General features: G+C 63.9%; 59 protein-coding genes (1 of these 59 cut by a window edge). 34 read left to right on the forward strand and 25 right to left on the reverse strand.

All coding sequences use genetic code 11. The features are described from left to right. Positions 1-240 precede the first annotated feature (240 nt). From ACT4OC_RS27195 to ACT4OC_RS27205, 3 genes are read right to left on the reverse strand one after another with little or no spacing between them, the layout of a single operon-like run. Positions 241-738: a TPM domain-containing protein gene (locus ACT4OC_RS27195; protein WP_444842140.1), complete on the reverse strand. Its 498-nt coding sequence runs from the start codon at positions 736-738 to the stop codon at positions 241-243. Between the two features lies 1 nt (position 739). Then, a complete protein-coding gene (locus tag ACT4OC_RS27200) occupies positions 740-1,597 on the reverse strand; it encodes a TPM domain-containing protein (RefSeq protein WP_444842141.1) in 858 nt (285 codons plus the stop codon). A gap of 23 nt (positions 1,598-1,620) precedes the next feature. Next, positions 1,621-2,235 carry a LemA family protein gene (locus ACT4OC_RS27205; RefSeq protein ID WP_444842142.1) on the reverse strand — a complete coding sequence of 205 codons (615 nt, stop codon included), beginning with the start codon at positions 2,233-2,235 and terminating at the stop codon, positions 1,621-1,623. Between the two features lie 219 nt (positions 2,236-2,454). Here ACT4OC_RS27205 and ACT4OC_RS27210 point away from each other — a divergent pair, with 219 nt between their 5' ends. Genes ACT4OC_RS27210 through ACT4OC_RS27220 form a run of 3 tightly spaced genes read left to right on the forward strand, consistent with a single transcriptional unit; the run spans position 2,455 to position 5,662 of the window. Further along, a complete protein-coding gene (locus ACT4OC_RS27210) occupies positions 2,455-3,306 on the forward strand; it encodes an enoyl-CoA hydratase (protein ID WP_444842143.1) in 852 nt (283 codons plus the stop codon). Between the two features lie 2 nt (positions 3,307-3,308). After that, positions 3,309-4,454 carry an acyl-CoA dehydrogenase family protein gene (locus ACT4OC_RS27215; RefSeq protein ID WP_444842144.1) on the forward strand — a complete coding sequence of 382 codons (1,146 nt, stop codon included), beginning with the start codon at positions 3,309-3,311 and terminating at the stop codon, positions 4,452-4,454. Positions 4,455-4,465: 11 nt separating this feature from the next. Continuing rightward, positions 4,466-5,662, forward strand: coding sequence for an acyl-CoA dehydrogenase family protein (locus tag ACT4OC_RS27220; RefSeq protein ID WP_444842145.1), 1,197 nt, complete (start codon positions 4,466-4,468; stop codon positions 5,660-5,662). Between the two features lie 92 nt (positions 5,663-5,754). Here the strand turns inward: ACT4OC_RS27220 and ACT4OC_RS27225 are convergent, their stop codons facing one another. From ACT4OC_RS27225 to ACT4OC_RS27245, 5 genes are all read right to left on the reverse strand, one after another. Then, positions 5,755-8,079, reverse strand: coding sequence for a xanthine dehydrogenase family protein molybdopterin-binding subunit (locus ACT4OC_RS27225; protein ID WP_444842146.1), 2,325 nt, complete (start codon positions 8,077-8,079; stop codon positions 5,755-5,757). 143 nt (positions 8,080-8,222) lie between these two features. Then, positions 8,223-9,314: a S1C family serine protease gene (locus tag ACT4OC_RS27230; protein ID WP_444842147.1), complete on the reverse strand. Its 1,092-nt coding sequence runs from the start codon at positions 9,312-9,314 to the stop codon at positions 8,223-8,225. A gap of 98 nt (positions 9,315-9,412) precedes the next feature. After that, complete coding sequence (locus ACT4OC_RS27235) at positions 9,413-10,288, reverse strand: dihydrodipicolinate synthase family protein (protein ID WP_444842148.1); 876 nt, start codon at positions 10,286-10,288, stop codon at positions 9,413-9,415. 93 nt (positions 10,289-10,381) lie between these two features. After that, a complete protein-coding gene (locus tag ACT4OC_RS27240) occupies positions 10,382-10,621 on the reverse strand; it encodes a hypothetical protein (RefSeq protein WP_444842149.1) in 240 nt (79 codons plus the stop codon). A gap of 202 nt (positions 10,622-10,823) precedes the next feature. Beyond that, positions 10,824-11,741 carry a VOC family protein gene (locus tag ACT4OC_RS27245; protein ID WP_444842150.1) on the reverse strand — a complete coding sequence of 306 codons (918 nt, stop codon included), beginning with the start codon at positions 11,739-11,741 and terminating at the stop codon, positions 10,824-10,826. 206 nt (positions 11,742-11,947) lie between these two features. Here ACT4OC_RS27245 and ACT4OC_RS27250 point away from each other — a divergent pair, with 206 nt between their 5' ends. The 3 genes from ACT4OC_RS27250 to ACT4OC_RS27260 all read left to right on the forward strand — a co-directional run bounded on the left by ACT4OC_RS27250 (position 11,948) and on the right by ACT4OC_RS27260 (position 14,667). Next, a complete protein-coding gene (locus tag ACT4OC_RS27250; protein ID WP_444842151.1) occupies positions 11,948-12,655 on the forward strand; it encodes a hypothetical protein in 708 nt (235 codons plus the stop codon). A 44-nt stretch (positions 12,656-12,699) separates the two neighbouring features. Continuing rightward, positions 12,700-13,128: a hypothetical protein gene (locus ACT4OC_RS27255; protein WP_444842152.1), complete on the forward strand. Its 429-nt coding sequence runs from the start codon at positions 12,700-12,702 to the stop codon at positions 13,126-13,128. Positions 13,129-13,197: 69 nt separating this feature from the next. Then, positions 13,198-14,667 (forward strand): GH1 family beta-glucosidase, encoded by a 1,470-nt coding sequence (locus tag ACT4OC_RS27260; RefSeq protein ID WP_444842153.1) that lies wholly within the window; start codon positions 13,198-13,200, stop codon positions 14,665-14,667. A gap of 12 nt (positions 14,668-14,679) precedes the next feature. On the opposite strand, the gene ACT4OC_RS27265 is transcribed toward ACT4OC_RS27260, so the two are convergent. The 5 genes from ACT4OC_RS27265 to ACT4OC_RS27285 form a co-directional block, all read right to left on the reverse strand. After that, positions 14,680-15,618, reverse strand: coding sequence for an AEC family transporter (locus tag ACT4OC_RS27265; RefSeq protein ID WP_444842154.1), 939 nt, complete (start codon positions 15,616-15,618; stop codon positions 14,680-14,682). 82 nt (positions 15,619-15,700) lie between these two features. Beyond that, on the reverse strand, positions 15,701-16,117 hold the full coding sequence (locus ACT4OC_RS27270; RefSeq protein WP_444842155.1) for a hypothetical protein: 417 nt from the start codon (positions 16,115-16,117) through the stop codon (positions 15,701-15,703). Between the two features lie 174 nt (positions 16,118-16,291). Further along, entirely contained in the window at positions 16,292-17,554 is a 1,263-nt protein-coding gene (locus ACT4OC_RS27275) for a serine hydrolase domain-containing protein (protein WP_444842156.1), read from the reverse strand. An 88-nt stretch (positions 17,555-17,642) separates the two neighbouring features. Next, positions 17,643-18,572: a CobW family GTP-binding protein gene (locus ACT4OC_RS27280; protein WP_444842157.1), complete on the reverse strand. Its 930-nt coding sequence runs from the start codon at positions 18,570-18,572 to the stop codon at positions 17,643-17,645. A gap of 2 nt (positions 18,573-18,574) precedes the next feature. Beyond that, positions 18,575-20,065 carry an amidohydrolase family protein gene (locus ACT4OC_RS27285; protein WP_444842158.1) on the reverse strand — a complete coding sequence of 497 codons (1,491 nt, stop codon included), beginning with the start codon at positions 20,063-20,065 and terminating at the stop codon, positions 18,575-18,577. Between the two features lie 124 nt (positions 20,066-20,189). Between ACT4OC_RS27285 and ACT4OC_RS27290 the strand changes: the two genes are divergently transcribed. From ACT4OC_RS27290 to ACT4OC_RS27315, 6 genes are all read left to right on the forward strand, one after another. Next, positions 20,190-21,161 (forward strand): PaaI family thioesterase, encoded by a 972-nt coding sequence (locus ACT4OC_RS27290; protein ID WP_444842159.1) that lies wholly within the window; start codon positions 20,190-20,192, stop codon positions 21,159-21,161. Between the two features lie 218 nt (positions 21,162-21,379). Then, a complete protein-coding gene (locus ACT4OC_RS27295) occupies positions 21,380-22,057 on the forward strand; it encodes a hypothetical protein (RefSeq protein ID WP_444842160.1) in 678 nt (225 codons plus the stop codon). Then, on the forward strand, positions 22,038-22,304 hold the full coding sequence (locus ACT4OC_RS27300) for an HGGxSTG domain-containing protein (protein WP_444842161.1): 267 nt from the start codon (positions 22,038-22,040) through the stop codon (positions 22,302-22,304). Before ACT4OC_RS27295 ends, ACT4OC_RS27300 begins: the two co-directional genes overlap by 20 nt. 188 nt (positions 22,305-22,492) lie before the next feature. After that, a complete protein-coding gene (locus ACT4OC_RS27305; RefSeq protein ID WP_444842162.1) occupies positions 22,493-23,284 on the forward strand; it encodes a TIGR04255 family protein in 792 nt (263 codons plus the stop codon). Positions 23,285-23,287: 3 nt separating this feature from the next. Beyond that, on the forward strand, positions 23,288-23,884 hold the full coding sequence (locus ACT4OC_RS27310) for a helix-turn-helix domain-containing protein (protein WP_444842163.1): 597 nt from the start codon (positions 23,288-23,290) through the stop codon (positions 23,882-23,884). Positions 23,885-23,891: 7 nt separating this feature from the next. Continuing rightward, a complete protein-coding gene (locus ACT4OC_RS27315) occupies positions 23,892-24,740 on the forward strand; it encodes a hypothetical protein (protein WP_444842164.1) in 849 nt (282 codons plus the stop codon). 25 nt (positions 24,741-24,765) lie between these two features. Here ACT4OC_RS27315 and ACT4OC_RS27320 read toward each other — a convergent pair whose 3' ends face one another. Further along, on the reverse strand, positions 24,766-25,797 hold the full coding sequence (locus tag ACT4OC_RS27320; RefSeq protein WP_444842165.1) for a DUF4238 domain-containing protein: 1,032 nt from the start codon (positions 25,795-25,797) through the stop codon (positions 24,766-24,768). A gap of 567 nt (positions 25,798-26,364) precedes the next feature. On the opposite strand from ACT4OC_RS27320, the gene ACT4OC_RS27325 reads away from it, so the two are divergent. The 4 genes from ACT4OC_RS27325 (at position 26,365) to ACT4OC_RS27340 (ending at position 28,002) form a co-directional block, all read left to right on the forward strand. Then, positions 26,365-26,610 (forward strand): antitoxin MazE family protein, encoded by a 246-nt coding sequence (locus tag ACT4OC_RS27325; protein WP_444842166.1) that lies wholly within the window; start codon positions 26,365-26,367, stop codon positions 26,608-26,610. Next, positions 26,607-26,951: a type II toxin-antitoxin system PemK/MazF family toxin gene (locus ACT4OC_RS27330; protein WP_444842167.1), complete on the forward strand. Its 345-nt coding sequence runs from the start codon at positions 26,607-26,609 to the stop codon at positions 26,949-26,951. The genes ACT4OC_RS27325 and ACT4OC_RS27330 overlap by 4 nt, the downstream gene beginning before the upstream one ends. 214 nt (positions 26,952-27,165) lie before the next feature. After that, positions 27,166-27,483: a type II toxin-antitoxin system TacA family antitoxin gene (locus tag ACT4OC_RS27335; RefSeq protein WP_444842168.1), complete on the forward strand. Its 318-nt coding sequence runs from the start codon at positions 27,166-27,168 to the stop codon at positions 27,481-27,483. 3 nt (positions 27,484-27,486) lie between these two features. Continuing rightward, the gene (locus ACT4OC_RS27340) at positions 27,487-28,002 is read left to right on the forward strand and encodes a GNAT family N-acetyltransferase (protein ID WP_444842169.1); all 516 of its coding nucleotides are present in this window, start codon (positions 27,487-27,489) and stop codon (positions 28,000-28,002) included. A gap of 81 nt (positions 28,003-28,083) precedes the next feature. Here ACT4OC_RS27340 and ACT4OC_RS27345 read toward each other — a convergent pair whose 3' ends face one another. Next, positions 28,084-28,722 carry a LuxR C-terminal-related transcriptional regulator gene (locus ACT4OC_RS27345; protein ID WP_444842170.1) on the reverse strand — a complete coding sequence of 213 codons (639 nt, stop codon included), beginning with the start codon at positions 28,720-28,722 and terminating at the stop codon, positions 28,084-28,086. 266 nt (positions 28,723-28,988) lie between these two features. Between ACT4OC_RS27345 and ACT4OC_RS27350 the strand changes: the two genes are divergently transcribed. Beyond that, positions 28,989-29,918 carry a LuxR C-terminal-related transcriptional regulator gene (locus ACT4OC_RS27350; protein ID WP_444842171.1) on the forward strand — a complete coding sequence of 310 codons (930 nt, stop codon included), beginning with the start codon at positions 28,989-28,991 and terminating at the stop codon, positions 29,916-29,918. Positions 29,919-30,047: 129 nt separating this feature from the next. Here ACT4OC_RS27350 and ACT4OC_RS27355 read toward each other — a convergent pair whose 3' ends face one another. Then, entirely contained in the window at positions 30,048-31,094 is a 1,047-nt protein-coding gene (locus ACT4OC_RS27355; RefSeq protein WP_444842196.1) for a UDP-glucuronic acid decarboxylase family protein, read from the reverse strand. A gap of 482 nt (positions 31,095-31,576) precedes the next feature. Here ACT4OC_RS27355 and ACT4OC_RS27360 point away from each other — a divergent pair, with 482 nt between their 5' ends. From ACT4OC_RS27360 to ACT4OC_RS27370, 3 genes are read left to right on the forward strand one after another with little or no spacing between them, the layout of a single operon-like run. Next, positions 31,577-32,539, forward strand: a complete 963-nt coding sequence (locus ACT4OC_RS27360; protein ID WP_444842172.1) for a hypothetical protein — start codon at positions 31,577-31,579, stop codon at positions 32,537-32,539. Then, positions 32,536-34,311, forward strand: coding sequence for an SPASM domain-containing protein (locus ACT4OC_RS27365; RefSeq protein WP_444842173.1), 1,776 nt, complete (start codon positions 32,536-32,538; stop codon positions 34,309-34,311). Before ACT4OC_RS27360 ends, ACT4OC_RS27365 begins: the two co-directional genes overlap by 4 nt. 46 nt (positions 34,312-34,357) lie before the next feature. After that, complete coding sequence (locus tag ACT4OC_RS27370; RefSeq protein ID WP_444842174.1) at positions 34,358-35,545, forward strand: hypothetical protein; 1,188 nt, start codon at positions 34,358-34,360, stop codon at positions 35,543-35,545. A 128-nt stretch (positions 35,546-35,673) separates the two neighbouring features. On the opposite strand, the gene ACT4OC_RS27375 is transcribed toward ACT4OC_RS27370, so the two are convergent. Then, on the reverse strand, positions 35,674-36,612 hold the full coding sequence (locus ACT4OC_RS27375) for a glycosyltransferase family 2 protein (protein ID WP_444842175.1): 939 nt from the start codon (positions 36,610-36,612) through the stop codon (positions 35,674-35,676). A 169-nt stretch (positions 36,613-36,781) separates the two neighbouring features. Here ACT4OC_RS27375 and ACT4OC_RS27380 point away from each other — a divergent pair, with 169 nt between their 5' ends. Continuing rightward, positions 36,782-37,258, forward strand: a complete 477-nt coding sequence (locus tag ACT4OC_RS27380) for a hypothetical protein (RefSeq protein ID WP_444842176.1) — start codon at positions 36,782-36,784, stop codon at positions 37,256-37,258. A 65-nt stretch (positions 37,259-37,323) separates the two neighbouring features. Here ACT4OC_RS27380 and ACT4OC_RS27385 read toward each other — a convergent pair whose 3' ends face one another. Together ACT4OC_RS27385 and ACT4OC_RS27390 are read right to left on the reverse strand one after the other, a co-directional pair. Next, on the reverse strand, positions 37,324-37,575 hold the full coding sequence (locus ACT4OC_RS27385; protein WP_444842177.1) for a DUF3551 domain-containing protein: 252 nt from the start codon (positions 37,573-37,575) through the stop codon (positions 37,324-37,326). A 124-nt stretch (positions 37,576-37,699) separates the two neighbouring features. Then, positions 37,700-37,882, reverse strand: a complete 183-nt coding sequence (locus tag ACT4OC_RS27390; RefSeq protein ID WP_444842178.1) for a hypothetical protein — start codon at positions 37,880-37,882, stop codon at positions 37,700-37,702. A gap of 32 nt (positions 37,883-37,914) precedes the next feature. Here ACT4OC_RS27390 and ACT4OC_RS27395 point away from each other — a divergent pair, with 32 nt between their 5' ends. Beyond that, positions 37,915-38,706, forward strand: a complete 792-nt coding sequence (locus ACT4OC_RS27395) for a hypothetical protein (protein WP_444842179.1) — start codon at positions 37,915-37,917, stop codon at positions 38,704-38,706. Positions 38,707-39,165: 459 nt separating this feature from the next. Then, on the forward strand, positions 39,166-39,381 hold the full coding sequence (locus ACT4OC_RS27400) for a hypothetical protein (protein ID WP_444842180.1): 216 nt from the start codon (positions 39,166-39,168) through the stop codon (positions 39,379-39,381). 122 nt (positions 39,382-39,503) lie between these two features. Here ACT4OC_RS27400 and ACT4OC_RS27405 read toward each other — a convergent pair whose 3' ends face one another. Then, positions 39,504-41,951, reverse strand: a complete 2,448-nt coding sequence (locus ACT4OC_RS27405) for a TonB-dependent receptor (RefSeq protein ID WP_444842181.1) — start codon at positions 41,949-41,951, stop codon at positions 39,504-39,506. Positions 41,952-42,095: 144 nt separating this feature from the next. Then, complete coding sequence (locus ACT4OC_RS27410) at positions 42,096-43,457, reverse strand: histidine kinase (protein WP_444842182.1); 1,362 nt, start codon at positions 43,455-43,457, stop codon at positions 42,096-42,098. 232 nt (positions 43,458-43,689) lie between these two features. Between ACT4OC_RS27410 and ACT4OC_RS27415 the strand changes: the two genes are divergently transcribed. Both ACT4OC_RS27415 and fghA read left to right on the forward strand, forming a co-directional pair. Continuing rightward, positions 43,690-44,310, forward strand: coding sequence for a response regulator transcription factor (locus ACT4OC_RS27415; protein ID WP_444842183.1), 621 nt, complete (start codon positions 43,690-43,692; stop codon positions 44,308-44,310). A 32-nt stretch (positions 44,311-44,342) separates the two neighbouring features. Next, on the forward strand, positions 44,343-45,188 hold the full coding sequence (fghA, locus tag ACT4OC_RS27420) for an S-formylglutathione hydrolase (protein ID WP_444842184.1): 846 nt from the start codon (positions 44,343-44,345) through the stop codon (positions 45,186-45,188). 12 nt (positions 45,189-45,200) lie between these two features. On the opposite strand, the gene ACT4OC_RS27425 is transcribed toward fghA, so the two are convergent. Beyond that, positions 45,201-45,710, reverse strand: a complete 510-nt coding sequence (locus ACT4OC_RS27425; RefSeq protein WP_444842185.1) for a DUF3280 domain-containing protein — start codon at positions 45,708-45,710, stop codon at positions 45,201-45,203. Positions 45,711-45,868: 158 nt separating this feature from the next. Between ACT4OC_RS27425 and ACT4OC_RS27430 the strand changes: the two genes are divergently transcribed. The 5 genes from ACT4OC_RS27430 (at position 45,869) to ACT4OC_RS27450 (ending at position 50,307) form a co-directional block, all read left to right on the forward strand. Continuing rightward, complete coding sequence (locus tag ACT4OC_RS27430) at positions 45,869-47,050, forward strand: ABC transporter substrate-binding protein (RefSeq protein WP_444842186.1); 1,182 nt, start codon at positions 45,869-45,871, stop codon at positions 47,048-47,050. Beyond that, positions 47,047-48,036 (forward strand): YVTN family beta-propeller repeat protein, encoded by a 990-nt coding sequence (locus ACT4OC_RS27435; protein WP_444842187.1) that lies wholly within the window; start codon positions 47,047-47,049, stop codon positions 48,034-48,036. The genes ACT4OC_RS27430 and ACT4OC_RS27435 overlap by 4 nt, the downstream gene beginning before the upstream one ends. A 65-nt stretch (positions 48,037-48,101) precedes the next feature. Further along, a complete protein-coding gene (locus ACT4OC_RS27440) occupies positions 48,102-48,851 on the forward strand; it encodes an ABC transporter ATP-binding protein (RefSeq protein WP_444842197.1) in 750 nt (249 codons plus the stop codon). Beyond that, entirely contained in the window at positions 48,848-49,696 is an 849-nt protein-coding gene (locus ACT4OC_RS27445; RefSeq protein WP_444842188.1) for an ABC transporter permease, read from the forward strand. Before ACT4OC_RS27440 ends, ACT4OC_RS27445 begins: the two co-directional genes overlap by 4 nt. Beyond that, entirely contained in the window at positions 49,693-50,307 is a 615-nt protein-coding gene (locus ACT4OC_RS27450; RefSeq protein ID WP_444842189.1) for a hypothetical protein, read from the forward strand. Before ACT4OC_RS27445 ends, ACT4OC_RS27450 begins: the two co-directional genes overlap by 4 nt. A gap of 12 nt (positions 50,308-50,319) precedes the next feature. Here ACT4OC_RS27450 and ACT4OC_RS27455 read toward each other — a convergent pair whose 3' ends face one another. Together ACT4OC_RS27455 and ACT4OC_RS27460 are read right to left on the reverse strand one after the other, a co-directional pair. Continuing rightward, entirely contained in the window at positions 50,320-50,901 is a 582-nt protein-coding gene (locus ACT4OC_RS27455; protein WP_444842190.1) for a PQQ-dependent catabolism-associated CXXCW motif protein, read from the reverse strand. After that, the gene (locus ACT4OC_RS27460; protein WP_444842191.1) at positions 50,898-51,791 is read right to left on the reverse strand and encodes a substrate-binding domain-containing protein; all 894 of its coding nucleotides are present in this window, start codon (positions 51,789-51,791) and stop codon (positions 50,898-50,900) included. Before ACT4OC_RS27460 ends, ACT4OC_RS27455 begins: the two co-directional genes overlap by 4 nt. Positions 51,792-51,946: 155 nt before the next feature. Between ACT4OC_RS27460 and ACT4OC_RS27465 the strand changes: the two genes are divergently transcribed. Both ACT4OC_RS27465 and ACT4OC_RS27470 read left to right on the forward strand, forming a co-directional pair. After that, complete coding sequence (locus ACT4OC_RS27465) at positions 51,947-52,873, forward strand: quinoprotein relay system zinc metallohydrolase 2 (RefSeq protein WP_444842192.1); 927 nt, start codon at positions 51,947-51,949, stop codon at positions 52,871-52,873. A gap of 98 nt (positions 52,874-52,971) precedes the next feature. Then, a complete protein-coding gene (locus ACT4OC_RS27470) occupies positions 52,972-53,745 on the forward strand; it encodes a quinoprotein dehydrogenase-associated SoxYZ-like carrier (RefSeq protein ID WP_444842198.1) in 774 nt (257 codons plus the stop codon). 67 nt (positions 53,746-53,812) lie between these two features. Here ACT4OC_RS27470 and ACT4OC_RS27475 read toward each other — a convergent pair whose 3' ends face one another. Beyond that, positions 53,813-54,172 (reverse strand): hypothetical protein, encoded by a 360-nt coding sequence (locus ACT4OC_RS27475; protein ID WP_444842193.1) that lies wholly within the window; start codon positions 54,170-54,172, stop codon positions 53,813-53,815. An 87-nt stretch (positions 54,173-54,259) separates the two neighbouring features. Here ACT4OC_RS27475 and ACT4OC_RS27480 point away from each other — a divergent pair, with 87 nt between their 5' ends. Continuing rightward, a complete protein-coding gene (locus tag ACT4OC_RS27480) occupies positions 54,260-55,072 on the forward strand; it encodes a pentapeptide repeat-containing protein (protein WP_444842194.1) in 813 nt (270 codons plus the stop codon). Positions 55,073-55,099: 27 nt separating this feature from the next. Further along, positions 55,100-55,156 carry the 5' end (the start) of a hypothetical protein gene (locus ACT4OC_RS27485; protein ID WP_444842195.1) on the forward strand. 288 nt of this gene lie beyond the right edge of the window, so the window shows 57 of its 345 coding nt (coding positions 1-57); its start codon is at positions 55,100-55,102; its stop codon lies beyond the right edge, outside the window.

Below are 55,156 nucleotides of genomic sequence, written 5' to 3' on the forward strand. Positions count from 1 at the left end.
AGTCCGACGCCATAGCGCCGAAAATATTCTGTTGCCGTCATTGCGCAAGCAGTGCAGAGAATGAACTTTCTACGAGTTGACAGGCCTTCCGAATACTTGCCCAGCCTCGGAAGCGTGCCCACCTTTCGCTCACCGAACATTCCTTTGATATCCTTCGCATCAAACGCAGTGTTCCGTGGAAGGTGGGCACGGCGCAAGGGCGCCTTTGCCCACCCTACAGCAGTTGCTACGGCAGTTGCGTCACAACACCACGGGCGCGTCGGGCAGTTCGTTGCTGCCGCCCGGTCCCTTCGGGAAATGCTGCGCCAGCAGCTGCGAGACTTCCTGGATGCCCTCGATGACGCCATGCTCGAACAAGCCGGCGCGGAAATCCTTTTCCATCGCGGTGCAGATCTTCTCCCAGCCGGCCGTGCCGACCCTGGCGTCGATGCCGCGGTCGGCGACGATCTCGACGTCGCGATCGGCCAGCAGCAGGTAGATCAGCACACCGTTGTTGTGTTCGGTGTCCCAGACGCGCAGCTGCGAGAAGATGTCGAGCGCGCGCTCGCGCGCCGGCTGGTCGCGGAACAGCGGCGCGCCGTCCAGCGCGCCTTCCACGACGAAGCGGACCTGGCCGGAATGCGTCGCCTCGCCCGCCTCGATGGCCCGCTCGATGCGCGCGAGCGCCTTCGGCGGAAAGAGACGGCGCTGCTTCCAGCGGTGGTGAACGAGATGCCTGCCGATGCGAGCGATGCCCATGCTACCAGCTCCCCGATGCGCCGCCGCCGCCGAAACTGCCCCCGCCGCCGCTGAAGCCGCCGCTGGAACTGGAGCTGCTGCTCGAGCTGCTTCCGCTGCTGCCCGACCAGCCGCCGCTGCCACGGCCGCTCGACGAGGCGAAGTCGATGAACATGGCAATGACGAATGCCAACGCGCCGGCGCCAAGCGCAATGCTGAGTATCCCGACCAGGTACCAGGCCAGACCCGCCACGAAGACGCCGGTCGCGATCGATCCGATCAACCGCCCGAGCAGACCGCGCAGCATGCCGCTGACCACGAAGGCGAGCGCCAGCCAGAACGGAAAGGCGTCGGTCAAGCCGGAGCCGTCCCAATGCGCGGGTTCCGGCTCCGGCAGTTTCTCGCCGTTGATGAGGCCGATCATGCGGTTGACGCCGTCGGATACGCCGCCGGCAAAATCGCCGCTCTTGAATTTCGGCGTGATCGCTTCGTCGATGATACGCTTGGTGGTGACGTCGGTCAGCACGCCTTCGAGGCCGTAGCCGACCTCGATGCGCAGACGCCGGTCGTTCTTGGCGACGACGAGCAGCGCACCGTCGTCGACCTTCTTGCGGCCGATCTTCCAGGCCTCAGCCACGCGCAGCGAGAACTGCTCGATCGGCTCGCCGTCGGTGGTGGGCACGATCAGCACCGCGATCTGGCTGCCTTTGCGCCGCTCGAGATCGGCGAGCCTTTGGGTCAGTTGCGCAGCGTCGCCGCTGGAAAGTGTGCCCGTCTGGTCGACCACGCGACCGGTGAGTTGCGGCACCGCGACCAGCGCCACGGCTGGAAGCACCCAGCCCAGCAGCAGCGCCATCACAACGGCACGCAGCACCTTCATGGGAAAATCGCCGCCTCGCGCGCTTACTTGGTGGGAGTGGGAGCGGGCGTCGGGTTGAAGTCCACCTTCGGCGCGACCGAGATTTCCTTCTCGTTGGCGACCGAGAAGTTCGGCTTCTCCTTGTAGCCGAACGCCATGGCGGTGAGGTTGTTCGGGAAAGTGCGGATGCCGACATTATAGTCCTGCACCGCCTTGATATAGCGGTTGCGCGCCACCGTGATGCGGTTCTCGGTGCCCTCCAGCTGCGCCATCAGGTCCTTGAACAGCGCATCCGATTTCAGCTGCGGATAGTTTTCGGTGACGACCAGAAGACGCGACAGCGCGCTGGAGAGCTCGCCTTGCGCCTGCGTGAACTTCTGGAAGGCGGCCGGATCGTTCAAGACCTCGGGCGTCGCCTGGATGCTGCCGACCCTGGCGCGCGCATTGGTGACCCCGAGCAGCACGTCTTTTTCCTGCTGCGCAAAGCCCTTCACGGAATTGACCAGGTTCGGCACCAGGTCGGCGCGGCGCTGGTACTGGTTGACCACCTCCGACCAGCCCGACTTGGCCTGCTCGTCATTGGCCTGGATGGCGTTGTAGCCGCAATTGGTCAGGCTGAGGCAGGACAGCGTCGCAACGATCGTGAAGAACTTTCGCATCTTTAACTCCCGGCATATTTTGTCGCAGGGTAGCAGATCAGGTTCACGGGATGTGCAAGTTTCTCAGCCGTCATTCCGGGGTTCTGCGCGGCGTCCCCATTGCGCACTTGCGCAATGTGGAATGACGATGTGAGCGAATTGCATTGCTCCGCCCTTGCCTGTCGCTCGCCGAAATAACAACATGGCGCGACAAGAACAAGGAAACGCAGAGGCGACGCCATGGAGTACGAGACGATCATCGTGGAACGGCCCGATCCGCGCATCGCGCGGATCGTGATGAACCGGCCCGAGGCGCGCAACGCGCAGAACCTGCAGATGACCTACGACCTCAACGCCGCATTCGACCGGATGGTGCAGGACGACGCGGTCAAGGTCATCGTCCTCGCCGGCAACGGGCCTCATTTTTCCTCCGGCCACGACCTGCGCCCCGGCGGGAAGAACGAAGCGGGCGTCGATTTTCCACCGGTCGGAAATTGGGGCGGCTTCGCCGAGCCCAACGCGCACGGCCGCTTCGCCCGCGAGCAGGAAATATATCTGCAGATCACCCGCCGCTGGCGCAATCTGGCGAAGCCGACGATCGCCGAGGTGCACGGCAAGTGCATCGCCGGCGGCCTGATGCTGGCCTGGGCGTGCGACCTCATCGTCGCAAGCCACGATGCCGAGTTCTGCGATCCCGTCGTCACCATGGGCGTCTGCGGCGTCGAGTGGTTCGTGCACCCCTGGGAGCTCGGTCCGCGCAAGGCCAAGGAGATGCTGTTCACATCAGATGTCTGGACCGCGGAAGAAGCGCACAGGCTCGGCATGGTCAACCATGTCGTGCCGCGCGAGGAACTGTCATCCTTCGTGCTGAAGCTGGCCGGGAAGATCGCAGCCAAGCCGTCCTTTGCACTGAAGCTGACCAAGGAAGCGGTGAACCGCTCGGTCGACGTCATGGGCCAGCCGGCCGCCATCGAGCAGGCCTTTGCGCTGCATCAGCTCTGTCACGCGCACAATCTTCAGGAATTCGGGATGGTGGTGGACCCGTCGGGCCTGCATCCATCCGTACGCAAACCCACCACGGCGAAACTTTAGAGATGGACCTCACCCTCAGCGACGAGCAGCGCCTGCTGCGCGAAAGCGCCGACCGTTTCGTCGGCGAGACCTACAGCGCCGAGCATCGCCGCAAGACCGCGGCGGAGCCGAACGGCTTCAGCGCGGCGATCTGGCAGAAATTCGCCGAGCTCGGCTGGCTGGCGCTGCCGATCGCCGAGGCGCATGGCGGCCTCGGCGGCGGCGCGGTCGAGGTCGGCATTCTGATGGAGGCGTTCGGGCGCGGGCTGGTGTCCGAGCCCTATCTCTCCACGGTCGTGATCGGCGCCGGGCTGATCGGAAGCAGTGGCAGCGAGGCACAGAAGCAGGCGCTGCTGCCGATGGTTGCCCAGGGATCATTGCTCCTTACCTTCGCGCATGCCGAGCGCGCTTCACGCTTCGACCTCGGCAAGGTCGAGACGACGGCGACGAAGACAGCGAACGGTTTTCGACTGAATGGCCGCAAGGTCGCGGTGCTGGACGGCCAGGCCGCGAACCAGATCGTCGTTTCCGCCCGCATCGTCAACGCCAACGGCTCGTCCGGAAAGCTCTGCCTGTTCCTGGTGCCGGCGGGAACGCCGGGGATGACGCTACACGATTATCCGCGGCTCGGCGGCGGACGCGCCTGCAGCCTCGATCTGCGCGATGTGCATTTGCCTCCCGATGCGCTGCTCGGCGACGGCGGCGATGCACTGCCGGCGATCGAGGCGGCGGTCGACCGCGCGATCGCCGCGCTCGGCGCCGAGGCCGTCGGCATCATGCAGACGCTGCTCGACACCACGCTGGAATATACCAAGATCAGGAAGCAGTTCGGCCGGCCGCTGTCGGCCAACCAGGTGATCCGCCACCGCCTCGCCGACATAGCGATGCAATGCGACGAGGCGCGCTCGATGGCCCTGCGGGCGGCGCTGATGGCCGATGCCGAACCGATTGCGCGCAGCCGCGCCGCCTCGGGCGCAAAGGCCAAGATCGGCAACTGCGCGCGCTTCGTCGCCGAGCAATCGGTGCAGTTGCACGGCGCCATGGGCGTCACGGAAGAGCTCGACATCGGCCTCTATTTCAAGCGCCTGCTCGCCTTCGACACGCTGTTCGGCGGCAGCGCCCATCATTATCGCCGTCACGCCGCCCTCGGCGGACGCGCCCAGGCCTGAAGGAGGCGAATATGGATCTCAGCTTCAGCACCGAGGAGCGCGCGTTCGAGAAGGAAGTCCGCGACTTCATCGCCGCGAACCTGACCGGCGAGATGAAACGCGCCACCGCGCTGACACCGTCGGTGTTCTCCGATCCCGATATCGGCATGGCCTGGCAGCGCGCGCTGCACAAGAGAGGCTGGGGCGCGCCGGGCTGGCCGGTGCAATATGGCGGCCCGGACTGGACGCCGGCGCAGCGCTGGATCTTCGAAGCCGAATGCGCCCGCGCCGGCGTGCCCAATGTCAACGTGATGGGCGTCAAGATGGTCGGGCCCGTCATCATCGGGTTCGGCTCGCCCGAGCAGAAGAATTTCTACCTGCCGCGCATCCTCTCCGGCGAGGACTATTGGTGCCAGGGCTATTCCGAGCCGGGCTCGGGCTCCGACCTCGCCTCGCTGAAGACGCGCGCGGTGCGCGACGGCGACGATTACATCGTCAATGGCACCAAGATCTGGACCACGCATGCGCATCACGCCAACCGCATGTTCGCGCTGGTGCGCACCAACGAGACCGAGCGGCAGCAGGACGGCATCAGCTTCATCCTGATCGACATGAAGACGCCGGGCATCACGATAAGGCCGATCCTCACCATCGGCGGCGATCACGAGGTCAACCAGGTGTTCTTCGACGACGTCCGCGTGCCCGTCGCCAACCGCGTCGGCGAGGAAGGCAAGGGCTGGACCTATGGAAAATACCTGCTGGAGTTCGAGCGCGGCGCCGGCATCGCCTCGGCCAAGCTGCGCGAGGCGCTGCGCACGATTTCCGACCTCGCCGAATCCGGCGTCACCGGCCGCGCCATCGACGATCCCGACATTTCGCTGCGCATGTCGGAGATCGAGGTCGATATCGACGCGCTGGAAATGACCGAGCTGCGCGTGCTGTCGGCGCTGCAGACCGGGCAAAACCCCGGCGCGGTGTCGTCGATCCTGAAGCTGCGCAACAGCGAAATCCGCCAGGCGGTGACGCGGCTCGGCGTCGACGTGATCGGCCACGACGCCCTTGCGGTGGAGCCGGTGCGTCCGCTCTACCGCCTCAATCACGAGCCGCCGGTGCCGGAGGAAATGCTGACGGTGGTGCCGGAATATCTCAACGGACGCGCCTGGACGATCTTCGGCGGCTCGTCGGAAATCCAGCGCGAGATCATCGCCAAGATGGTGCTTGGGATTTGATTCCCGTGTCGTTCCGGGGCAACGCGCAGCGCTGAACCCGGAACCTCGAGATTCCGGGTTCGCCTCTTCGAGGCGCCCCGGAATGACGGATACTACTCTCCCGCCCCCGCGTCCCGGATCGCCTGCCAGATTTTTGCCGGCGTCAGCGGCGTGTTGAGCTGCTTGATGCCGAGCTCCGATAGCGCATCCATCACGCCGTTGGTGATGCAGGGCGGCCCGCCGATGGCGCCGGATTCGCCGCAGCCCTTGGCGCCCAGCGGATTGGTCTTGCACGGCGCCGACGGATCGAGCGTCACCGCGATCGGCGGGATGTCGTCGGCGCGCGGCAGGCAATAGTCCTGGTAGCTCGCGGTGAGCAGCTGGCCTTCCTCGCTGTAGGCCACGCCCTCGTACAGCGCCTGGCCAATGCCCTGCGCGACGCCGCCATGCACCTGGCCGGTCACCAGCATCGGATTGACGGCGACGCCGACGTCGTCGACCGTGGTGTAGCGCACCACCCTGGTGACGCCGGTCTCCGGATCGATCTCGACCTCGCAGATATGCGTGCCGTTCGGCCAGCTCGGCCCGTCGACCTCGCCCTCGCTGTCGACCGAGAGTTTTCCGGTGCCTTCCTTCTTCGCGATCTCGAACAAATTGATGCGCCTGTCGGTGCCGACCACGGTGAGCCAGCCGTCGCGATACTCGATGTCTCCGACCGAGGCTTCGAGCAGATTCGCGGCCTTCTCGCGCGCCTTGTTGATCATGTCGCCTGAGGAAACCGCCACCGCCGTGCCGCCGACGAACAGCGAGCGCGAGCCGACGCTGCCGAAACCGGTGGCCAGATCGGTGTCGCCCTGCACCACGTCGATCCTGTCGAGGGGAATGCCGAGCGCGTCCGACACCATCTGGCTGTAGGTGGTCTGCAGCCCCTGCCCCATCGCCATGGTGGCGGAATGCAGGATGACGCGCCCCTCGCCGGTGGCGTGCAGGCTGACCTTCTCGTTGTGCGCCCGGCCGCCGGTCCACTCGATGTAGGACGTGAGCCCGCGGCCATAGAGCATGCCGCGCTTCTTCGCCGCGCGCTTGCGGGCGGCAAAGCCGTCCCAGTCGGCGAGTTCAGACGCGCGCGAAAGCATGTGCGCGAACGCGCCGCTGTCATACACCTGGCCGACGGCATTGGTATAAGGCAGCTGCGCCGGCTTGATGTAGTTGGCTTTCCGGATGGTGCGCGGATCCATGCCGAGCTGGCGCGCGGCCGCATCCATCAGCCGCTCGACGATGAACACACCTTCCGGCCGCCCCGCGCCGCGATAGGCGCCGACCGGCGCAGTATGGGTCATCACCGTCTTGACCTCATAGTGTACCAGCGGAAGATCGTAGACTCCGGTCTGCACGAACGGGCCGAGCACCAGCGGGATGATGTTGCCGGTGCCCGAGGAGTAGGCGCCGGTCGCGCCGATCGAGCGCACGCGATAGGCCAGCACCCTTCCCTTGGCGTCGAGCGCGAATTCGCCGGTCGAGGTGAGGTCGCGGCCATGGGTGCCGCCCAAAAACTCGTCGGTGCGGTCGCCGCGCCAGCGGATCTTTTTGTTCAGCTTCACGGCGGCATAGGCGACGATGCCGTCCTCGGGATAGATGCTGGTCTTCTGGCCGAAGCCGCCGCCGATATCGCCGACCAGCACGCGCACGCTGTCGGGCGGACGCTTCAGGATGGCGCCCGCCAGGAGATCGCGGGTCGAAGCCGGTGTCTGTGACTGCGTATGGAGCAGCAACCTGCCCGTTCCCTTCTCGACTTCCGCAATCGTCGAGCGCGGCTCCATCGCCGAGGGCACCAGGCGCTGGCTGACGATATCCAGCGAAACCGTGTGCGCGGCCCTGGAGAAGACTTCCTCGACCTTGGCGGCATCGCCATAGCTCATCGCCGCCACGATGTTGTCGGGCGCGTCGGGCCACACCACCGGCGCGCCGGGCTTGGTGGCCTCCACGGGATCGACCACCGCCGGCAGCACCTCGTATTCGACAGCGATCGCCTCGGCCGCGCTCTGCGCCTCCAGCCGCGAATGCGCCACCACCGCCGCCACGCCTTCACCTGCGAAGCGCACAATTTCATGGGCGAGCAGGCGTCGCGGCGGCACTGTCATCGGCGAGCCGTCGAGCCGCTTGAAGATATCCAGGGTCGGCAGCGAGCCGATATTGTCCTTGACGAGGTCGGCGCCGGTATAGACCGCGGCGACGCCGGGCATCTTTACGGCATCAGCGGTGTCGATCGAGAGAATCCTCGCATGCGCGTGCGGCGAGCGCAGCACATGGAGCCAGAGCGCGCCGTCCTCCGGCTTGTCGTCGATGAACGCTCCCTTCCCGGTGAGCAGTCTCTGGTCTTCCAAACGCTTGATCGGCTTGCCCGCGCCAAAACGTAGATTGCCGGGAAGAATGTTCATTCGCATGTCCTTAAGGCGTTTCCAATTCGCGGCAGGGTTTTAGCGATTTTTGGCCGCAAAACAACCGATGCCGGATACAAGGCTGCATGCATCCGTGCGGCTCAGCCGCACGCCGTGACGACTTGTTCGCTCTCAGGCAAGTCTTATCGCTGGCCGATATCGACGACGGCAACCTCGACGTCCCGCTTCTCGGAGCCGCGCTTGAGACTGAGGCGCACCGTCTTGCCGGCGCCGACCTGCTCGATCTGATCGGTGAGGTCGGAGAGCCGGTGCACCTGCTTGCCGTCCACCGCCGTGATCACGTCGCCGAGAGCCCCGGTCGCAAGATCGACGCCGCGGATGCCGGCGCGCTCGGCTGGCGAGCCCGGCGCCGTGCGCACCACGATCACGCCTTCGCTGCCGAGGCGGGTGGCAACCGTCTCGCTGGCGGCGACGATGCCGATGCCGGGCGTCGGCACCCGGCCGTTGCGGATCAGCTCGGGCACGACGCGGTTGACGATGTCCACCGGGACGGCAAAGCCGATGCCGGCACTGGAGCCCGATGGCGAGAGGATCGCCGTGGTCACGCCGATCAGCCGGCCGGCGGAGTCGAGCAGCGGTCCGCCGGAGTTGCCGGGATTGATCGCGGTGTCGGTCTGGATCACGTTGGCGATCTCGCGCCCGCTCGAGGTAGGCAGCCGCCGCTTCAGCGCGCTGATGATGCCGCTGGACATGGACTGATCGAGGCCAAAGGGATTGCCGACCGCGAAGGCGAACTGCCCGACCTTGAGGTCGGAGGAGCTGCCGATGGCGAGCGGCGGCGGCAATTTGCGGGCACCGCGAATCCGCAGCACCGCAAGGTCGTAGTTCGACGCCGTGCCGACCAGCCCGGCGCGAACCGCTTCGCCCGAGGCCAGGCGGATCGCGACTTCGCGGGCGTTCTGCACCACGTGATTGTTGGTGACGACGTGGCCTGCATCGTCCCAGACGAAGCCGGTGCCGGAAGCGGCGCCACCGCCACCTTCCGTCTCCTCGCTCAGCGGATTGGCCGCGGATTGCGCCGCCACCTGCACCACCGAAGGCGAGACCCGCTCGAACATCTCGATATTGGCCCGCTCGGCTTCCGACAGCGGACCGCGCTGCTCCACGGCGCGGACATTCGGCTCGGTCCAGACCGAGAAGCGCAGATTACCTGCGGCAAATGCCAGCAAGAGACCGGCAGCGACAGCGAGGACGATGACAAGGCGGCGATTCATGAGCTTTCTCCCGGGCAACAAACGCGGAAGCCGCCGGGAGGTTTCTTGATGACGGGAATGCGCTCGAATTTGATCGAGCGAGCTCTCGCCGCAGCGGGCTAGCCGAGCTCCTGCAACACCGCTTCCACCACCTTGCGCTGCCCTGCCGTCAGCGCGGCCTGCGGCGGAACGGGGTCGCCAACGTCATAGCCCTGGATGGCAAGCCCCGCCTTGATGCAGGCGGCGAGGTTGAAACGCGCAAACGCTTCGTTGACCCGCCACAACCTGCGCTGCAGCGCCATTGCCTCGTCCCAGCGCTTGGCGCGGCACAGCTCGTAGAGCGCAACGCTCTGGCGCGGGATGATGCAGGCAGGCCCGGCCATCCAGCCCAGCCCTCCGATCAGCATCACCGCGGCGGGAATGTGGGCCGAGGCGGCGAACACCTTGATCCCGTCGCCGCAGCGATTCATGATCGAGAGCAGCCGGCCGGTGTTGGTGGAAGCATCCTTGATGTAACCGATGCGCGGATGCGCCGCGAGGCGCTCGATGACGTCGAGCGTCAGATCGGAGCGCTGGAATTGCGGATTGGTGTAGATGACGACGGGAATGTCGACAGCATCCGCAATCGCGCGGAAATAGGCTTCGACGCCGGCATCGGGAAGCGGAAAATAGGCTTCGAGGATGGCGAGGATTCCGTCGGCGCCGAGCTTCTGATAGGCCCTCGCCTGCGCCACCGCATCCGCCGTCGAGGTCGAGACGACGCCGGCGACCACGGGCACGCGCCCCTTTGCCGCCGCGATGGTGGTCTCGACGACTGCCTTGCGCTGCGCGGCATTGAGATAAGCGAATTCGCCGGTCGAGCCGAGCGGCGTCAGACCGTGCACGCCGGCCGCGATGAGATCGTCGCAAAGCCGCTCCAGCACTTTCGTGCGGATCTGGCCGGATGGATCGATGGGAGAGACGAGGTAGGGAAAGACGCCGTGAAAATCGATCATGACGCGGCGATCTTAGAACCGGGCGCGCGCACAGGTCAAACGCGCGTCAAAACGAGATGGCCCGGAGCCAGGAACTCCGGGCCATCGTGGGCATCACCAGCCGTAACGAACGGCCGGATAGCCGTACCAGCCGGGGCCGCCGTAGTGGACGACGCCGGGAGCGTAGTAGCCGTAGCCGCCGTAGATGTAGGCGTCGGCGGCGATCGCAGCAGCGGCTGCAGCGGCAACGGCAGCGGCCGGACGCACCACGCGCACGCCGCGCGCTTCGGCCGGCGCGGAAACGGAAGCCGCAAGCGTTGCGGCAGCGACAAGCATCAAGGCAATCTTTTTCATTGCAAGCCCCTGTGAGTGAACCCCATTAGACGGGATGGGAAGTTGGAGAACGGTCGTTCGATCCGCCTGACAGGGACCTTAGGCGAATGCATCGGCGGCTTATGTGCAAAAGGTCACACAGGCCCGGAACCGGGCGTAAGCCGTTGAGAACGGGAAGTTACAGCCGGATCAACCGCACCCGCGTCCCCCAGGGGTCGCTGACTTAAATGCCGCCCGGAACGGCCGCGATCTCCCGGCCGGCCTTGCGCAGCCGCTCCTCTTGGGCCGCGAACAGATCAGGCTTCTCGATCTCCAGCGAGAACCAGGCAAGGCCCGTGGCCTTGTCGTCGCGGCGACCCGCGCCGGCGCTCTGCCAGACATTGAGGCCGAGATGGTGGTGGTATTGGCCGGAGGAAAGGAATGCCGCGCCCTGCCGTTCGCGGGTCGGATCGAAACCGATGGTAGTACGATAGAAGCCACCCGCCTGCGCAAGGTCGCCGACGCGAAGATGCATGTGGCCGATGCGCAGGCCGTCGGGCGCCTTGGCGTAATCGCTGACCTTGGTATTCGTGAGCGACACCAGATCGTCGATGTCGAGCTGGTCGGTGCCCATGGTCACGGTGCCGGCATTCCATTGCCACAGCGCCGGATCGCGGTCGGCATAGACCTCGATGCCGTTGCCCTCGGGGTCGTCGAGATAGACGGATTCGCTGACGCGGTGATCGGCAAAGCCCGACAGCGGCACGCGATGGATCGCCGCATGCACCAGCCAGCGCGCCAGATCCTCGCGCGTCGGCATCAGGAAGGCGGTGTGATAGAGGCCGGCGGCGCGCCTGGATTCCTCGGCTGCATCCGGATACGCCTCGAGAACGAGCAGCTTCACCCCGCCCGCCCCCAGCGTCGCCGAGGTCGCGCCGCGCTCCAGCACGGCCATTCCAATGACGTCGCGGTAGTAATCGGCGACCAGATCGAGCTTGCGTACCCGCAGCGTCACCATGCCGACCCGCATCGGGGTGCGGTTGGCGAAGGTCGGGCCGCCTGCTCCGTTTCCTTCGGCGCGTGCGGCGGCGGAGGCCGCCGCAGCCAGGGAAGCGGCGCCGGCCATTTGCAGCAGGGTGCGGCGGGTCATGTCGAGGTTCATCGCAGGTCTTGCTTCGGTTGATCCGGCCCCGTCTATCACGTTTTACCCCGGGTGCAGCCTGCCATGAAAGGCGGCGCGATCACATGTTCGTCGGCCGGGTGGAAAAGTGCGGCAAGCCGATCCAGAGCCGTTCCGCGAATCGCGCGGCTGGACTAACCAATTCGGACGAACGCTGACGTCGCATGTCGACCGCGGAGCAAAATTCCATGGCCTTCGCCTTGCAGAAACCCGATCTTGTCGACCTGCCCACCAGCCGCGAGGGAGTGCTGGCCCGCTATCGCACCCTGCGCGAGATAAGCCGGCGGATCAACGACGAGCTTACAAGGCTGGTTTCGGACGACGCGATCTTGCGGGAAGCGCGCAAGCTAGGGCTGGCGCACGGCAAAACGCTGGTTCTCGACGATATGGAAGAGATGAACTACGTTCTCGATCTCGCCATTCACACCGCAGCGCCGCCGCGGTCGAGAGCGATCGACCGCTACGCCAGATCGGCCCGATTTGCAGCGGGATCGGACGAGGCGCTCATGCTGGATGCGATGCAGGAGTCAAGGTTTTCCGTCCTCCTGATCGATGGGCGCCATGAAATCGCTGGCTTGGTTGCATCCGATTTGCTGCACGGGGCCCAGAAAATCTGGCTGATGGATGTCGGACTCGAAAGCTCGATGCCCGAGGGAGCGGTACTGGCGACCCGGCTCTATATGCCCGGCCACTTCGCGATGACGGCTGGCGCCAACGTGCCTTGCGATCGCACCCTTCTGGAGGACGCCCTGTACGAATTGCCGAGCCGATTGTGCGACGGCCCGCTCGAGGCCCTGTCGCGCGACCGACGCTTCGCCGAAGCGGTCTATCGCATTGCCCTCTCTGAGGGGCTTATGCATCGCGTCAGATACAGGGACGTGCCAGACGACGCCTGATCGGGTAAGCTGACGAACCTTGCTCCCCAGGCTTCTGCAAATCCATGCCCGTCAGCTTCAAGGAAATACTCGACGCTTTCGGATTCCTCGACGCGACCGGAGGGTACAACTATCGCGCCGTTCTCTGCAGGGAAACGGGCAAGATCTATACGCACTCCGATCATCCCGACTTCGAGGATCTCAACGACGAGCTGCCGGACGATGTCGACGACGAAGAGAAATATGTCGATATTCCCGACAAGCGCGAGCTTGACCTCGGCAAGCCGCTGGCGATCGCCTTTGTGGACGAGTTCCTGCCGCGGGACTCCGGCGAGGTTCGCCGCATTTTCAGCCGACGCGGCGCCTATCGCAATTTCAAGGCCCTGCTCATCAGGAGAAATGCCCGCGATCGCTGGTACGAATACGAATCGCAGGCGGCCGAGAAGGCGTTGCGCGACTGGTGCGAGGTGAATTCGATCGAACTGACGGAATGACGCGCGACCTGGACCGCCCGCCCTATCCTGCGGCCGTCGGATCGATCAGTTAGGTTGAGGTTTCATCCGATGGTATCGAGATTTTCACGCCGGCACTTCGCAAAGCTTGTCGGACTATCCTCGCTCGCCATGGCATTGCCCGCCGGCGCGGCGGAGAGAAAAGGCAAGCCAGCCCATGATCGCTTTGCCCCGGCGCCGTTTCCAAAAGGCTTCGTGTGGGGCACCGCCACATCTTCGTACCAGATCGAAGGTGCGGTCAACGAGGACGGCCGCGGTCCCTCGATCTGGGACACTTTCTCCCACACCACCGGCAAAATTGCCGACCACAGCAATGGCGACCGCGCCAACGAGCACTACTACCGCTACAAGGAAGACGTGCAGCTCATCAAGCGACTCGGCGTCGAGGCCTATCGCTTCTCGATCGCCTGGCCGCGCGTGTTTCCCGAAGGCACCGGCGCAGCAAATCCCACGGGCCTCGATTTCTACCACCGCCTGATCGACGAGCTGCTCGCAAACGGCATCGAGCCCTATGCGACGCTCTATCACTGGGATCTGCCGCAGGCGCTGGAGGACCGCGTCGGCGGCTGGCGCTCCAGCGACACGTCGAAGGCATTCGGCGATTATTCCAGATATGTCGCCGCGCGTATCAGCGACCGCGTCAAGAACATCTTCACGATCAACGAAGCCGGGCGTTTCCTCAATTTCGGCTATGGCTGGGGCATCGACGCACCCGGCCTGAAACTGCCGGCCGGCGAACTGAACCAGGCGCGCCACAACGTCGTGCTCGGCCACGGCCATGCCGTGCAGGCAATCCGCGCCGGCGCTCGCAAGGGAACGAAGGTCGGCATCGCCGAGAACATCGCGGCCTGCGTGCCGGCGTTCGCGACGCCGGAGCACATCCGTGCGACGGAAATGGCGACGCGCGAGCTGAACGCCGGCCTGCTCGGCGTGACGCTGGAAGGCAAGTACACCGACGGCTATCTGGAATATGCCGGCAAGGACGCGCCGAAATTCACGGCGGACGAACTGAAGATCATCGGCTCGAAGACCGACTTCGTCGGCCTCAACATCTACGCGCCGCAGTTCTACATCGCCGCATCCGACAAGAAGCCCGGCTGGGACGTGCTGCCGTTCCCGTCGTCCTTCCCGCACATGAACTCGGAATGGCTGCGCATCGGCCCCGAGGTGATCTACTGGGCGCCGAAGATCGCTGCGAAGATCTGGGACATCGATACGATCTATATCAGCGAGAACGGCACGTCATCGGAGGACAAGCTGCACGACAACGGCAAGGTCTACGACCTCGACCGCATCAGCTTCCTGCGCAACTACCTGACGCAGTTGCAGCGCGCGACCTCGGAGGGCGTGCCGGTGAAGGGCTATTTCCTCTGGAGCCTGATGGACAATTTCGAGTGGATCTTCGGCTACGAGAAGCGCTTCGGCGTCTACCACGTCGATTTCCAGACGCAAGCGCGCACGCCGAAGCTGAGCGCGGCGTTCTATCGGGACGTGGTGGCGAAGAACGCGATCGGGCCATAGGGAGGTTGGACGTCAGCGCGACGCCGCGGTCACCAGCAGCACCATGATGGGAAGCGTCGCCGCCGCCAGCATGGTGCCGAGGGCGACGCTGCCCGAGACGGGGTTGACGAGGCGCTGGTATTGAATCGCGAATATATAGGCGTTGGCCCCGGTCGGCATGGCCGCAAACAGGACGACCACGCCCGTCACCAGCGGCGGCAATTGCAGCAGATGCGCCAGCATCCAGGCCAGCGCCGGCATCGCCAGCAGCTTCAGCGCGCAGATCGCGACGACGCCGAGCTTGGCGCCGCGGATCTCGAACCGGAACAGGTTGATGCCGAGTGCGATGAGGGCCGTCGGCGAGCCGGCCTGCGCCAGCAATTCGACGGTCTTGTCGACGACCGGATGCAGGCCAAGCCCGGTCAGGCGCCAGAGCAGGCCGAGGCCAATCGCAATCATGATCGGGTTGCGGGCGAGATCGACCACGATGGGCAGGATCAGCGAAGCAGCCGAGCCGGAGCGTTTGCGGTCCATCCACGCCATCTGCAGGGTGCCGCACAGCCAGAGCAGCGGCGTATTCACCGACAGGATCAGGGCCATCGGCCCCGCCGCCTGGCTGCCCAGTGCCGAGAGCGTCAGCGGGATGCCGAGCATCACGATATTGCCGTAGACCGAGCCGATCGCAAAGACCGGGCCGTCCTCGCGCTCCTGCCGAAGCAGCCTCGATAGCAGCAGCGCGGCGATCCAGACCAGTGCCAGCGCGCCGTAATAGGCACCCCACACCTGGAAGGCGCTGACTGCGGGAAACTCCGACACGACGACGGTGCGAAACAGCAGCGCAGGGATCGCGATGCTGAAGGCGAACTCCGAAATGCCCTTGTTGGCGGTCTCGGAAACGAAGCGGAACAGCACGGCCGCATAACCCGCCGCGATCAGGGCGAAGACCGGGGCGACGATCAGGACGGTGGCCATGCGGCGCTCATCGGCGGAAGCATCGGCCGAGGTTGTATCATCAAAGCCCGCCGGCGCAATCGGCGATGCCGGCGGCGAACCTCTACGACCGCGAGCGCAGCGGCTTCCTGCGCAGCGATCTCACGCCCTTGCTGCGCGCGATGATGGCGCGGCGCTTGGAAGTGCTCGGGAAAAATGCGATCGCTTCCGGCGCGCATGCGTCGAAGTCCCAGGCCGGCTGCTGTTCGGTCTCATGCCTCAGGCCGCGCAGCACGAAGCTGGTACGCCGCACCGGCTGCCGCGTGACGCCCTCCGCGATGCGCGCGACCTCGTCCGAGAAATGGATATCGATGACCGCCGCGCGGTATTCCGACGTGGCCCAGCCCCGGAGCTCGCCGCCGGCGATGTCCAGAATCTCGAACCCGGCAAAGACGTCGTCATAGACGCGGGCGCCCAGCGCGAAACTGAGCCTGGCCTGAATTGCAAGTTGCTGAATTTCAGTCGGACGGAAGGTCGTCATGGCGAAGATGCCCCGAAGTAGCGCCGTTTGAGTATGTCGCTTGGCGAGCCAAAAGGTTCTGCATCCGGCTACGCGCCATCAGGTGAAATAACAGGCAGCCTGCGGGGTTAATGCCACTTCACGAGGTTATTACCGCGGGCGGCGGCCATTTATTCAAACTGACAATCCGTATCGTCAGACCCGGCGGGCAGCGCGGCAAATGCCGTGCTCGAATTCGCGGTAAACCTTCAGCGCCTGTCGGTCGGCGAACGGCAAAATCTGCATCATGATGACGCCGGCCACGCGCGTCGCCGGGTCGATCCAGTAATAGGTGTTGTATAGCCCCGCCCAGGTGAGGCTGCCGGCCTTGCGGCCGCCGGCCACGGCATCGGCATTGATCATGTGGCCGAGCCCCCAGCGCAGCCGCGTGCCGGGGAAGAAATCGACGTCGTTCGACAGCGCCGGGTTGGTCGTCTTCATGATGCCGGCTTCGAGATGGCCGATCTGGTTCAGGGCCATCTGCGCCACGGTTTCGGCCTTGAGGATCTTCGTCCCGGCGAGGCTGCCGCCGCTCAGCAGCGCCTGCAACAGCCTCAGATAATCGGGCGCGGTGGAATAGATGCCGCCGCCGCCCGAGAAAGCGGCCGGCGCCTCCAGCTTCTCGAACGGCTGCGCCACCAGTCTGCCGTCGGCGCCGCGCCGGTGCAGCCGCGCCTGCCGCGCCCGTTGCTTCTCGGTGATGGTGAATCCGGTGTCGTTCATCCCGAGCGGCCCGGTGATGTTGTCGCGGAAATAGCGATCGATGCCCTGCCCGCTCGCGATCTCCACCATGCGGCTGACGCGGTCGATGCTGCTGCCATAGGCCCATTTCGCGCCCGGCTCGAACATCAGCGGCGTGCGCGGCAGGTCCTTGCCCTTCTTAGCTCGCACGAACTGGACGTAGCGCAGCACGTTCGTGTCCCACAGCGGATACGACAGACCGGAGGTGTGCGTCAGCAGATTGCGCAGCGTCAGGTGCTCGCGCGCTTCGCGCAGCTGCGGCGCGCCCTTGTCGTCGAAGCCGGTGAGAACGCGCGGCGCCGACAGCACGGGATCGATATTGCCGGCCGGCTCGTCCAGCTTCAGGCGGCCGCGCTCGACCAGCTGCATCGCCGCCACCGACGTCAGCAGCTTCACCATCGAGGCGATGCGGAAGACCGTGTCGGTGCTCATGCGCGCATCCGCCCCCGCCCCGCGCAGGCCGACGGCGCCTTCGTAGAGCAGCGAATCGGCGCTCGCTGCCATCGCAACCACGCCGGGGATTTCGCGGGCGGCGACGGCGGCGTGCAGGGATCTGTCGATGTCGCCGCTGCGCGTGGATCTCAGGGATGGCGAGGCCAGCGCCGGCACAGCCGGAAGCAGGCTTGCAGACGCAAGCGCCGCGGTTCTGAGCAGGGCATCACGGCGGGTGATCGTCATTCGCTAAGGGGCAAGCCGTCGGACTCAGCCGAGAATATCACGAAATCGCGCGCGAGGGCGACAGCGTTATCGAACAGGTCAAGTCCGATCAGCCGACGACGCACGCCTGCATGATGTCATCGATCTCGGCCGCCGAGAGAACCCCGATCTCGGCAACGAAGACGATCCGCACCCGCGGCACTCCGGCCGGACGCGCCCCGCCCGGCGCCAGCGTCGCCCGCCCGCCGGCGAGCTGAAACACCATCAGGCGGCCGGGCTGCTCCACCGTTTGGAACAGGCCTTTGGCGCGCGCGAGCTTCGGCGCCAGACGGCCGATCGCCTGCTGCAGGCGCGGCAGCGACACCGGCCGCTCCGATGTCCAGCTCAGCGTTTCGAACCGATCGGCCGCCGGCCGCCGCGGCCTGACCTCGCGCGGTGCCAGCGCGCGGTCGACGTCCACCGGAAAGACCAGAGCGGCCGGGACTTCGCCATTGAGGGCATCTACCACCACGGCCGCCGGGTGCAGCGCGCGAACGGCCTCGCGCAGTTCCGCGCGAGCGGCTGCGCCCGCCAGATCGACCTTGCTGAGCGCCACCACATCGGCCGCCCGCAGCTGGGAACGCAACAGCGCGTCGTCGTTCAACGCCTCCGCCGTTGTCGTCGCGTCGAGCACACACAGCACCGTTTCCAGCGGCGCTTCCTGCCAGATCAGGGGATCCATCAGGTTGCGGACGATATCGGCGGGATCGGCGATGCCGCTGGTCTCGATCACGATGAACTCCGGCCGCGGGTCGCGCCGCAGCAGCGCGGCGAGCGTGCGCAGGAGATCGCCTTCCAGCGAGCAGCAGATGCAGCCATTGGCGAGGCTGACTACGCCATTGCTGGCGCCGGCGATCAGCTCCGCGTCGATATTGATCGCGCCGAAATCGTTGACCACGGCGGCGATGCGCCGCCCTTCCGCATGCGCCAGCAGATGATTGACGACCGTGGTCTTGCCGGCGCCGAGGAAGCCCGTCACCAGGAGGATCGGGACCGGCACGATCAGCTCGCGGCAACGGGCCGGCGCACCGGCTTACCCGGTCGCGCGGCCACGTCCAATACGCCGTCCGATATCAGCGGCTGGCCGCTGACGATCAGATGCCGCACACCCTCCGACGGACGGTTCATCGCCGAGAACGTCGCGCGATCGGAGAGCTTCTCGAAATCGAACACGACGATGTCGGCGTCCGCGCCCGCCTGCAGCCTGCCCTTGGCACGCATCGCGGGCGTGCTCGCGGAAAGGATCTCCGCCGGGATCAGCCCGCATTTGCGTAACCCTTCCAGCAGCGACACTTTCCGCCGCTCGCGCACCCATTCGCGGATGAAACGGGTGAAGCAGCCGGCGGAGCGCGGATGCGAGGTGGCGTCCTCCGGCAGCGGCCAGGCCTCGCCGGTGTAGGGCTTGCCGTCCGACAGCGTCCAGGGCATTGCGTCGGAGGCGATGGCGCCACCGGGATACAGCACCGCCATGTCGAGGAGGTCGCGATGATGCGGATTGTTCTCGATATCCAGGACATGCCACAGCACGAGCGTCGAGGGCTCCTGCTTCTGGGCGGCCAGCAGCTCCTCCCGGTCGCGGAAGCGCTTGCCGTCGGTGACGCGCTGCACGGAATCGTAGCCGAGGCCGTTGCGCGCCTCGAACTCGGGATCGCTGAAGAAGGCCGCGGCCAGCACGGTCGAGCCGGTGCCGTAGGGATAGGCTTCCACGGTGATCGGAAGGCCTTGCGCCTGCGCCTTGGCGATCAGCGCCACGCAACGCTCGATGTCGGTCTTGCTCGACGAATTGAAGTGACAGATGTGCATGTGCGCGCCGGTGGCGCCGGCATAGCCGATCAGGCGGATATAGGCCTCGGCCGCACTCTCGGGATCGATGCGCGACATGTAGGCGACATGCGTGAAGGTCGCGACATTGTGCGCGGCCGCGAGCTGGCACACCGCGGTCAGTTCCTGCACGCCGGCGCCCGGCGCATAAGCGTTGAGAATGCCGATGCCGATGCCGCCCTCGTTCAGGCCGACGGCAAGGCGATCCAGAATCCCGGCAACCTCCGCTTCGCTCGCCACGTTGTCGATCCAGCGCCGGTCGCGCATGGCGTTGCCGAACGCCTCCAGCGAGCTTTCCGCGTTCGAGCCGGTCATCGCGCCGATGCGCGCAAAGGCCCAGTTGGCGGCGGCGCCGTAATTGAGCACGCGCCCCTTGTCGGCCTGGCGCCGATACCAGGATGACACCGGCAGCACGCCGGCCTCGAGGTCGAGCGTCGTCGTCACGCCGTCGAACGCCTGCATGCGGTCGGCGGGAATCGACTGGCCATGTGCGTGCAGGTCGATGAAGCCCGGCGCCACCACGAGCCCGGTCGCGTCGATCGTCCGCTCGGCGCTGCCGAGCCCGGTGCCGACGCCGGCGATCCGGCCGTCGACGACCGCCACGTCGCCGATGGCGTCCATTCCGCTCGCGGGATCCACCACCCGGCCGCCACTGATCACCAAGCCGCCCATATATTGCACTCCCGCATGCCGCCTCGAATCCAATAGAGGCAGATTTTTGCCACCACAACCACCTCCGCCGATGCCGGCGCCTCATGCGTATTGCCGGATCGCGCCGGCATGCTAAACCGCCGTCATGTCCGAAATCTCGACCTATGACGGCCAGCCGCTGCCGTTCGAACAACTGGTAAGAGCCATCGCCGAACGCCGCTCGACCTATGGCCGTGCCAGCGGACTTCGCATCGATCGCGCCGAGCGCGGCGAAGCCTGGTCCAGCCTGCCCTACCAGACCGTGTTCGCCGGCGACACCGAAACCGGCGTGATCCACGGCGGCGTCGTCACCGCCATGCTCGACGAAAGCTGCGGCATGGCGGTGCAGCTCGCGCTCGACGGCAGCCGCGCCATCGCGACGCTCGACCTGCGCATCGACTACCAGAAGCCGGCCAAACCCGGCCTCGACGTCAAGGCACACGCGGTCTGCTATCACGTCACGCGCTCGATCGCCTTCGTGCGCGCGACCGCCTATCAGGAGACCGAGCAGGACCCGGTCGCCACGGCGGCTGCCTGCTTCATGGTCGGCGCCAACCGCACCAACATGCTGCAGGACAGGGCGGCTCACGAGGTGCCCCTTCTCGACGCGCCCGAAGAGGAGTCGGGCCCGTTCGCCAAAAGTCCCTTCGCCCGCTGCCTCGGCATCCGCGTCACCGGGGACGGCGTGCTGCACATGCCCTTCTCGCCGAAGATCATCGGCAATCCGATCCTGCCCGCCATCCACGGCGGCATCACCGGCGCGTTCCTGGAGACGACGGCGATCGTCGGCGTGGCGCGCGAGCTCGGCAGTGCAACGCCGCCGAAGCCGATCGGGCTGACCATCAACTATCTGCGCTCCGGCCGCGCGCTCGACAGCTTTGCGAATGTCTCGATCGTCCGGCAAGGCCAGCGCATCGTCGCCTTCCAGGCCCAGGCCTGGCAGGAGGATGCGGCCAAGCCGATCGCGACGGCGTTCGGGCATTTCAGGCTGAGGCAGGCGGAAAGGGATTCGGAAGCTGCGCCTGCGACAGGTGCGCTGGGCCAAATTATCGAAAACAACCCCATGCAAAGTAGCTGATGGCTGCCGGCATTCGGAAAAACAGCTTGACGCGTCGGGCAAATCAGGGGTATTCTTTCAATATTCCGAAATCGTGTAAACAACCCGCCGCCCCGCAACGGGCCGCGTCGCTTGCGATTGCGGTCTAAACATCCACACCCGCCATTGAAACTGCACCGGCTCGCCGCGGCGAACGCTTCGCCTCGCGCGTGGCCGCGCGCCTGCCAGGGAGTATCGACATGAACACCGCACCGGACCTCGCCATGCCAACGGCGATCGCCGTAACCGACCCGACCAGCGCTGCCGCGGCCCCGCGGATCAAGCTTATGCCGCACGGATTCTCCATCGACCACCCCGATCCCGAACTCGGCGAACAGCTGATGGCGAAAGCGCTGGGGGTGGCCGACCGCGACGCGATGGATGGCATCCTCCGGCAACTGGTGAGGGCCAGCATCAGCGGCGGGAGCGTCGATGAGGTCAATCTCTCCTTCATGATCGCGATGGTGAAGAGCATCCGCCCCCGGGATTCCGTCGAGGCCATGCTGGTGGCGCAGATGGTGTCGGTTCACGTGATGGCGATGCGATGCGCCCAGCACCTGGCGACTGCGAACGACATCGCCCAGCACGACGGCGCCGCGCGCGCCTTGGGCCGGCTCGCCCGCACGTTTCCCGCCCAGATCGAGGCGCTCGCCCGCCATCGAGCCCATGGCGAGCCTGCCATCACCGTGCAGAACGTCTCGGTCGGCGACGGCGGCAAGGCCATCGTCGGCAACGTCACGCAGCATGCGAGCGTGATCGTATCGGAGAAAAAACCGGCGCCGGCGGCGCGGAATGCGCCGAGGGCCCCGGGTTCAAGCGACGGCGCGATTCCGCCGATGCCAAGCGGGAAGCACAGGCATGAGCGATCACATCGGTAACACCGGCCCGATGCTGGCGAGCCCGCGGTGCGGCGCCAAGACCCGCTGCGGCGCCGCCTGCCGCTCCCCGGCGGTGCACGGCAAGAAGCGCTGCCGCATGCACGGCGGTGCACCGGGATCCGGCGCGCCAACGGCGAACCGGAACGCGCGCAAGCACGGCCTGTTCACCGGGGATGCGATCGCCGAGCGAAGGGGGATACAAGAGTTGTTGGGCGAAGCGCGGAAGCTGTTGGAAGAGATGAAGTAAGCGCCGATCGCAATGAGCGCGCAACGCTGCCACGAAAGCGGAATGGATCAACGGGCCGATAAAGGGGCTCACCACTACGCGACCCTTTCCTACTAAAAGGACCATGTTTTATGGAACATTTTAACCTTTCTTCCACTTGTAAAGTCGAATGTAAAGTGTCAAGTAAAGCGTCAAGCGAAGGGGATCCGATGAGCAAGAAAATGAGCCGCGCGCCGGTGTATCTTGGCTTGGCGCAGGTCCGGTTTAACCGGCTTCTAGCTTTGGATAACTACGCGCCCACAATACAGGAAGCGTTGCGGAAGTTGGGATATCCCGACTTCAGGAAGGTGATGGCCCAAACCTTCAGCCTGAATTTGGCGGGATCGATGGAGGGCGGACAAGCCGTGCCCGCGACTGCCGTTGCTCAGTACGTGTTTTCCAACATGGAAAAAACGCTCGGGTTCATCCTGCTTCAGGATTCCCTGACCTATATGGCAACCGAATACGATGTATTCGAAACTTTCTCGCAGCGGCTTCTCGAAGGGCTGCGGATTATCGACTCGACCGTCGGCGGCCTGAGCTATACGGACCGAGTGGGTGTTCGTTACCTCGACGCGGTTTTTCCTGACACGGGAGATGAGCTTTCTGACTACCTGAATCCCTCCGTGTTCGGATTGGTTGGAAAGATCGGCGGTGAGCTTACGCATTCCTTTTTTGAAACCCGAAGCCAGCTAAAAAATGCGACCATTGTATCCAGGGTTATTGTCCAACCCGGTCCGGTTGGTATACCTGCCGATTTACAACCACTCCTGTTCGAGTTGCCCGAGCGCTTTAAAAAGCTAAATGGCCTGCATGCGATCCTAGACAATGACGGTTTTACCGAGTCGCGAATGAAATATGACGGCGCAAGATTAAAATCAGAGCTATTTATGCTGCATGATGAAATTGAGAGAGTTTTTAAACTCACAGTTACGTCTCACGCTTTGGAAAAATGGAAGTGATTCATGACAGCCCTCCCTAGCACACCGACTGCGCGTTGGTTTTCAGGTGCTGTTTTTGCTGCCGCCACTGTTGCCTTGCAGGTCGGAACTGGCGGCCTCGCAACAGGCGAGTATTATCGCGCCAAAGGCGACAAGGGATATGCCTTTGCACGCTACGATTCTCCCGAAAAGCAAAACGTTACCGAGCGCACGCCAACTGAGGATATTGCGCGTGTCCGCGAAGTTCTCAAATTGACCGTCACCGAGCTCGCAACTGTTGTCGGAGTTTCGCGACAGGCTGTATACGACTGGCTATCGGGGAAACCGGTTGCTGCCGACAATGCCGATAAGCTTTCGAGCTTGGGCCGCGCTGCGGACGCAGTAGCGGCAGAAGTGCCAAATCCAGTGTTTGCGCTTCGCAGAAAGTTAGCTGGCGGCAAGACGTTTATTGAATTTGTGAAGGACGGGGGCGACGCAGAGCACGCAGCGCTTACGCTTGTGTCGATGCTTCGACGGGAGAGTGAACAAAGGGATCGACTGCAAGCACGGCTTGCGGCGCGAAAAGACCGAAAGATAGGATCCGCCGTAATGGGTGTGCCGATGCACAATGAGGAAAGCTAGCTGAGGCATGGCCATTTGGGATAGCAGCACCAAATGGCGTCAAGGCCATCTATTGCCCAAACAGGCGCTCAGCGAATTGGGTCTCTTGACGGGCGACGATTCCGAATCCACCATCGCCATTGTCATATCGCATGATTGCGATTTGTCTCAACCGCCGGATACCGAACCAACGATTGAGGTTATTGTCGGTCGCAAGGTCGGCAAGGTGGATGGCAATTACACTTTTGCAAAGAATACTCGTCGGCTTCATCTCGAATGTTCATCCGGCTCAACGCCTATCTTGATAGATATTTCCGCTACAGCGAAGATGGCGATTCCAAAAAATTCTCTACTGCAGCACGACCCCGACTCGCATGTGCATCTGTCGTACGAAGAACTAGTCATACTCCAACGGTGGTTAGTTGCACGGTACCAGCGGTCCGCGTTCGCAGATGAGTTCAATCGACGGCTGAGATCAACTGGCGTTGAAAGTGGCTTGAAAGCCATAAGCGCCAAGTTCGGCAAATATCTTCGCGCGTTGTTTTTCGACGTTGACGAAGGGCGGGAAAATGAACGCAGCGGCGATAACGACGCTTACGATCTTGTCGTCACCTTGCTTTATGACACCGACAATGATCCCGAAGTGGCCGAAGCGAAAGCCGAGGAAGCCCGCCAAGCGATAGAGAGGCTCTTTGCGGAGAAGTGTCGTCAAGGCTGGGTATGGAAGAACATCGAGCTGCGCTCATGCGAAGTGATGGCCGACCGGGCATTGTCGTTTCGTGACGCACAATCATTTAAGGAATGGCGTTCCGAACATGTGAGCTTGAAAGCCAGTCCCGCGCAACCATCGTTGCATGGCGATGCAGCGTCGCGGTGATGCCGCCCCATCTACCGAGGCCAGCCTATACGGACTTTAGAGCGACGATTTTAGTGTCCTTGGCTGGTTTGCCAGCCGACATGAAATCGTCGTCCTGGAGCAACGTAGCACCACTCTTAAGCTCTCGTGACTCACCCCGTGCGTACTTGAATACGTGGTCGTCGGCGTAAACCTGCCGGATCGCGTTGCCAATCATATGGCTGTTTATCTCGGCCACCGCGACAGCATCTGCATTGACCACGGTCTCGTCGCCCTCCGCACGCCCTCGCAGGGCGAGCTTTGGTGAGAGTGGAAACAGTATCTCCGAATTTGTCTCAGCGAGGCCTGGTCGATCGGCGTGTTCCTGACCATCAGTCCAGCGAATACAGACCGGGTCGTCGGTCGTTACAAACCCGCCTGAGTTATCAGGAGCGACTACGGTCTGCCACTTCTTGTCCCAGAGCAGCTTGGCCGCATGGTCGTGGTGATCGATCTCCGCAGCAATAATCGACTCTTTGGGAACCGTGATTGTCGACTCTGTTAGTTCGCTCCTCAGCTCTTCAAGCGTGAACTCGGGCTCCTTGCCGCCTTTTTTCATGTCGGCGACATACTTGTCGTAGTTCTCTTTTCTACCGAAGAAATTTTTGGCAAAATTCCCGATGACTTCGCCCATTACTTGCCGACGTTTTGGATTTCTCAACGTCATTGCTGCCATGAGGTTCACAATTGCTGATCGGTCGCCTTGGTCGGCAATCGACTTATTCGCTATTACCCGGTCCAGATGGGGAGCGGTTTCACCCTCAAATTCAGACAACACGTTCTCGACGGCGTTAGCGTCCATACCCTCAACATCGATGCGGTTGAAATCACGCTGTGCTGCGACGCCGAGAGGTTTGGAGCGATACGTCTCCTTTTTCTCACGGTCGAACACTAAGAGCATGTCTTTGGCTCCCGTGAACTTGCGCAAGTAGAACTGTGGCACGTAGTGCTGCTTTCGGGGCGCTGCGCCTTTTGCTTGTAGAGCCACTATCCACCCTCGCGAAAAGTCGCTTCCGCATCCGTGGAACATTGCGTCCATGCGCTTTGTGGAAGCTGTTTCACGGCGCGTGTCGTCGTGCCTTGACTGGACACGTATGCTGCTCGCGACATGTCATCCTTGTTTCTTCGACAAGGTTGGAATTTTCCAACAACCTTCATTTACCAGCGCACTCTCTTCGAAGGACCCGTTGGGACCCCACGCACCCGCGTGGACGTGTGAGGGTGGCATGGTGGGAAACTTCTGTGCTGTACCCCACCGTTCCGCACTTCAAAAAAAGACAAGTGCTAGTCCGTAGGCAAGAAGCAAGCCGTCAGGACAGTTGGAGCGGAGGGCGTGAATTTGCCTTAGCTGTTAGCATCGCGGAGGCTGGCATTTTGAACCAGCACAAATCGCCGCGTACGCCGATGTCTATTTCACGGATATTAGACGGCATGTCGATCAACAAATAAGCTATTGATCTGCTGGCGCGCCACTCCGAGTAAAACTGCGTACTCCTACATCATTGAAATAACGATGTAATTTTGGATTCTCAAGAGCTCGAAGGTGCTTGGCAGAGTCCTCTCGATCATGTAAAGGTTACATGTAACCAAATCGGGGAAACTTGTCATGGCGTCGGCATCGAAGCCAAGGTCTTCCCGCGCCAAGTCTTCCCGAGTGAAGGTACGGGCGCATCGCGAACGGCTGCGCAGGCAAGGACTGCGCCCGATCCAGATTTGGGTCCCGGACGTGCGTGCGCCTGCGTTCCGCTCGGCGGCGCACCGCCAGTCGCTTGCCGTTGCCGCCAGTTCTCGCGGCCGCGACGATCAGGCGTTCATCGATTCCGTCTCGGCGTTGACTTCGGATGATGAATGAAGCGCGGCGATATCTGGACCGTCGCAGGCGGCAAGGGGTATGCGGGCAAGGCGAGACCCGTCGTCATCGTTCAGGACGACAGTTTCGACGCAACGGCCTCCATCACGATCTGCGCGTTCACGACGGACGAGACCGATGCACCGCTGTTCAGGCTCCCTGTCGTACCGAATGAACGCAACGGATTGCACGCGCCCTGCCGTCTCATGGTGGACAAGATAACCACCGTTCCGAAATCCAAGATCGGGACGCGGATCGGGCGCCTGGACGATGAGGATGTCGTGCGCCTCAATCAGGCGGTGCTCGTGTTCCTCGGACTGGCAACATCGCCGAGAAGCAAATAGCGGGTGTGAGCAATCAATTCCACCTCGCCCACCACCTACGCCGCCGTTGGCTTGCGGGCCTTCTTCGCTCGCACTGGATCGCATCCCCGTGTTTGAGCGCGGGCGGCAATTGATCGCCCCCCATCGTATTGCAAAACGCGCTACAAGCTTTATATTGCTGCCATGGAGGTCCCTCATGCCCCGACCCGTTGAGCGCAAGGAGCATCCGCTTTCGATGCGGCTGCCGGAAACCGACATTGCCGTCATCGACCGGGCAGCGGCGCTGCGCGGCCGCTCGCGCACGGACTTCGTGCGCGACGCAGCGGTGCGGGCGGCCGAGGACGTGCTGATGGAGACGATGCCCATCCGGATGAGCCCTGCCGGCTTCAAGGCGTTCATGGCGGCACTGTCCGGGCCGGCCGTCCCCGTGCCGGAAATGGTCGAACTCTTTCAGCGCGCGGCGCCATGGGAGACGCGTTCGAGCGAAGTGGATACCGGCCTGCTTGAAGAGAACGCGTCGAGGAAGAAGGGCGGCTCGAACAAGAAGGGCTGAGACTTGGCCATCTCCGGCCCCGAACCAATGACGCCGGCTCATATCCTGGACGAGTTCTCCTGCGGCAAGCCGTCTCTCGATCGGTGGCTCAAGACGCGGGCGCTCTCCAATCAGGAGAAGGGCTTTACGGCCGTTCTTGTCGTCCACGAGATGAATCGGGTCGTCGGCTATTATGGCCTTGCGCCAACAGCCATCCTGCCGTCACGCGTGCCGCGCTCCATCCGGACCGGTCAACCGCCCGACCCTGTTCCCTGTCTGCTGCTGGGACAGCTAGCGACGGATCGGAACTGGATCGGAAAGGGCATCGGCACCGGCCTGCTCAAGCACGCGTTGCAACGGTGCGTCACGGCCGCGGGCCTCATCGGAGGGCGCGCGCTGATCGTCAACGCAGTCGACGAGGAAGCTGCCGCGTTCTGGACACGACGCGGCTTCGTTCCCTCGAAAGACGATCCGCTAATCCTCTTCAGATCGATCGCCGACATTGCCGCATCGCTTCGCTCGGCGCGTCGGGTATCATAGCGTCGGCATGTCCTGGTGCGAGCTCGATCACTGCTCACGACGGAGCGGATTGCAAAACCGCGACTTCGCATCGCCGCCCGCTCAGCGCTGCGAGATGACGAGCGCCGCCAGCACGGTGCGGTTGTGGATCGCGAGCTTCTGGTAGATGTTGTGGAGGTGCACCTTGATCGTGCCCTGGGAAATGCTCAGCCGGCGCGCGATTGCCTTGTTCGGCAATCCCTCGGAAACCAGACGCATGATCTCGCGCTCGCGCTCCGTCAGCGCGGACAGCATATTCTCGGCGATGGCGCCGCTTGCTTCCTTGTCGGCTGCCGGAACCAGACCCGGCGCCGGCCCCGGCAGCAAGGTGCCGCCGGCCGCGACCACCCTCAGCGACTGCACCACGGTCTTGGCGCTCGCATGCTTCGGAATCACGCTGCAGGCACCGGCTGCGATGGCCGCGGCGAGATCGCCATGCTCGATTTCCGGGGTGAAGAAGACCAGCCGCGTGCGAAAATTGCCGGCGCCGGCAATGGCGAGGATCTCGGACGCCGTCACGTCGGGCAACGAGTCCTCGATAAGTGCGACATCGGGGGCGAAAGTCCGGATCGCCTCGACGCAGCTCATTCCGTCACTGCACGACGCAACGATCTCGAAATCGGGCAGCGTCGCGAACACTGACGCCAAGCCCTGCAGAACGATGGGATATCGATCTGCGATTACCAGCCGGGTGCAACGCATGAGTGGCCCTCAGCAGCCCTCCCCGTTCGAACCCCGTGAACCCCAAGATATTCGAGGTATCGTTGCGGCATTGCACCACGCGATGCACGACCAGTATATAACAAATGGTATATAGGGTTAATGGTAATTCGAATCTAAGCTTCACAAACTTGATGCAATTTGGCGCCGACACCCGGTTTTCGGCAGCTACGATACAGGATTTTCGCTTCGAGCAAGCATCACAAGTAGTAAATGCCTCGACGAAATCGCGATACGTGAGACTCCCGGTGCCGCGGCACCGGGCCGGCTTCGCGTCGAGGCTGGGAGTACCCACCATGCGGAGGCAGCGCACTCTTCCGGTCATACTCATTGGAAAAAGCATACTGCTGAAGGAAGGACTCGCCAGAATCCTGCGCGCGTCGCACTTTCGCATCCTGGCATCCATATCGAGCGCCGACGACCTGCAGCCGGGCAAATCGACACCACATCCCCCACTCTGCCTGATCGTTCACACCGGCGATGACTTCGACGCCGCGCTCGAGCAGATCGAGCTGTTCAGAAGCCGGTATCCGGACGGACGGATTGCGATCGTCGCCGATCACTATGGGCTGAAGGATCTGACCGCGGCATTCCGCACGGGCGCAAACGGATACTTCGTCAACGTGACCACCTGCGACAGGTTCGTCAAATCCCTGGAGCTGGTGATGCTGGGCGAAACCATCTTCCCGCCGGCGTTCCTGTCATTCATCCTCGATTCCAACACCCCTCCGACGGACGGCGGCACGGACGATCGCACCGATGAGCAGAACGGCGTGCCGATCCTGCTGGCGACGGGAGAGCCGGGCGCGCGCCTGCTCTCGCCGCGGGAAAAATCGATCCTGCTCTGCATCATCGAAGGCGACTCCAACAAGTGCATCGCACGCAAGATGGACATCACCGAGGCGACCGTCAAAGTCCACGTCAAGGCGATCCTTCGCAAGATCCGGGTTCAGAACCGAACGCAGGCCGCAATCTGGGGGTTGAACAACGGAACGCAGAAACACATCCAAGACGGCAACCGTACGTTACCGGTCTCGAGCATCGACGGGCCGCTCGTCAATCACCACAAGGCAATCTCGGAATTCAAGCCGTTCGGAGCGCAGGACGTCGGAGCGCAGGACGTCGGAGCGCCCGGCAAGACCGGAAAAGCCCTTCGGACGACACGGCCGGGCAAGTAGCGGCATCGCCGCGGCGTCGCCGACGACAGATTTTCTCCGGCATGCAAATGCTCACGCCGGCAAGAGCTCCGGACATCCGCACCGGGCGACGCCGAATTCCAATGACGTCGCAGCAGCCGACCCCGCTTCTCAGGAAGCGGTCGCGTGGCTTTGCGACGGCTCGCGCAGCTTCTGCCTCGGTGCGGATCGCTGCCGTGCGATCGACCGGTTCTCTCGAACGCGCCTGCCCTGCTTCGATTGCAATTCCTCGAAGTAGGCAATGGTTCGCTGCAGGCCTTCCGTCAACATCACGGTCGGCCGCCAGTTCAGCAGCTCCTGCGCCTGGCTGATGTCCGGCCGACGCTGTCTCGGATCGTCCTGCGGCAGCGGACGGTGGACGATCCGCGACCGGGAGCCGGTCATCTCGATCACCTTCTCCGCCAGGTCGCGGATCGTGAACTCGTTCGGGTTTCCGCAGTTGATCGGCCCGGTGATCCTGGCCGGCGTGTTCATCAGGGCGATCATTCCCCTGACCAGATCGTCGACAAAGCAGAACGAGCGCGTCTGCAGACCGCGGCCATATACGGTTATCGGTTGGTTGTTGAGGGCCTGGACGATGAAGTTCGAGACGACGCGACCGTCGTTCGGCTGCATGCGCGGCCCGTAGGTGTTGAATATCCGCAAGACCTTGATTCGCAGATGGTGCTGCCGGCCGTAATCGAAGAACAGCGTCTCGGCGCAACGCTTGCCTTCGTCGTAGCAGGAGCGCGGCCCGATCGGGTTCACGTTCCCCCAATAGGACTCCTGCTGCGGGTGGACCTCGGGGTCGCCGTAGATCTCGGATGTCGAGGCTTGAAGGATCTTGCCTCGCAGCCGCTTGGCGAGGCCCAGCATGTTGATGGCGCCGAGCACGCTGGTCTTGGTGGTCTGCACGGGATCCCATTGATAGTGAATGGGCGAGGCCGGACAGGCGAGATTGTAGATTTCGTCGACTTCGACGTAGAGGGGGAAGGTCACGTCATGACGCAGAACCTCGAACCGCGGGTGGTCGCGCAGATGTTCGATGTTGCGCCTGGTTCCGGTGTAGAAGTTGTCGACGCAAAGTACCTCGCAGCCGGCTTGCAGCAGGCGTTCGCACAGATGCGAGCCGATGAATCCCGCGCCACCGGTCACCAGGACACGGCGGGGAATTCCCATTGCGTCCGGAAGCGCCGGGACCGCGGTGGCTGGCGCAATGTTCAGGCTCGAGCCGGCTGAATGATCCATGATGTGTCGCTCCGGGACCCACGTTCCGAAAACCTTTGTCGAACGACGCCGCTGCGCCCGGATCGCGCCTGTCGACGCGCGATGATACGTATTTCCCGATCCGTGCATGCGACGCAGAAGAGGTACTTCCCGCCGCCGGCGTCACCTTGCGCCCGCTGCGCCGGCTACGGCCGGCATCGCGGCGGCGAAAATCCAAAGGTCGAGCGGGAGGGAAGCCTGCCGGTGAGTTGTAGCCAGTGTGCCAGCCAATTTTTCGTTGCAGGGCGCCAGGTGAAACGAAGCTGATGGAGGTAACCCGTCTGGAGTAGGCCCTTCGGAAGCCTAGCCTTAATTGACCCTGCACGCACGGCTTGCTCGCAGTACGCTCGACACAAATTGGGCGTGTTGCCCATGATGTGTCGGGAGTAAGGCTCATGACCGCTAACAGGAGTGAGTTCATTGACGCGCTGCTGAAGGAAGGCGCCCCGATCTTCGCAGCCTCAGGCGATACCGGCGGTTCGCGGCTGACATTGCACGTGGCCGCCGAAAGCGACGTCGAACAACTGAGAGCGGGCATCCGTTCCGCGCTATCGGAAACTTCCGCAAAGCTTCGCGTGTCGGTGCGGACTCACAGGCTTTATCGGCTCGCCTTTCCGCGCTCCCTGGAACATTGGCTCCGGCCCTTCTCCGACGGGATTTTGTACGATCCGACGATGATCGTGGCGCGCGCCAGGGAGCTGCTTTCCTCGGCGCAGTCGTGCCGCACCGCGCTCGGAAGGGCGGTCGACGGAATCTTCTGCGATCCGGCTTCGCGCAGCATCCTGGTCCTGGCGCGTGGCGGCAACCTCGCCGACCTTCAGTCGAGGATCGCCTCAGCCGTTGCGGTGACCGGCGGCTGGGAGGGAAGCATCCGGGTCGTTTCGGTGCTGCCGCGACAAACGCTGGTGCCGGTCGACGCGAAGACGGCAGGATACCTTGCCAGGCTCAGCCGCTTCATTCGCCGATGGCGCACACCCGGCGCCGTTGCACTCGCGATCTCGGCGGCGTCCGCCATTCCGGCCTCGGCGCATACCGGCGGCGCGCGGCTCGATATGGAACGCACGACGCTTTCCATGAATGCGACGGCCGAAAGCGAGTTCGGCGTGCTGTCGAGGCTGTCGGTCTTTGCCGACGGCGCGCGACCCGGCGAGGCGGACGCATTCGTCACGATCGGTTTGCAGATGTACTTCGGCGACAAGGTGCTGATCGCCCAAAGGAGAAAACAGACGCGTTGCGAGTACGGCCGATTGCCCAACGGACGATGCGCTGAAGAAGAAGTCGGTCAGACCGGACCTGGAGCAGCAGGCCCAGGCGGCACCGGCGGACCGGGCGGTGGCGGTGCAGGACCGGGTTCGTGAATGTGACCGCGTACAATCAGCGTCAAGACACGTTCTGCGCGCTGCCCTTCCAGCATCTTTGCGTGGGGCCGGAAGGGACAGCTCGCATCTGTTGCGTCGCCCATGAGCTGGTGAGCGAGCACGGCGCGCCGATGTCGCTGAACGTTCACTCGATGGACGAAGTTTGGAACTCCGCCTACATGCGCAAGGTCCGGCGCGCCATGGTCAAGGGCGAACGCGTGCCGGCCTGCGAGGTTTGCTACGAGAGCGAAGCCAAGAGCGGCCAGAGCTATCGGACCCATACCGGCGTCGAGCCGATCGATGGGCGGCCCGTCTCGATCGCCGCGCTGTCGCGGAGCTCGATCGCCTCGGGATACCGGATGGATGAGCGTCCGGGGTTCATCAAGCTCGAGATCAGCAACCTCTGCAATCTGAAGTGCCGGATGTGCTATGGCGCGGCAAGCTCGCAAATCGAGCGGGATCCGGTGCACAGCAGATGGAGCGGCGGTGTCGACCCGTTGCACGCGATCTGGCGCGGCGATACGGCCAGGATAGGACCGGAGCCGCGGATCGGGGTACGCGCCTCGGGCCTCCATCCGCACCAGTACAAGAACGGATCGCTGCTTCGCTGGACCGACGGTCACGCCATATTCAATATTCCGATAAGTCCGGACACGAGACTCACCGAGCTGGAGATATCGTTCGACGCCGAAGGCCCGCGCGACCGGCAGTACCAGGTCGTGGTCAACGATCGGACGGTTGCAAGCGGGAGCTTGCAGGAGAATGGCACGTTGTTGCCCATCGACTTGAGGGGCAGCCGGATCGGCACGGAGCTGATCGTCGAGATCGTCAGCAGCAAGTCCCCGGAGGGATCAACGGAACGCGGCGTTCCGCTGAGCTCGATCGTAATCCACCGCCTGCTGGCGGGCGCGGCTACGGACTTCATGCGGCCGCAGATATTGACCGCACAGGCGGGTGAGGAACGGCCCTGGTACATGGACGACGCCAAGGTCTTCGACGACGTCCTCGGATCGGTCGACAAGCTCGAGCGTCTGTACATCACGGGCGGCGAGCCGCTCATCAATGAACGCGTCTCCGAAATCCTCGAGCACCTGGTCGAGACCGGCGCGGCAAGCCACATCCATCTCGAGCTTTCCACCAATTGCACGGCGGTGAACGCCAGCGACATCGGGAGAATCAAGAAGTTCCGGCGGGTCGAGCTGCTGCTCAGCCTAGATGCGGTCGGAAGCGACTATGAATACATCCGCTTCCCGGCGCGCTGGAGCAACGTCGAGGCGAACGTTCGCAAGCTGAAACTGGAGCACGGGCTGGTTTGCAAGGTCCCGCCGGTCGTGCAGGCCTACAACATACTGCGTCTGGTCGATTTGTGCCGCTACTGCGATACGATGGGCATGGAGATCACCATGAACATCCTGCACCTGCCCGATCGACTCGCGATCCATCATCTGTCTCCGAGCGTGCGCGAGCGGGCGGCAGAGCGGCTGTTCGAGTACCACGACAACGGCTGTCATCCGTACACCAAGCCGCAGGTGCTGTCCCTTGCCCGATACCTTTCGGAGCTGACCACTCCCCTCAATCACGAGGTCATGCGCGAGTTCATGCTGTTCACGAACGATCTCGATGTCTCGCGAGGACAGAGTTTCCGCGCTTCGCACGCAGAGTTCGTCGAACTGCTGGCAAGGGACGGATTCGAATGGACTGACGAGACCAGGTTCACGGAGGGCGCTCCCCGGCCGCGGCCGGCGCGCGAACGCGATTATGCATGGCTCTAGCCTACCGCCCGACGCGGGCAAACGCCGCGATCCAGCCGAACGGGTGTTGCGGCTGGTCATCGGCTGCGACCTCGACGCACCGTCCGAATCGCTGCGCGACGCGCTGCGCATCGGCAACGCACTGACGAGCCGCGGACATCAGGTCATCTATCTGGCCGGCGATCCCGTAGCCCTGGTGGACCAGGCGGGTTCGCCGATCACATCGGAGCTGCATCAGGCCGCTGCAAAGCGCGCGGCACCGCACCTGGTGATGAAACGGCCCTCGACGGACGGCTTCGCCGACCGCCTCGCAGTCGTCGGTTTCGACGACAAGCAGACCTTGATGACGCTGGCATCGGTCTGCAACGCCGGGCTTGCCGGCATCCAGCCGGACGCGATCATCGGGATCGGCACACCGATCCTCTGGCTCGTGGGCCGCGCCCATGCACCGACATTCGCGGTCGGAAACGGCAGCATGCTGCCGCCGGCGCTCGGGACGTCCTTTCCCAGGCTGACGGCAAACTCGACGCCGGTGGCCGACGACAATACAATGCTGTCCAACGCCAATGCAGTGCTGTCGCGCATGGGCCAGCCGTCGCTGGCGACGCTGGGAGAGCTCGTTACCGAGTGCCGGCCGATCCTGTACGGACTGTCGGCCCTCGATCCCTATCTGCAGCTGCGCAGCAGCCACACGACCGGATTGCTCGGCGCGATCCCAAATCCCAGCCTGCCGCCGCAAAGCGAGCGGATTGCGGCCTTTCTGGACGTCAACTGTCCGAACATCGAGATGCTGATCCTCGCGCTGGCGGGGCTCGGTCGCGACATTCCGCTCGATGTCTGCATCACCGGCGCGACGGCCGGCATGCGAAGGTTTCTCCAGCAGCAGCCGTATGTGACGCTGTGGCCGGACTACGGATCGCTGATGGAGCGGGCCGAGTGTGCGAGCGTGCTCTTACACCACGGCGTGCAGGACGTTACCCAGCAGTGCCTCGTCGTCGGGCGTCCGCAGCTCGTCATGCCGTGGACGGCCGAGCAGGAGATGCTGAACTATATGGTGGGCTGGATGGGAATCACCTGGTCCAAATCGCCCACCATATCGATCGAGGAAATGGCCGCGACCTTGCACGATCTGCTGCGGGACACGTCGCTGCCGGTTTCAGCCCAGCATCACTCGCGCCAGCTGGCCCAGACCGACATCGGCGACGCGCTGCCGGCGATGATCGAACAGATCGAGAAGGTGCGGGAATTCGCCTAGCTAGAGCTGGTGAGACGAGGTTGAACTCGAGCGGCGTTGGGAGGCCACCTCTCCCTTTGGGACCCTTTGGGAGAGGTGAACCGGGTCTGACGGGCAACCGATTCAACCAGACACCTATCACGCTCTGGCTAGCGCTCCCGATACATCCGCTTGTTGTGCATCACCCACTTGAACCGCTGCCATCGATCGCGGAGCGAGTGTTCGGGGCATCGCAGGCTGGCCCATAGCGTCTTGTACAACGGGGCGCGGCCGAGCCAGTACAGATTGGTGATCCGCCATTCGTTGTGATCGAGCTTGATGTCGAACGCCGTTCCGGCCCTGGTCAGGACCTGGCGCAGCGAGAACATCCGCCATTCCACCCGCCGGACGTCGCTTTCACGGATCTCCCTGGAGCGATAGGTGCGATCGTCGCGGCCGTTGGCGTAGAGATTCGTTCCGTGCAGCCGCCGCAAGGCAAGCGTCTCGGGAAGGGCGGCGATTTCCGCGGTGACGGCGCAGAAGTCGGTCAGGACGGTGTCGGCGCCCTCGCGGTGCGCGTAGGTCGGGATCGGCAGCGCACGGCGGATGTGCTCGGGACGAAACGCCAGGACCGACGTGATCGGGCTCCACCAGCTTCCGCCGCTTCGCATGTATTTCCTGCGATAGTCGCCGTCCGTCAGCGCCATGGGCTGGGGAACGCCGATTTCCTTGCCCTTGGCGTCGATATTCTGGAAGCGGTGATAGAGCATGGCCGCATTGGGACGCTCGGCCGCGAACTCGACCATGCGCTCCACCTTGGTCGGCAGCCAGGCGTCATCCGCATCGAGCAGCATCAGCAGCTCGCCGCGCGCCAGGGGGATGCCCACGTTGAACGCGTGAGCCTGGCCGCCGTTGGTGGTGCGGACGGTCCTGATCCGGTCGCCGTAGTGCTGCAACACCTCCGGGGTGTGATCGGTGGAGCCGTCGTCGACGACGATGATTTCGATGTTCTTGTAGGTCTGGTTCAGAACGCTGTTGATCGCAAACGGCAGGAATCTGGCGTAGTTGTACGTATTGATCAACGCGGTTACGAGAGGTTGCGACTGCATCGACGTAAGCCCTACAGGCAGTATCGGCCAAGCGCATTCCCAGAAGCCACAGTCTAGCATTTTCTTGCGGGTTAACAAGTAATTGGGATTTCGGGGACAACCTGTTCCCGCCCGTTCAGTCTAACAAAACACTTTGTTGTTAGTGATGCCCTCGCAGGAGGAGCATCACATGAAGCTTTCGTTTGGAATGGCATGCCTGGTTCTCGCCCTCGCGGCATCACCAGTTCTCACGGCATCACCGGCCGCCGCCGCCCCGCACGACGATGCAGGGTCGCAGGCAATCGCCCGCGCAATCGGAAATTGCAGCGATCCCTGCGTCATATCCGGCAGCAACGGTGGCCGCATCGTCGACTTCCGGGCGGCCGCAGCGGCGATCCAGAACGGGGCGCGCAAGAGCGTCGTGATCGACGGATATTGCGCATCGGCCTGCATGACGCTGGCCTCTCTGGTGCGTTCCAAGGTCTGCATCACCTCGCGCGCCGTCTTTGCCTACCACAAGACGAACTTCGGCCGGCCCATTCCGCTCGGCTCGGATTTGAACGGATGGATCTCCCGCAACGGAGGTTATCCCGAGTTCGGCGCCACCCCCGGGGTTCTGCCCGATCGGGTCGCGCAGAGCTTCTGGCGGCAGTGCAAGTCGACCTGACGACGGCGACATAGTGTATGCCCGGGCCGGGCGCGCTCGCGAGCCCGGGCTCGCGGCGCATGCGGTCAACGTGCGGCGCGATCACGCTGGCGCGCCGCTGCGGCCAACGGATTTGCCGAGCATGAACCGCCGCCGGCGTAGGCCGCGGCCTGACATTGGGCGAGCGTATAATAGTTGCATTCGCGTCCGTCGGTTCTCCCGTAGAAAGTGACACAGTACGCGGCATTGGCATCCGCCCTGGCCGGCATTGCGCTGGAAAGGATCGTCAAGCCGGCCGTCAAGACGAAAGCCGAACCCAAGAATGCGAGCTTCTTCATCGAAGGTCTCCAGTGTTGCTTCACGGGCATGTCGCCCGTATTGAGCTTCGCAAGCTCGGCGCCAATGGTTACTTCGGCTCACGCCTAAGTGACTCGTTAGCGGTCAGGCCCGCAGGACCCGCGGTCAGCTTCGCAGCAGCAGTGAAGGCAATTCGGCCGGCGTGCGGATTTCAAGATCCGGAGCCACCGCGCGCATGCCGAGGTCGGAGGCCGCGTATGCGTCCCACGACGGCGCCTCCCGGACGCCGGTTTTCTTCACCCAACCGGCCGGTGCTATCATGTTCGGGCGGTTGGCTTCGTGTTCCAATCCAGGGGGCACCCATTCCGGAGTTCCGATCGATGATCAGCATGACTCGCCGTCATGCACTGCTCGTTGCGGCAGGCCTGGGAGCCAGCCTCGGAGCATCGCGTGGCGGCAACCCGGGAGCATCAAGGATGCAAGCTTTGGATTTCGAGCGGGCACGCATTTCATGGACAACCAAAGCAGGCATCGGCGGAAGCTGGCGCGTGATCGCGACGGCTTGTCAGCAGGAGGCCGAGGATTGCATATACCTGGCGCCTGCCGTGATGGCTGGGAATATCTTCGGCGCAGACCGTTTGCCCCTGGATCCACCTTACTCGTATCAGCTCATCGCAAGGCGCGAACGGCATGCGATCGTCAGGGAGGATGTATCCTCCGGAAGCAGGGATAGCGAAGCCGACCATGAGGCTGCGTTCTCGTCGTTCGATATTCACGCGCCACGACATGCGGCAAAGCCCATCGAGACAAGAGCCCTGGACTCAGGGACCGTCGCGCGGTCGTGGCCGATATCGGCTCGACTGAAGGCCCGCGGCCACCGCGGTGAGCTCTGGAATCTGGAGTTCCCGGTCAACCACATCAACACGCGCACGAAAGATGCATCGGAATTTCAAGTCGAGAGCGGCCCCGTGCTCATCCCGCGAGATATAGTGGATATTGCCGACGCCTCGATCGTCGGCGGGTGCTATCTGGCCTACGTCTTTTTCAACAAGACGAGCCAGGTCGATTTGCTGGCCTGGGGTCCGACGAGCAATTCACGTCGAGGCTTTGTGCGTTTCGCTCGAATTGTCGGCATTGAAACCGAGCTTCTGAGCCGGCAACCGGAGAGATAGCGGCTCAGGATCCCTCGCCATCGAGAATGCCGACATAGTGGGGTCATCGAATCCATCCCGCCATGACCTGCCGACGAGCGGTTGGGATCGTCGGCCCGCAACCGGGCCGCATGACCGCCGGAAAACCCGTTGGACGCAGCCCACGGACAATTGGCTGACCGCTGGAATCAGCCCATAGTGGGCACACAGCCGGGGGGCTGATCCGTTTGTCCACTGAATTGCAATACCTAACGCGACGTTCTGCCTGCAGAGAGAAATTTCGCTGCGCGCTCAACGCTTTCAGAACCCGGCGCGCGCACAATGGCTTGCCGGTTCGGGCGGCTGTGGCGCATCGAGCCGACTCCGTCGGTCGGGTTTGCCCGCCTCGGCGGGCGAAGCCCCCGGTAAACTACGGGGCACGGCCACAGTGGCATGAGCTCTGCATAGTCCGAACCGGCATTTTCACCAACGAAGGTCACCATGCTCGTCACTCTCGTCGCTATTCTCTGCAACGGCCAGCTTTGCCTGGAGAAGGTCGTTACGACCAGTGAGCAGTCCGGCATCACCATGAGCGCCTGCTCGGTCCATGCGCAAATCGGCATCGCCGACTGGCTCGCCAAAGGGCCGTATCACGATTGGAAGCTGGAACGTTACAAGTGCGTTTTGGGCAAATACGTTCCCAAGACCCAAGCCTGATCCGCGCGGCTCCCGTCAGCCGTAAAGCGCGATGAGATTGGGATGAATCGTCATCGCGCTTTAGGTTGTTGTTTGAGCATGATCTTTTCGGAAAACCGCTTCACACTTTTCCGGATCATGCTCTAGAACGTCGCCTTCAAGCCTGCGTAGAATGCGCGCGGCAATGCCGGGCTGACCGTACGCGGGTCGGTGAATTCCGCGCCGCCGTTTGCGAAATTCGGGATGTCATCCCTTTCGAAGAAGGTGCCGTAGGTCGCGTAACGCCTGTCGAAGATGTTGTTCACGCGCCCATAGATCTGGAACGTCTTGTTGATCTGATACGAGGCGTGGAGATTGAAGACGGCATAGCCCGGCAACCTCGGGAACTGGTTGGATTCGTCACCGGCAAAGTATTGGTTGCTGACAAGCAGCGCGTCCCCGCCAACCTTGAAGGCATCAGTCATCCAGTAGTCGATACCGGCCTTGAAGCGATTGCGGGGGATCGCCGGAATTCGATTGCCCGGCAGAACCTGGATGTTGCCGTCGGCGTCGGCGAACGGGCTGTGGGAGCCGAGCTGCAGGGCGTCGAGGAAGCGCGCATCCACGAGGGTATAGCTGGCGTATAGCTGCAGCGTCTTCGATGTCAGATTGACCTGTGCCTCGATGCCCTGCCGTCGTGTCCGGCCCACGTTCTGGAAGTAGCCAAATCCCTGCAGCTGGGGACTCGGGATTGCGAGGATGTCATCGACATTGGTCGCGCGGAACGCGCCGACCTTCCATCCGAGCGTTCCGATATTCAGCTCCGTCGTTCCGCGAAAACCGGCCTCGACGGTGCGCGAGACGACCTGTTTCAGCGGCGGGTCGGCGATGAGGAATGCGGCAGCGATACAGGGGCGCGCCGGGTCGGCGCATGCGAGCTCCAGCGGGGTCGGCGCGCGATTGGCTTCGGAATAGCCAGCATATGCCGTCAAACCCGGCGTGATCCTGTAGGTGCCGCCGATCATCGGATTGAAACGACTGAACGTATGGCTGCCATTGAGGTCGGTGCCGATCAAATCCTGAAGGACGATGCTCGCATAGTTGAAGCGCCCGCCGCCCGAGATCGAAAGCGCATCCGTCACGTCGAACGTGTCCAGCGCATAGACTCCGGTGTATCGGTTGGTGGCGCGAAGATCGACCGGGCCGATCGAAACCGGATCGCCCGATCGCCCGAGAAATACGCCGCTGCCGTTGACGACGTAGTTGGTGCCGATCGTGCCCAGTTCCGCGCTGGCCCCGAAGCGGGTGACCCCGGAGTCGAAGCTGGCGCCGACCATGAACTGGTTGTTGTGCCCGAACAACTGGTCGGTATTGGTGGCCTGCAGCGTCGCTCCCGTCGTGGTCGAACGGGTCGTCGTCCGGTCGATCTGTCCCAGCACGGCGTCGGCGGGGAAGGGATTTACGATCGGGACCCCGTTGAGGCCGTTTGCAAAGGAAGTGTCGTCGTTGAAGCAAAGAAACGCGTCGTTGGGAGGCGCGCATACTTTCGTCTCGGTCGGGTTGCCGTCCACCGTCTTCTGCCGGAACGCGCGGACGCGCGCCGAGCCTTCGATCGTCCAGGTCGGCGTCGCCTCGACCTTTCCGGTCAGATTGGCGTAGGCAACGCGGTTGTCCGTGGTCTGCGGTGTCGTGTAGGTCGCGCCCCAGAACTTGTCGAGCAGTTCGACCGGCACGGCCGCAGCCGCGCCGAAATTGTTCTTGGCTACACCCACGTTGAGGTGAAACTCGCTGCTATCGGTGCGGTAGCCGACATCGCCGTAGAACCGGCGAATCGCCGACTCCGAGAAATTGCGAAAGCCGTTGTCGCGCAGTCCTTCCAAGGCACCGTAGACGGAAACATTGTCGATCTCTTTGCCGTACTGCGCCGAACTCTGGACGCGTCCGAACGAGCCGCCCATCGTGTTGATTTCGGCGCCCTGGTAGTTGAAGCCGTTCTTCATCTGCACGTTGACGGCGCCGCCAAGCGCGTTGAGGCCGAAGGCGGGATTGTTGGTTACCACGGTGACCGACCTGATCGCAGCGGTCGGAATCAAGTCCCAATGAACGGTGTCGCCGAACGCTTCGTTGATGCGCATCCCGTTCTGGTAGACCGCCAGTCCCTGGGGAGTACCGGAGACCGGAGACGCCACGAAGCCGCGAAACTGGATGTCCGGCATGAATGGATTGCCGGTGGTATCGCTGATGATGATACCCGGAACCTGTTGCTGCAGGGCGTCCGCGATGTTCAGCGAGTCGGTTCGCGCGATCTGGTTCGGACCGACCGCGTTGATGGCTGCCGGCACCTTGTCGGCGTCTATGGCCCCGCCAGCGCCGCCTGTTGACGTTGGCGTCGTTGGCGTTGGCGCCGTCGGGTAGACTTGGACCCTCCGCACGACCCGGGCTGCCCGAGGCGAGCCTCTGCTACCGGACGGCCTGGCGCCTGCCGGCGCCGGGGCGACTATCTCGACGTCAGGCAGGGCCTGCAGCTTGTCCGCGTCCTGCGCCTGAACGCAATCGCTCGCCGCGAGCACGCCAGTCGCCAACGTTCCGATCAACCGGAATCGAGCACCCATCTACCTGTCCCCACCATACCGGCTCCGTGGTCCCCTGCCGGTCAGATGCGAGCGATATTAAGACGTCGGCAAAGTTGCGCTACGTTCAAAAGGTCCAAGTCCCCGCGCGCATTCTTCCCGATGGAACCGGGAAAAATTCCCGGTTCAGCAGGCGGCGCCCCTGGGAATTAGCGCTTCTATCGTCACACCGCTTTCGCGGGATACGACGTCGAGAGAACCGCCAAGCGCCAGGATGCGCTCGCGCATTCCGGTGAGGCCAAGGCCGAGCTTGTGATCTGCCTTCAGTCCGCGGCCATCGTCGCTGACGCGCACCCGCGCGCAGCCGAGCGTTCCCCGCGCCGTTTCCGCCTCCGCGGGTTCGACGGTGACGCTGACGCGCGAAGCGTCGGCGTGGCGGAAAACATTCGTCAGCGCTTCCTGAATGATGCGATAGATCGTCAAGTCAACCGTCTCTCCGGTCTCGCCGAGCGACGGCGAAATCGCCGCTTCGACGACGACACCGGGGTGGGACTCGCCCCAAAGACGCAGGAGAGCGCCGAGCGCCTCGCGCAGCCCGAGTTCCGCGAGGCCCACCGGGCGCAACCGCTCCAACACCCGGCGATTGGATTGCTGCAAGGCGTCCACCTGCTCCAGGATGGCGTTGCCATGCTTGCGCAGCGCGCCGAGATTTGGCTCGCCCGCATCCGCGATCTTGGTCAGCGCGCCGGCATGGGCGCGCAGCGCGAACAGATAGGGGCCGAATTCGTCGTGCAGTTCCCGCGCGATTTCCTTGCGCTCTGCGTCCTGCAGCGAGACCACGCGTTCGGCCAGGCGCCGCTTGTCGTCGACGGCGGCCCCCAGCGCAGCCGCGAGGTGATTCAGCTTTTCGCAGATCGCAGCGAGCTCCGGCGAGCCCTCCGGCTTCACGCGGGTGTCATAGCTGCCGGATTCGATCTTGGTTATCGCGCGCGAAAGCGCCTCGATCGGCTTGAGCGCGCGCCCGACCACCATGCTCGTGATAAGAAAGAGAACGATCGCGACACCCGAGCCGACCAGCAGCTGGGTGACGATGCCGTCCCATATTTCCGCCACCTCGTCGTTCGGATGGGATGTGATCACGAACGAGCCCGGCCTGCCCTTGATCGAGATCGGCACGTTCACGGCGGTCTTGTCCGGATGAACCAATGCCACGAACCAGGCGGGAGCGGAACGCCCAGCATCGCCGGCGCGATCGGTCCCCGCGGAGCCGTCGACGGCGCTGCCCTGCCGCGTGATGCTGACATGGCGCAACCGGTTGAGGTCGCGAACGATCTGGTTCAGGCGCGCCTCGGGATCCGGCGCCTCGTCAATTTCAGCGACGATGGTCTCGAGGAATTCGCGCGCCAGCCGTATCACGCTCTGGTCTTCGGCCTGCACGCGCGGCCCCGCCTCGAGCACCAGCCGCGTAACGTTGATGGCCAGCCCGAGCGCGAGGACGAGCACGAGCAGCAGATTGATCCGGGCGCGCAATGAGAGTTGTTGCCACATGGCGTTTGTCCAGGAGTGAAATCGTTCTTGCCCGGGAGCGAAGTCGTCTTCGATTCTCCCTCGCGGGGAACGTTGACAGACAAAAACGGCAGCGATCTAATCGAAGCGTACAACATCGGAGCGTACAACAGCGTCGCCCGCGTTGCATGACCCGTCGACGGTAAACCCGGCGCAGCCGGGCATCCTGCGCGGTGCGGCAATGATATCGCGGTGGTGCTCGGGAGCAATGCCAATGCGCGTCCTGATCGTCGATGATCATCGCATCGTGGCTTCGGGATGCCGCGCGCTGTTTTCCGGGGACCCCGACGTCGAAATTCTGGAAGCATCCGACGCCGAGGGCGGCGAACGCGTCTTCGAGCACGAGCATCCCGACGTCTGCGTTCTCGACATCAATCTGCCGACCGTGTCCGGCTATGAACTGGCGCGGCGCATCCTCGGGCGAGACGCATCCGCGCGCATCGTCATCTTCAGCATGAACGACGATCCGGTGTTCGCCGCGCGCGCCATCGAGATCGGCGCCAAGGGCTACGTCTCCAAGTCCGGCGAGCCGCAGGAACTCGCCGACGCCATCCGCGAGGTCGGAAGCGGCGGGGTTTACCTGCCGCCGGCAATGGCACGAAGCATTGCCTTCGCAGGACCCGCCTACGCGCAAAGTCCGCTTGCCAAGCTGACCTCGCGCGAGATCGAGATCTTGCGCCTGCTCAGTGCCGGCAAGAGCCTGGCCGAGATCGCGTGGCTGGTGCATTCCTCCTACAAGACGGTCGCCAACACGTCCTCGATGATGCGCCAGAAGCTCGGCGTGCGGACCTCCGCCGAGCTGGTGCGGCTCGCAATCGAGAATCGCGTGGCCTGAGATCGAGCCGCGCGGTACCGGAATCGAGGGTCATGACAATCCAGACCGTTTCGCTCAACAAGTCGCACGGCGGCACGCAGGGCGTCTACAAGCATGCCAGCCGCCAGACCGGCACGGACATGACCTTTTCGGTCTATGTCCCTCCCCACGCCGCCGGAGCACGGCTGCCGGTCGTCTGGTATCTGTCGGGACTGACCTGCACCCATGCCAACGTGACGGAAAAAGGCGAATTCCGCCGCTCATGCGCCGAGCTCGGCTTGATCTTCGTCGCGCCGGACACCAGTCCGCGCGGCGAGGGCGTGCCGGGCGACCCCGAAAACGCCTATGATTTCGGGCTCGGCGCCGGCTTCTATGTCGACGCAGCGGTGCAGCCGTTCGCACGCAACTACCGCATGTGGAGCTACGTCACGGAAGAGCTGCCGAAGCTGGTCGCCGAGCATTTTCCGGCCGACGCCATCAGGCAATCCATATTCGGCCATTCCATGGGCGGCCACGGTGCGCTGACCGTGGCGCTGCGCCATCCCGATCGCTACCGCGCGGCAAGCGCATTTGCGCCGATCGTTGCCCCCTCGCAGGTGCCGTGGGGCATCAAGGCGCTGGGCGGCTACCTCGGCGATGACAAGCGGGCGTGGCGCAGGCACGATACGGTCGCGCTGATCGAGGACGGCGCCAGATTTCCCGATCTCCTGGTGGACTATGGCGATGCCGACCCGTTTCTGGCCGAGCAGCTGCGCCCGGAACTGCTGCAAGCCGCCTGCGCGAAGGCGAACATTCCCCTCACCCTGCGCCGCCAGGCCGGCTACGATCACAGCTACTACTTCATCTCCACCTTCATGGACGATCACCTGCGCTGGCACGCCGCGCGCCTGAAGGCATGAATGGAGCCGAGGTCATTGCGGCTTCCCGTAGTTCGGCGCCAGCAGCCGGTTGCGTATCAGGTAGCTCGTCGCCCGCGTCCAGGATTCGTCGGTGTTGCCGCGAAGATCGGCGTTCATCGCGGTGATGAGCTGTCCGGTATGGACGTCGCGCACGAAGATGGTCAGGTTCAGTATCAGGGTCGAGATCTTCCTCATCACGCCGGTGATGACGAGATCCGCTCCAACCCGCTGCGCATATTGCACGTCGCAGCCGCCGCAGGCCTGCAGATTGCTGGCATCGGCGGCGGCCTTCACCGGCGCGATGTCGAGCAGTTGGAACTTGCCGGATTCCGCAAGCTGCCGGCGCACCAGACCGCTGATGCGGATCAACCGCTCATGCTCTTCGGCCTGCGGCCCCCGCATCTCGCCCTCGAGGCTGGTGTCCATCAGCTCGAAATCGAACACGGCGAGTTTCGGCGGCTCGGCGCGGGCCGGCGAGAATGCCAGCAGCGCCAGCGTGACGAAGGCGAACGATGCTCTCATGGTCGTGATCCCGGCGTGGGGCCGCGCTACTGCAAAAGGCGGGGTTGCAAGCCAAAACAATTCAGTCATGCTTCAAGTCGAGAATGCCCGCAAGGCAGGCGTCCTTGCAAGCCAGCGGCTCCATCCAGCGGTCAAATGGAGGAGCGTCGGGAGGAACCATGATCCGATGGTTGGTCGGCGCGATCGGCCTTAGCATCGTGGCAGGCCATGCCGTCGCGGCGGACCCGATCGAGATCGGCATCGGCTATCTCGCTCAGGCCGGCGTCAAGCCGAAACTGTCGCTGGTCGAGCAGCCTGCCGGGAACGACGGCGTGGCCGGGGCGCGGCTTGCGATCGAGGACAACAACACCACGGGCCGGTTTCTCAATCAGCGCTTCACCCTGCAGGAAGTCAGGCTGAGGGAAGGCGAGGACGCCGTGAAGGCGGCGGCGGAGCTCGCGAGCCGCAACGGCTTCATCATTGCCGATCTGCCGCCCGACGTACTATTGAAGGCTGCCGATGCGCTGCGCGATCGCGCCACCGTCCTCTTCAACGCGGGGGCGATCGACGAGCGGCTGCGCGAGCAGGATTGCCGCGCCAATGTGATCCATGTGGCGCCGACCCGCTCGATGCTCGCGGATGCGCTTGCCCAGTATCTGGTGTGGAAGCAGTGGAAGCGCTGGCTGCTGGTGGTCGGCTCGCACCAGCAGGACAAGCTCTATGCCGAGGCTCTGCGGCGCGCGGCGACGCGCTTCGGCGCCAAGATCGTGCAGGAACGGACGTTCGAGGATACCGGCGGCGCCCGGCGCACCGACAGCGGCGTCACACTCGTGCAGCGCCAAATGCCGGTATTCACGCAGCAGGCGCCCGCCTATGACGTCCTCGTGGCGGCGGACGAGAGCGAGGTCTTCGCCGGCTATCTGCCCTATCGAACATGGGACCCGCGGCCGGTCGCCGGCTCGGCGGGTCTGGTCCCGCGGAGCTGGGATGGCTCGCTGGATCAGTGGGGCGCGATCCAGATGCAGAACCGCTTCATGAAGTTGAGCTCGCGGCGGATGACGGCGCTGGACATGCAGGCCTGGACGGCGGTGCGGATGATCGGCGAAGCGACATCACGCATCAATTCCGGCGAGGCGAAAGCCGTGCTCGACTTTCTCAAAGGTGCGGATTTTTCCGTTGCCGCATTCAAGGGCCAGCGGCTGACGCTGCGCGACTGGAACCTGCAGCTGCGCCAGCCCATCCTGCTGGTCGACGGACGCATGGTGGTCTCGGTCTCGCCGCAGGAAGGCTTCCTGCATCAGGTATCGGAGCTCGACACGCTCGGCTTCGACCGGCCCGAGACCAAGTGCAAGCTGCGTTGACGGAGGTTTGGATGAGGCGCCGCTACCTGCTTTGCGGACTGATCGGGTGGATCGTCACCGCCGCGCCGGCCGCCGCGTTCGTCGCCTATGTCTCGAACGAGAAGAGCAACACCGTCTCGGTGATCGACACCGACAAATGGATCGTCACCAAGACCATCAAGGTCGGCCAGCGGCCGCGCGGCATCGAATTCGCCAGAGACGGCAAGTCCGTGCTGGTCGCGGTCGGCGATGACGACAAGATCGAGGTGATCGATGCGGCAACTCAGCAGGTGGTGGATTCGCTGCCCTCCGGCCCCGATCCCGAGCTGTTCACCCAGGATGCCGCCGGCAAGGTGCTTTATGTCGCCAACGAGAACGACAACACGGTGACGGTGATCGATCTCGAGAAGCGCGTCCGCGTGGGGGAGATCCAGGTCGGCGTCGAGCCCGAAGGCATGACCCTCAGCCCGGACGGCAAGATGCTGATCAACACCTCGGAGACCACCAACATGGCGCATTTCATCGACACGGCGACGCGCCAGATCGTCGCCAATGTGCTGGTCGATGCGCGGCCGCGGTTCGCCGAGTTCAAGCAGGACAGCTCCGAATTGTGGGTATCGTCGGAGATCGGCGGCACCGTGTCGGTGATCGATCCCGCCAGGCGCACCATCACCCGCAAGATCGAATTCAGCATTCCGGGGCTGCGGCGTGAAGCCATCCAGCCGGTCGGCATCGGCATCACCCGGGACGGAAAGACCGCCTTCGTTGCGCTCGGTCCTGCGAACCGCGTCGCCGTCGTCGATGCCGTCAGCCATGCGGTGACCAAATATCTTCTGGTCGGCCAGCGGGTCTGGCACATGGCGTTCACCCCGGACGAAAAATACCTGCTGGTGACCAATGGCGTGTCCAACGACGTCTCGGTGATTGACGTGGCGGCGCAAAAGGTGATCAAGACGATCCAGGTGGGCGAGCTACCCTGGGGCATTACGATTGCTCAGCAGCCATGACGCTATCCTCCGCACCCGCCGGCCAGTCAGCATCGGACGCCCGTCCCCGACCCGATCCGGCCGCGATGCCCGCGCTGTCGATCGACCGCGTCAGCCATTCCTATGGTCCGCGGCGCGCTCTCGCCGACGTCAGCCTCACGGTCGCGCCGGCCAGCTTCACCGCCTTGCTTGGCCTCAACGGCGCCGGCAAGAGCACGTTGTTTTCGCTTGTCACGCGGCTGTTCGGGATTCAGAGCGGACGCATCGGCATTTTCGGGCATGACATTCGTTCGGCGCCCGGCAAGGCGTTGCGCCAGCTGGGTGTGGTGTTTCAGCCCCGCACGCTCGATCTCGACCTTTCGGTGATGCAGAACCTGCTCTATCACGCCGCCCTGCACGGCATCGCGAGAAGCGAAGCGCGCCTGCGCGGCGATGAGGTGTTGGCGCGCCTTGGCCTGGCCGACCGTGCCGGCAGCAAGGTGCGCGACCTCTCGGGCGGCCAGATGCGGCGGCTGGAGATCGCGCGCGCCCTGCTGCACCGGCCGCGCCTGCTGCTGCTCGACGAAGCGACCGTCGGGCTCGACGTCAAGGCCAGGGCCGATATTCTCGACCACGTCCGCCAGCTGGTGACGGAGCAAGGCATCGGCGTGCTCTGGGCGACGCATCTGTTCGACGAGATCGTGACCGGCGACGACCTCGTGGTGCTGCATCAGGGGCGAGTGCTGGCGCATGGCCCGGCTTCGCGTGTCATCGCCGAGGCCGGAGCCGATGACATCCATGCCGCATTCATGCGCCTGACCGGCGCGGCAACCGTACCCGGAGGTGCCGCGCCATGAGCTCCACGACCGTCGCCCGGGACCGCAGCGGCTTTTCGCCGGCTCAATACGTCACCTGCCTGAACGGCATCGTGTGGCGCGAGGCCTTGCGCTTCCTGCACCAGCGCGAACGCTTCGTTTCGGCGCTGGTGCGGCCGCTGGTGTGGCTGTTCATCTTCGCCGTCGGCTTCCGTCAGGTGCTCGGCGTCTCCATCATCCCGCCATACGAGACCTACATCCTCTACGAGGTGTATATCGCGCCGGGACTGATGGCGATGATCCAGCTGTTCAACGGCATGCAGTCCTCGCTCTCGATGGTCTACGACCGCGAGATGGGAAATATGCGCACCCTTCTGGTGAGCCCGTTGCCGCGCTGGTACCTGCTGTTCTGCAAGCTCGTCGCGGGAACGGCGGTATCGCTGCTCCAGGTTTATGCGTTCCTGCTGATCGCGTGGTTCTGGGACATTGCGCCGCCACCGACCGGGTATCTCGCGGTCTTGCCGGCATTGATCCTTGTCGGCCTGATGCTCGGCGCGCTCGGCATGCTGATCTCTTCCGGCATCAAGCAGCTGGAGAACTTTGCCGGGGTGATGAACTTCGTCATCTTTCCGATGTTCTTCGCTTCATCGGCGCTTTATCCGCTGTGGCGGGTGCAGGAGGGCAGCCCCCTGCTCTATTATGTCTGCCAGCTAAATCCGTTCACCCATGCCGTCGAGCTGATTCGCTTTGCGCTGTACGGACAGGTGAACTGGGTCTCGCTGGCGGTCGTCGGCGGCTGCACGATTGTCATCATGATCGGCGCGATCTACGCCTATGATCCCTCGCGCGGGCTCGCCCGGCGAGGTCCGGCCGGAGGCGAGACATGAAGTGGCGCACCGCGATCGGGATCGTCTTCCTCATCGCCGCATCGACCGGAGGCTGCCTGGCCGCCGATCCGCGTTATCCGGACTGGCCATGCGTCCAGGCCAAGGTGCCCGAAATTTCGCTCGCCGCCGTATGGGCAGGTCCGCCGCTCGACGACGCCGCGAACAAATGGAAGAACGACGCCAAGGTGAGCGCGCTGGTTTCGAAATTGGCCGCAAGGAAGACACTCCTCGAGGAGGCCCAGCAGGCGATCACGGAATTTCTTGCGGGATCGGCGGCTGAAAAGGCCGAAACCGGCAAGCTGCTGTTCGCCGGCCTGTTCGAAACCCTCAATGCCCAGCGCAATTCCGTTCTGAGCGGGCTCGAACGGGTGACCCGCAAGCAGCGCGAGGCCGCCGACAAGATCCGCTCGGACACGCTCGCCCTGCAGGCGCTGCAAGGCGCATCCCCGCCCGATCAGCCCAAGATCGACGAGCTCAGCAATCAATTGGTCTGGGAAACGCGGATCTTCGAGGACCGCCGGCGCGTGATCGGATTCGTCTGCGAGGTACCGACCGCGATCGACCAGCGGCTGTTTGCACTCGCGCGCGTGATACAGCAGGAGATGGAGTAGCCGGCGGCCCCGTCATTCCCGGTCCGGGACCGGCCTCTCCTCATCGGCCCGCGGCTCCGGCTGCGCTTCCGCGACGGGCAGGTTGGCGCGCTCCCATCCCTCGGTCCCCTCGGGGTACCAGGCGACGTTGGAATAGCCAAACGACAGGATTCGCTTCGCCGCGTTCCAGGACATCCAGCACGCTTCCTGGCAGTAGATCACCAGCAGCGCTGCCTGGTTGCCTCTCGAAGCGCGATCAAGCACGCGCCGCAGGTACTTCTCCGTCGTCTCAGCCAGTTTGCCGTAGCCGGTGTCCGGCAGCCACATGCTGCCGGGAATGTTGAGTCGCGGCTTATCGCGCCAGACCGTGCCTGCCGGCAGGTTCGCGGGCTTCGGCGCGCGCGGCAGCACATCGACGAAGATGGCCGCGCCCGCGCGCCAGATCGCCTCGGTCTGTGCGGTCGAGAGCACGCGGGCGCCGGCGAGCGTTGCGGGAACAGGCGCACGATAGTCGTCCGTGCGGTATCCGTCGGGCTCGGGAACGTCTGCCTGCGCATGCGCCCGTGCGGCAAATGCGAACGCGGCGAGAACGACTGCCGCACGCTTCCGGCTCATGGCGACTTCGTCGCCGTCTCAGCGCCGATCGGCCGGTCGTTCTCGTCGAGCAGGGGCACGCCGAAATCGAGCAGGATCCTGTTGATGGCCGGCTGGTTCTCCTGGATCAGGCGGTTGAGCAGGCGCTTCCAGTTCTGGTCGGCCGACCGCACGCCCATGCCGATGCGGTAGACGAGCCGCGGCCCCGTGGTCTCCTTGACCAGCGGCGTGACGTGCAGCGGCGGACTCGTCCTGCCGGCGTAGAAACCGGCGATCGGGCCCCAGAGAATGGCCGCGTCGATCTTTCCCGCGGTCAGATCGTCGATCATGGTCGCCGCCGACGAATCCAGACGCGTGTCGATCATCAGCCGATACGACCTGGCGTCCGCCATCAAACCGTTGACGGCCATGTTGGTGGCCGGCGGCGTGCCGGCGACGATTCCGATATGCTTGCCTCTCAGGCGGGCATCTCCGAGCGTCGCAACGTCGTCCAGACCGCTGCCTTGCCTCGTCACGAGGGCGTAGGCGCTGCGGTAATAGGGATTGGTGCCCTGGACCAGGTCGTCGCCCTGCGGAAATCCCATGATGACGTCGCAGCGATGCGCGCCGAGCGTCATGCGCACGAACCCGGTGGCTTGCGGGAAGTAGACATAGTCCAGCTTCTTCTGCAGCTTCTCCGCGAACAGCTCGCCGAGCTTGTTCTCGAAACCTTCGCCCTTGTCGTTCGAGAACGGCAGATTGCGGGGATCGGCGCATATCCTCAACACCTTGGGATCGACCAGCTCGATCGACAGATCGGGGCCATCCGTCGTCTGCGCAGTCTGCGCGCGCGCCAAATCTGCGCCGGCAAGCATTGCGGCGATCGCCATCAACGGGAGAAGCGGACGGTGACGTTGCGCGCCGTTGTTCATCGCGACCTCCCCTCTCATCAGGCTATCAGCCATAGATTGCGCGCCGGGCGTCGTCATGCAACAGAAATGATCCCTCGTGATGTTGCGGCGCATGTCAGCTTGACGGGGAACACAGTTTGATCGACATCGCTTCGTGATCGGACGGAGGCAGAAGTATGGCGCTTCGCACTTGCGGCCTTGCCGCGCTCGTCCTCATCGGCGCATCGACCGCCTTGTGCGCGCAGCCGCAGGCGCTCGAAGTCAGCGAAGTGGCGCCCGGCCTGTTCGTGCATCGCGGCCTGACCGCGCTGATGACGCGCGAAAACGGCGGCGCGACCGCCAATATCGGCTTCGTCATCGGCGAAAGCGCGGTTGCGGTGGTCGACAGCGGAGGCAGCGTTGCCGAGGGACGCAGGCTGCTGGCGGCCATCCGTGCACGCACCGACAAGCCCGTCCGCTTTGTCATCAACACACACGGCCATCCGGATCACGTTTTCGGGAACGCTGCATTTGCCGGCGATGGAACCGTGTTCGTCGGTCATCGGAACCTGCCGCGGGCGCTCGCGGCGCGCGGCCAGTTCTATCTCGATACGTTTCGCCGGATCATGGGCGACCAGGCGATGGACGAGGTCCGCATCATCCCGCCGACGCTCCTGGTCGACGACACCGTCAGCATCGATCTCGGCCAACGAATCCTGACCTTGAAGGCATGGCCGACCGCGCACACCGATCACGATGTCTCCATATTCGACGAACGGACCCGAACGCTGTTCGCGGGCGATCTGGTGTTCCTTGCCCACACGCCCGTGCTGGACGGCAGCATTCGCGGCTGGCTCACTGCGATCGACGAACTCGGCCGCCTGCCCGCGCAGCGCGTGATTCCCGGTCACGGACCCGTGAGCGAGTGGCCGACGGCACTCACCGACCAGCGTCGCTATCTCGAAGCCTTGTCGTCCGATGTCCGCGCCCTCGTTGCCCGCGGCGAGCCGATCACGGCTGCAGCGAGATCGGCCGCCGCCTCCGAGCGATCGCGATGGCAACTGTTCGACGACTACAATGCGCGCAACGCAACGGCGGCGTTTTCGGAAATTGAATGGGAGTAGCCCGCACAATGGCGTATGTTGTCTCCGCGGGGCGATGCGGGACAACGGCCATGTTCGGACACCGAGTGCACTTGCGTTGCATTGCCGGATTTCTCGTCATGCTCGGCGCCGGCCTCGCGCACGCGGCAACTCCGGAGGCGTATGACCCGTGGCCCGGCCTGGTACAGGACATCTTCAAGAGCCGTCCGATCCACGACGGCAGCGGCGTGATCGCGATCGAGATGCCATACCGAGCCGAGGATGCGGCGATCGTTCCGGTCACCCTGCGCAGCAAGCTTGCGCCGGACGACGGCCGCCGCATGCTGTCGATCACAATCGTGATCGACCAGAATCCCGCGCCGATGGCGGCCAGGTTCGAGCTCGGGCCGGACGCCAATGTGATGGAAATCTCGACGCGGGTGCGCGTCAACAACTACACCGACGTTCACGCGGTGGCCGAGCTCAGCGACGGACAGCTTTATGTGGCGAAGACTTACGTGAAGGCATCCGGCGGCTGCTCCGCTCCGGCCGCCAGGAATGCCGACGAGGCCAGGGGCAGATTGGGCCAGATGCGGTACCGGCAATTCAAGCGGCCCGGCGCAGCCGGCGGGGCGCGCGAGGCGCAGATCATGATCGGCCATCCCAACAATTCCGGGCTGCAGATGGACCAGATCACGCAGCTTTACATTCCAGCCTTCTTCGTCAACGAGCTGCGCCTGTGGCAGGACGACAGCCTGCTGCTGGCGATCGAAGGCGGCATCTCCCTCTCGGAAGACCCCAATATCAGGTTCACTTATGCTTCAAACGGCGCGAAGCGCTTCCGCGCCGAGGCAAAGGACACCGGAGGCCATACGTTCCGGAACGAGTGGAAGATCGACGATCCCGGCATGTGAGGAATCCCGGGATGTGAGGATTCCGGGATGTGATGCGGACATCGCCTGGCCGGAACGACGGCCGCCACTAGAAACATCGCACTTCGGCTTCGGCCTGGGCGCGCCTGAGGTCGTTGAGCGCGCCCGAGGCCTGTTCGGAGGTGCGAAACTGCGTGCCCAGATTGCCGCGGACCTGCGACATGCTCAGGACGGTTTCCGCCCTGACGTAGCGCTCATAGGGCAAGAGCGATGCGATCACGTCGATCGAACAGGAGCATTGTTCGATCGCTTGCCGCGTCTCGCCATTCGCCTTGAGACAGCCGAAGACGTATTCCACCCGCGCCGCCGTCGGATAGTCGTTGACAGCCTCGGCGCGTGCGGCGATCGCCGTCGACGTCAGCACGATCAACGCGGCGACAATTCGTCGTACCGGTCCGGCCGCCGTCATCGCTTTCCTCCGCTACTGGACGCAAAGCTATGCTATCAATGTCCCGCTGAAAAGCCGACGTTCGGCATGCGGCTTCGGGAACTCGCCATGATCCACGCGGAGCGGGTACTCAAACGTGCGATCGGGCCCGCCCTATTCGGCCTTGGGCTCGTGGCCGTCACGGCGACGGCGCAAGACATGATGCGCCACGTCGACCTTTCCTCACCGGACATGGTCTCGGCCGAAATGACCCGCGCAGACGTCGAAGCCGTTCTGGCGAAGGCAACAAGCGCCGCACCGGCGGACTTCTCGGGAAAGAAACTGTCCGGCCTCGACCTCTCCGGGCTCGACCTTTCAGGCGCGGTCTTTCGCGCCGCCCGCCTCAACCGGACGAAGCTCGCCGGCGCAAGGCTGGATCGCGCAATCCTCGACCAGGCCTGGCTGCTCGAGGCGGACCTGCGGGGTGCGAGCCTGAAGGGCGCCAATCTGTTCGCCTCGCAGATGCCACGCGCGCGCCTCGACGGCGCCGATCTCTCCGGAGCCCGCGTTGCCGCCGATCTTACCGGCGCCAGCCTCGTCGGAGCCTCGATCGCAGACGCCAATCTCGGTGCCGACATGCGCAATCAGTCGATGGGTCTCATGCGGGCGGTGCTGAGATCGGCCAACCTGGAACGGCTGAACGCACGCGGCGCCGACCTGTCCCGCGTCGATCTCGAATTTGCTTCACTGAAAGGCGCCGACCTGACGAAGGCATCTCTCAAGGGCGCCCAGCTCGGCGGCGCCGACTTGAGCGGCGTCACGATCATCGATGCCGATTTCGACGGCGCCGATCTCGATTCAGCGAGGTTGGCCGCACCAACGGGTCTTGATCGCGCAAAGAATTTCGACAGGGCGAAAAACCGCGATCGTCTGCTAAGGTAGGACCGATCGCCATGGAAGGATTTCCTGATGCGATGGATCCTGGCTTTGGTCGCGCTCGTGCTGGCCGGCACCGCCGAGCTTGCC

This window comes from Bradyrhizobium sp., from assembly GCF_052389815.1.
Classification (GTDB): Bacteria; Pseudomonadota; Alphaproteobacteria; order Rhizobiales; family Xanthobacteraceae; genus Bradyrhizobium.

Coding starts and splice junctions, on each gene's coding strand:
- ACT4OC_RS27385 (WP_444842177.1), bottom strand. CDS start 37,575: ATGAAGAAGCTCGCATTCTTGGGTTCGGCTTTCGTCTTGACGGCCGGC.
- ACT4OC_RS27250 (WP_444842151.1), top strand. CDS start 11,948: ATGGCCTTCGCCTTGCAGAAACCCGATCTTGTCGACCTGCCCACCAGC.
- ACT4OC_RS27245 (WP_444842150.1), bottom strand. CDS start 11,741: ATGAACCTCGACATGACCCGCCGCACCCTGCTGCAAATGGCCGGCGCC.
- ACT4OC_RS27290 (WP_444842159.1), top strand. CDS start 20,190: ATGTCCGAAATCTCGACCTATGACGGCCAGCCGCTGCCGTTCGAACAA.
- ACT4OC_RS27200 (WP_444842141.1), bottom strand. CDS start 1,597: ATGAAGGTGCTGCGTGCCGTTGTGATGGCGCTGCTGCTGGGCTGGGTG.
- ACT4OC_RS27455 (WP_444842190.1), bottom strand. CDS start 50,901: ATGAGCCGGAAGCGTGCGGCAGTCGTTCTCGCCGCGTTCGCATTTGCC.
- ACT4OC_RS27425 (WP_444842185.1), bottom strand. CDS start 45,710: ATGAGAGCATCGTTCGCCTTCGTCACGCTGGCGCTGCTGGCATTCTCG.
- ACT4OC_RS27285 (WP_444842158.1), bottom strand. CDS start 20,065: ATGGGCGGCTTGGTGATCAGTGGCGGCCGGGTGGTGGATCCCGCGAGC.
- ACT4OC_RS27220 (WP_444842145.1), top strand. CDS start 4,466: ATGGATCTCAGCTTCAGCACCGAGGAGCGCGCGTTCGAGAAGGAAGTC.
- ACT4OC_RS27305 (WP_444842162.1), top strand. CDS start 22,493: ATGAGCAAGAAAATGAGCCGCGCGCCGGTGTATCTTGGCTTGGCGCAG.
- ACT4OC_RS27270 (WP_444842155.1), bottom strand. CDS start 16,117: ATGACGACCTTCCGTCCGACTGAAATTCAGCAACTTGCAATTCAGGCC.
- ACT4OC_RS27335 (WP_444842168.1), top strand. CDS start 27,166: ATGCGGCTGCCGGAAACCGACATTGCCGTCATCGACCGGGCAGCGGCG.
- ACT4OC_RS27480 (WP_444842194.1), top strand. CDS start 54,260: ATGATCCACGCGGAGCGGGTACTCAAACGTGCGATCGGGCCCGCCCTA.
- ACT4OC_RS27210 (WP_444842143.1), top strand. CDS start 2,455: ATGGAGTACGAGACGATCATCGTGGAACGGCCCGATCCGCGCATCGCG.
- ACT4OC_RS27265 (WP_444842154.1), bottom strand. CDS start 15,618: ATGGCCACCGTCCTGATCGTCGCCCCGGTCTTCGCCCTGATCGCGGCG.
- ACT4OC_RS27460 (WP_444842191.1), bottom strand. CDS start 51,791: ATGAACAACGGCGCGCAACGTCACCGTCCGCTTCTCCCGTTGATGGCG.
- ACT4OC_RS27470 (WP_444842198.1), top strand. CDS start 52,972: ATGCTCGGCGCCGGCCTCGCGCACGCGGCAACTCCGGAGGCGTATGAC.
- ACT4OC_RS27300 (WP_444842161.1), top strand. CDS start 22,038: ATGAGCGATCACATCGGTAACACCGGCCCGATGCTGGCGAGCCCGCGG.
- ACT4OC_RS27230 (WP_444842147.1), bottom strand. CDS start 9,314: ATGAATCGCCGCCTTGTCATCGTCCTCGCTGTCGCTGCCGGTCTCTTG.
- ACT4OC_RS27195 (WP_444842140.1), bottom strand. CDS start 738: ATGGGCATCGCTCGCATCGGCAGGCATCTCGTTCACCACCGCTGGAAG.
- ACT4OC_RS27215 (WP_444842144.1), top strand. CDS start 3,309: ATGGACCTCACCCTCAGCGACGAGCAGCGCCTGCTGCGCGAAAGCGCC.
- ACT4OC_RS27235 (WP_444842148.1), bottom strand. CDS start 10,288: ATGATCGATTTTCACGGCGTCTTTCCCTACCTCGTCTCTCCCATCGAT.
- ACT4OC_RS27295 (WP_444842160.1), top strand. CDS start 21,380: ATGAACACCGCACCGGACCTCGCCATGCCAACGGCGATCGCCGTAACC.
- ACT4OC_RS27380 (WP_444842176.1), top strand. CDS start 36,782: ATGAAGCTTTCGTTTGGAATGGCATGCCTGGTTCTCGCCCTCGCGGCA.
- ACT4OC_RS27410 (WP_444842182.1), bottom strand. CDS start 43,457: ATGTGGCAACAACTCTCATTGCGCGCCCGGATCAATCTGCTGCTCGTG.
- ACT4OC_RS27320 (WP_444842165.1), bottom strand. CDS start 25,797: ATGGACGCAATGTTCCACGGATGCGGAAGCGACTTTTCGCGAGGGTGG.
- ACT4OC_RS27450 (WP_444842189.1), top strand. CDS start 49,693: ATGAAGTGGCGCACCGCGATCGGGATCGTCTTCCTCATCGCCGCATCG.
- ACT4OC_RS27355 (WP_444842196.1), bottom strand. CDS start 31,094: ATGGGAATTCCCCGCCGTGTCCTGGTGACCGGTGGCGCGGGATTCATC.
- ACT4OC_RS27315 (WP_444842164.1), top strand. CDS start 23,892: ATGGCCATTTGGGATAGCAGCACCAAATGGCGTCAAGGCCATCTATTG.
- ACT4OC_RS27360 (WP_444842172.1), top strand. CDS start 31,577: ATGACCGCTAACAGGAGTGAGTTCATTGACGCGCTGCTGAAGGAAGGC.
- fghA (WP_444842184.1), top strand. CDS start 44,343: ATGACAATCCAGACCGTTTCGCTCAACAAGTCGCACGGCGGCACGCAG.
- ACT4OC_RS27260 (WP_444842153.1), top strand. CDS start 13,198: ATGGTATCGAGATTTTCACGCCGGCACTTCGCAAAGCTTGTCGGACTA.
- ACT4OC_RS27255 (WP_444842152.1), top strand. CDS start 12,700: ATGCCCGTCAGCTTCAAGGAAATACTCGACGCTTTCGGATTCCTCGAC.
- ACT4OC_RS27205 (WP_444842142.1), bottom strand. CDS start 2,235: ATGCGAAAGTTCTTCACGATCGTTGCGACGCTGTCCTGCCTCAGCCTG.
- ACT4OC_RS27400 (WP_444842180.1), top strand. CDS start 39,166: ATGCTCGTCACTCTCGTCGCTATTCTCTGCAACGGCCAGCTTTGCCTG.
- ACT4OC_RS27415 (WP_444842183.1), top strand. CDS start 43,690: ATGCGCGTCCTGATCGTCGATGATCATCGCATCGTGGCTTCGGGATGC.
- ACT4OC_RS27445 (WP_444842188.1), top strand. CDS start 48,848: ATGAGCTCCACGACCGTCGCCCGGGACCGCAGCGGCTTTTCGCCGGCT.
- ACT4OC_RS27225 (WP_444842146.1), bottom strand. CDS start 8,079: ATGAACATTCTTCCCGGCAATCTACGTTTTGGCGCGGGCAAGCCGATC.
- ACT4OC_RS27325 (WP_444842166.1), top strand. CDS start 26,365: ATGGCGTCGGCATCGAAGCCAAGGTCTTCCCGCGCCAAGTCTTCCCGA.
- ACT4OC_RS27440 (WP_444842197.1), top strand. CDS start 48,102: ATGCCCGCGCTGTCGATCGACCGCGTCAGCCATTCCTATGGTCCGCGG.
- ACT4OC_RS27465 (WP_444842192.1), top strand. CDS start 51,947: ATGGCGCTTCGCACTTGCGGCCTTGCCGCGCTCGTCCTCATCGGCGCA.
- ACT4OC_RS27345 (WP_444842170.1), bottom strand. CDS start 28,722: ATGCGTTGCACCCGGCTGGTAATCGCAGATCGATATCCCATCGTTCTG.
- ACT4OC_RS27330 (WP_444842167.1), top strand. CDS start 26,607: ATGAAGCGCGGCGATATCTGGACCGTCGCAGGCGGCAAGGGGTATGCG.
- ACT4OC_RS27310 (WP_444842163.1), top strand. CDS start 23,288: ATGACAGCCCTCCCTAGCACACCGACTGCGCGTTGGTTTTCAGGTGCT.
- ACT4OC_RS27405 (WP_444842181.1), bottom strand. CDS start 41,951: ATGGGTGCTCGATTCCGGTTGATCGGAACGTTGGCGACTGGCGTGCTC.
- ACT4OC_RS27240 (WP_444842149.1), bottom strand. CDS start 10,621: ATGAAAAAGATTGCCTTGATGCTTGTCGCTGCCGCAACGCTTGCGGCT.
- ACT4OC_RS27375 (WP_444842175.1), bottom strand. CDS start 36,612: ATGCAGTCGCAACCTCTCGTAACCGCGTTGATCAATACGTACAACTAC.
- ACT4OC_RS27430 (WP_444842186.1), top strand. CDS start 45,869: ATGATCCGATGGTTGGTCGGCGCGATCGGCCTTAGCATCGTGGCAGGC.
- ACT4OC_RS27395 (WP_444842179.1), top strand. CDS start 37,915: ATGATCAGCATGACTCGCCGTCATGCACTGCTCGTTGCGGCAGGCCTG.
- ACT4OC_RS27275 (WP_444842156.1), bottom strand. CDS start 17,554: ATGACGATCACCCGCCGTGATGCCCTGCTCAGAACCGCGGCGCTTGCG.
- ACT4OC_RS27475 (WP_444842193.1), bottom strand. CDS start 54,172: ATGACGGCGGCCGGACCGGTACGACGAATTGTCGCCGCGTTGATCGTG.